Annotated in this window: 53 protein-coding genes, 1 pseudogene and 1 riboswitch (2 of these 55 cut by a window edge); of the genes and pseudogenes, 32 read left to right on the forward strand and 22 right to left on the reverse strand. The window is 51.6% G+C overall.

All coding sequences use genetic code 11. From position 1 onward, the window contains the following. Together rcsB and rcsD are read right to left on the reverse strand one after the other, a co-directional pair. Nucleotides 1-317, reverse strand: the start of a protein-coding gene (gene rcsB, locus WBL83_RS08325; protein WP_424588689.1) for a response regulator transcription factor RcsB. It extends 334 nt beyond the left edge of the window; the window shows 317 of its 651 coding nt (coding positions 1-317); the start codon lies at nt 315-317; its stop codon lies beyond the left edge, outside the window. 16 nt (nt 318-333) lie between these two features. Continuing rightward, nucleotides 334-2,973, reverse strand: coding sequence for a phosphotransferase RcsD (gene rcsD, locus WBL83_RS08330; RefSeq protein WP_424588690.1), 2,640 nt, complete (start codon nt 2,971-2,973; stop codon nt 334-336). 881 nt (nt 2,974-3,854) lie between these two features. Here rcsD and WBL83_RS08335 point away from each other — a divergent pair. The 9 genes from WBL83_RS08335 to modC all read left to right on the forward strand — a co-directional run bounded on the left by WBL83_RS08335 (nt 3,855) and on the right by modC (nt 13,825). Further along, nucleotides 3,855-4,946, forward strand: a complete 1,092-nt coding sequence (locus tag WBL83_RS08335) for a porin OmpC (protein ID WP_424588691.1) — start codon at nt 3,855-3,857, stop codon at nt 4,944-4,946. A 140-nt stretch (nt 4,947-5,086) separates the two neighbouring features. Then, nucleotides 5,087-6,127: an FAD:protein FMN transferase ApbE gene (gene apbE / locus WBL83_RS08340; protein WP_424588692.1), complete on the forward strand. Its 1,041-nt coding sequence runs from the start codon at nt 5,087-5,089 to the stop codon at nt 6,125-6,127. 83 nt (nt 6,128-6,210) lie between these two features. Further along, complete coding sequence (ada, locus tag WBL83_RS08345) at nt 6,211-7,281, forward strand: bifunctional DNA-binding transcriptional regulator/O6-methylguanine-DNA methyltransferase Ada (protein WP_424588693.1); 1,071 nt, start codon at nt 6,211-6,213, stop codon at nt 7,279-7,281. Further along, nucleotides 7,281-7,922 carry a DNA oxidative demethylase AlkB gene (gene alkB / locus WBL83_RS08350; RefSeq protein ID WP_424588694.1) on the forward strand — a complete coding sequence of 214 codons (642 nt, stop codon included), beginning with the start codon at nt 7,281-7,283 and terminating at the stop codon, nt 7,920-7,922. Before ada ends, alkB begins: the two co-directional genes overlap by 1 nt. Nucleotides 7,923-8,016: 94 nt before the next feature. Further along, on the forward strand, nt 8,017-9,660 hold the full coding sequence (locus WBL83_RS08355) for a multidrug ABC transporter permease/ATP-binding protein (protein ID WP_424588695.1): 1,644 nt from the start codon (nt 8,017-8,019) through the stop codon (nt 9,658-9,660). 74 nt (nt 9,661-9,734) lie between these two features. Further along, nucleotides 9,735-11,177 carry a magnesium transporter gene (gene mgtE / locus WBL83_RS08360; RefSeq protein ID WP_424588696.1) on the forward strand — a complete coding sequence of 481 codons (1,443 nt, stop codon included), beginning with the start codon at nt 9,735-9,737 and terminating at the stop codon, nt 11,175-11,177. Nucleotides 11,178-11,299: 122 nt separating this feature from the next. Beyond that, a complete protein-coding gene (modA, locus tag WBL83_RS08365) occupies nt 11,300-12,073 on the forward strand; it encodes a molybdate ABC transporter substrate-binding protein (protein WP_424588697.1) in 774 nt (257 codons plus the stop codon). 1 nt (nt 12,074) lies between these two features. Next, nucleotides 12,075-12,767 carry a molybdate ABC transporter permease subunit gene (modB, locus tag WBL83_RS08370; protein ID WP_424588698.1) on the forward strand — a complete coding sequence of 231 codons (693 nt, stop codon included), beginning with the start codon at nt 12,075-12,077 and terminating at the stop codon, nt 12,765-12,767. Continuing rightward, entirely contained in the window at nt 12,767-13,825 is a 1,059-nt protein-coding gene (gene modC / locus WBL83_RS08375) for a molybdenum ABC transporter ATP-binding protein ModC (RefSeq protein WP_424588699.1), read from the forward strand. The genes modB and modC overlap by 1 nt, the downstream gene beginning before the upstream one ends. A gap of 123 nt (nt 13,826-13,948) precedes the next feature. Here the strand turns inward: modC and WBL83_RS08380 are convergent, their stop codons facing one another. Next, nucleotides 13,949-14,767 (reverse strand): pyridoxal phosphatase, encoded by an 819-nt coding sequence (locus tag WBL83_RS08380; protein ID WP_424588700.1) that lies wholly within the window; start codon nt 14,765-14,767, stop codon nt 13,949-13,951. Between the two features lie 266 nt (nt 14,768-15,033). Here WBL83_RS08380 and pgl point away from each other — a divergent pair, with 266 nt between their 5' ends. Further along, a complete protein-coding gene (gene pgl / locus WBL83_RS08385) occupies nt 15,034-16,032 on the forward strand; it encodes a 6-phosphogluconolactonase (RefSeq protein WP_424588701.1) in 999 nt (332 codons plus the stop codon). Nucleotides 16,033-16,184: 152 nt separating this feature from the next. On the opposite strand, the gene WBL83_RS08390 is transcribed toward pgl, so the two are convergent. From WBL83_RS08390 to bioA, 4 genes are all read right to left on the reverse strand, one after another. Next, a complete protein-coding gene (locus WBL83_RS08390) occupies nt 16,185-17,483 on the reverse strand; it encodes a putative acyl-CoA thioester hydrolase (protein WP_424588702.1) in 1,299 nt (432 codons plus the stop codon). Between the two features lie 111 nt (nt 17,484-17,594). Then, nucleotides 17,595-18,071 (reverse strand): kinase inhibitor, encoded by a 477-nt coding sequence (locus WBL83_RS08395; protein WP_424588703.1) that lies wholly within the window; start codon nt 18,069-18,071, stop codon nt 17,595-17,597. A gap of 15 nt (nt 18,072-18,086) precedes the next feature. Continuing rightward, nucleotides 18,087-18,767 carry a type 1 glutamine amidotransferase domain-containing protein gene (locus tag WBL83_RS08400; RefSeq protein WP_424588704.1) on the reverse strand — a complete coding sequence of 227 codons (681 nt, stop codon included), beginning with the start codon at nt 18,765-18,767 and terminating at the stop codon, nt 18,087-18,089. Between the two features lie 68 nt (nt 18,768-18,835). Continuing rightward, complete coding sequence (bioA, locus tag WBL83_RS08405) at nt 18,836-20,125, reverse strand: adenosylmethionine--8-amino-7-oxononanoate transaminase (protein ID WP_424588705.1); 1,290 nt, start codon at nt 20,123-20,125, stop codon at nt 18,836-18,838. 89 nt (nt 20,126-20,214) lie between these two features. On the opposite strand from bioA, the gene bioB reads away from it, so the two are divergent. The 6 genes from bioB (at nt 20,215) to WBL83_RS08435 (ending at nt 24,794) form a co-directional block, all read left to right on the forward strand. Further along, entirely contained in the window at nt 20,215-21,255 is a 1,041-nt protein-coding gene (bioB, locus tag WBL83_RS08410) for a biotin synthase BioB (RefSeq protein WP_424588706.1), read from the forward strand. Next, on the forward strand, nt 21,252-22,403 hold the full coding sequence (bioF, locus tag WBL83_RS08415; RefSeq protein WP_424588707.1) for an 8-amino-7-oxononanoate synthase: 1,152 nt from the start codon (nt 21,252-21,254) through the stop codon (nt 22,401-22,403). Before bioB ends, bioF begins: the two co-directional genes overlap by 4 nt. After that, nucleotides 22,387-23,145: a malonyl-ACP O-methyltransferase BioC gene (gene bioC, locus WBL83_RS08420; RefSeq protein WP_424588708.1), complete on the forward strand. Its 759-nt coding sequence runs from the start codon at nt 22,387-22,389 to the stop codon at nt 23,143-23,145. The genes bioF and bioC overlap by 17 nt, the downstream gene beginning before the upstream one ends. After that, on the forward strand, nt 23,138-23,821 hold the full coding sequence (bioD, locus tag WBL83_RS08425) for a dethiobiotin synthase (RefSeq protein ID WP_424588709.1): 684 nt from the start codon (nt 23,138-23,140) through the stop codon (nt 23,819-23,821). Before bioC ends, bioD begins: the two co-directional genes overlap by 8 nt. Before the next feature lie 173 nt (nt 23,822-23,994). Beyond that, the gene (locus WBL83_RS08430) at nt 23,995-24,258 is read left to right on the forward strand and encodes a hypothetical protein (protein WP_424588710.1); all 264 of its coding nucleotides are present in this window, start codon (nt 23,995-23,997) and stop codon (nt 24,256-24,258) included. Nucleotides 24,259-24,275: 17 nt separating this feature from the next. Next, complete coding sequence (locus WBL83_RS08435) at nt 24,276-24,794, forward strand: helix-turn-helix transcriptional regulator (RefSeq protein ID WP_424588711.1); 519 nt, start codon at nt 24,276-24,278, stop codon at nt 24,792-24,794. A gap of 44 nt (nt 24,795-24,838) precedes the next feature. Here WBL83_RS08435 and WBL83_RS08440 read toward each other — a convergent pair whose 3' ends face one another. After that, nucleotides 24,839-25,549: an ABC transporter ATP-binding protein gene (locus WBL83_RS08440; RefSeq protein WP_424588712.1), complete on the reverse strand. Its 711-nt coding sequence runs from the start codon at nt 25,547-25,549 to the stop codon at nt 24,839-24,841. A gap of 816 nt (nt 25,550-26,365) precedes the next feature. Between WBL83_RS08440 and uvrB the strand changes: the two genes are divergently transcribed. Further along, a complete protein-coding gene (gene uvrB, locus WBL83_RS08445) occupies nt 26,366-28,381 on the forward strand; it encodes an excinuclease ABC subunit UvrB (protein ID WP_424588713.1) in 2,016 nt (671 codons plus the stop codon). Nucleotides 28,382-28,495: 114 nt separating this feature from the next. Here the strand turns inward: uvrB and yvcK are convergent, their stop codons facing one another. Further along, nucleotides 28,496-29,404, reverse strand: coding sequence for a uridine diphosphate-N-acetylglucosamine-binding protein YvcK (gene yvcK, locus WBL83_RS08450; RefSeq protein WP_424588714.1), 909 nt, complete (start codon nt 29,402-29,404; stop codon nt 28,496-28,498). 259 nt (nt 29,405-29,663) lie between these two features. Then, nucleotides 29,664-29,795: riboswitch (molybdenum cofactor riboswitch) on the forward strand. Between yvcK and moaA the strand changes: the two genes are divergently transcribed. The 6 genes from moaA to WBL83_RS08480 all read left to right on the forward strand — a co-directional run bounded on the left by moaA (nt 29,783) and on the right by WBL83_RS08480 (nt 33,296). Continuing rightward, nucleotides 29,783-30,772, forward strand: coding sequence for a GTP 3',8-cyclase MoaA (moaA, locus tag WBL83_RS08455; protein WP_424588715.1), 990 nt, complete (start codon nt 29,783-29,785; stop codon nt 30,770-30,772). It overlaps the preceding riboswitch by 13 nt. A 32-nt stretch (nt 30,773-30,804) precedes the next feature. Further along, nucleotides 30,805-31,317, forward strand: coding sequence for a molybdenum cofactor biosynthesis protein B (moaB, locus tag WBL83_RS08460; RefSeq protein WP_424588716.1), 513 nt, complete (start codon nt 30,805-30,807; stop codon nt 31,315-31,317). Nucleotides 31,318-31,320: 3 nt separating this feature from the next. Continuing rightward, nucleotides 31,321-31,806 carry a cyclic pyranopterin monophosphate synthase MoaC gene (gene moaC, locus WBL83_RS08465; RefSeq protein ID WP_424588717.1) on the forward strand — a complete coding sequence of 162 codons (486 nt, stop codon included), beginning with the start codon at nt 31,321-31,323 and terminating at the stop codon, nt 31,804-31,806. Next, nucleotides 31,799-32,044, forward strand: a complete 246-nt coding sequence (moaD, locus tag WBL83_RS08470) for a molybdopterin synthase sulfur carrier subunit (protein ID WP_424588718.1) — start codon at nt 31,799-31,801, stop codon at nt 32,042-32,044. Before moaC ends, moaD begins: the two co-directional genes overlap by 8 nt. 1 nt (nt 32,045) lies before the next feature. Next, nucleotides 32,046-32,498: a molybdopterin synthase catalytic subunit MoaE gene (moaE, locus tag WBL83_RS08475; protein ID WP_424588719.1), complete on the forward strand. Its 453-nt coding sequence runs from the start codon at nt 32,046-32,048 to the stop codon at nt 32,496-32,498. Nucleotides 32,499-32,585: 87 nt separating this feature from the next. Further along, a complete protein-coding gene (locus WBL83_RS08480) occupies nt 32,586-33,296 on the forward strand; it encodes a Bax inhibitor-1/YccA family protein (RefSeq protein WP_424588720.1) in 711 nt (236 codons plus the stop codon). Between the two features lie 92 nt (nt 33,297-33,388). Here WBL83_RS08480 and WBL83_RS08485 read toward each other — a convergent pair whose 3' ends face one another. Genes WBL83_RS08485 through WBL83_RS08495 form a run of 3 tightly spaced genes read right to left on the reverse strand, consistent with a single transcriptional unit; the run spans nt 33,389 to nt 36,356 of the window. Beyond that, nucleotides 33,389-34,357 (reverse strand): lysylphosphatidylglycerol synthase domain-containing protein, encoded by a 969-nt coding sequence (locus WBL83_RS08485; protein WP_424588721.1) that lies wholly within the window; start codon nt 34,355-34,357, stop codon nt 33,389-33,391. Beyond that, a complete protein-coding gene (clsB, locus tag WBL83_RS08490; RefSeq protein WP_424588722.1) occupies nt 34,357-35,601 on the reverse strand; it encodes a cardiolipin synthase ClsB in 1,245 nt (414 codons plus the stop codon). Before clsB ends, WBL83_RS08485 begins: the two co-directional genes overlap by 1 nt. Further along, entirely contained in the window at nt 35,598-36,356 is a 759-nt protein-coding gene (locus tag WBL83_RS08495; protein WP_424588723.1) for an endonuclease/exonuclease/phosphatase family protein, read from the reverse strand. The genes clsB and WBL83_RS08495 overlap by 4 nt, the downstream gene beginning before the upstream one ends. A 132-nt stretch (nt 36,357-36,488) precedes the next feature. On the opposite strand from WBL83_RS08495, the gene WBL83_RS08500 reads away from it, so the two are divergent. Beyond that, a complete protein-coding gene (locus WBL83_RS08500; protein ID WP_424588724.1) occupies nt 36,489-36,890 on the forward strand; it encodes a YbhQ family protein in 402 nt (133 codons plus the stop codon). An 88-nt stretch (nt 36,891-36,978) separates the two neighbouring features. Here the strand turns inward: WBL83_RS08500 and WBL83_RS08505 are convergent, their stop codons facing one another. The 5 genes from WBL83_RS08505 to cecR are packed head-to-tail and all read right to left on the reverse strand — an operon-like array spanning nt 36,979 to nt 42,645. Continuing rightward, nucleotides 36,979-38,085, reverse strand: a complete 1,107-nt coding sequence (locus WBL83_RS08505; protein WP_424588725.1) for an ABC transporter permease — start codon at nt 38,083-38,085, stop codon at nt 36,979-36,981. Nucleotides 38,086-38,094: 9 nt separating this feature from the next. Continuing rightward, complete coding sequence (locus WBL83_RS08510; RefSeq protein ID WP_424588726.1) at nt 38,095-39,234, reverse strand: ABC transporter permease; 1,140 nt, start codon at nt 39,232-39,234, stop codon at nt 38,095-38,097. Continuing rightward, nucleotides 39,227-40,969 (reverse strand): ATP-binding cassette domain-containing protein, encoded by a 1,743-nt coding sequence (locus WBL83_RS08515; protein ID WP_424588727.1) that lies wholly within the window; start codon nt 40,967-40,969, stop codon nt 39,227-39,229. Before WBL83_RS08515 ends, WBL83_RS08510 begins: the two co-directional genes overlap by 8 nt. Continuing rightward, nucleotides 40,962-41,960, reverse strand: a complete 999-nt coding sequence (gene hlyD / locus WBL83_RS08520; RefSeq protein WP_424588728.1) for a secretion protein HlyD — start codon at nt 41,958-41,960, stop codon at nt 40,962-40,964. Before hlyD ends, WBL83_RS08515 begins: the two co-directional genes overlap by 8 nt. Continuing rightward, on the reverse strand, nt 41,950-42,645 hold the full coding sequence (gene cecR / locus WBL83_RS08525; RefSeq protein WP_424588729.1) for a transcriptional regulator CecR: 696 nt from the start codon (nt 42,643-42,645) through the stop codon (nt 41,950-41,952). Before cecR ends, hlyD begins: the two co-directional genes overlap by 11 nt. Nucleotides 42,646-42,896: 251 nt before the next feature. Here cecR and rhlE point away from each other — a divergent pair, with 251 nt between their 5' ends. The 7 genes from rhlE to WBL83_RS08560 all read left to right on the forward strand — a co-directional run bounded on the left by rhlE (nt 42,897) and on the right by WBL83_RS08560 (nt 53,102). Beyond that, nucleotides 42,897-44,267 carry an ATP-dependent RNA helicase RhlE gene (gene rhlE / locus WBL83_RS08530; protein WP_424588730.1) on the forward strand — a complete coding sequence of 457 codons (1,371 nt, stop codon included), beginning with the start codon at nt 42,897-42,899 and terminating at the stop codon, nt 44,265-44,267. Between the two features lie 413 nt (nt 44,268-44,680). Further along, entirely contained in the window at nt 44,681-45,613 is a 933-nt protein-coding gene (gene dusC / locus WBL83_RS08535) for a tRNA dihydrouridine(16) synthase DusC (RefSeq protein WP_424588731.1), read from the forward strand. A 239-nt stretch (nt 45,614-45,852) separates the two neighbouring features. Continuing rightward, complete coding sequence (locus WBL83_RS08540) at nt 45,853-47,445, forward strand: carbohydrate porin (protein WP_424588732.1); 1,593 nt, start codon at nt 45,853-45,855, stop codon at nt 47,443-47,445. A gap of 49 nt (nt 47,446-47,494) precedes the next feature. Continuing rightward, nucleotides 47,495-48,679, forward strand: a complete 1,185-nt coding sequence (locus WBL83_RS08545) for an esterase (RefSeq protein WP_424588759.1) — start codon at nt 47,495-47,497, stop codon at nt 48,677-48,679. A gap of 164 nt (nt 48,680-48,843) precedes the next feature. Next, nucleotides 48,844-49,686, forward strand: coding sequence for a BglG family transcription antiterminator LicT (gene licT, locus WBL83_RS08550; protein ID WP_424588733.1), 843 nt, complete (start codon nt 48,844-48,846; stop codon nt 49,684-49,686). A 151-nt stretch (nt 49,687-49,837) separates the two neighbouring features. After that, on the forward strand, nt 49,838-51,724 hold the full coding sequence (gene bglF / locus WBL83_RS08555; RefSeq protein WP_424588760.1) for a PTS beta-glucoside transporter subunit IIABC: 1,887 nt from the start codon (nt 49,838-49,840) through the stop codon (nt 51,722-51,724). Then, entirely contained in the window at nt 51,708-53,102 is a 1,395-nt protein-coding gene (locus WBL83_RS08560) for a glycoside hydrolase family 1 protein (RefSeq protein ID WP_424588734.1), read from the forward strand. Before bglF ends, WBL83_RS08560 begins: the two co-directional genes overlap by 17 nt. 240 nt (nt 53,103-53,342) lie before the next feature. Here the strand turns inward: WBL83_RS08560 and WBL83_RS08565 are convergent, their stop codons facing one another. Next, entirely contained in the window at nt 53,343-54,257 is a 915-nt protein-coding gene (locus WBL83_RS08565; RefSeq protein WP_424588735.1) for a LysR family transcriptional regulator, read from the reverse strand. A gap of 253 nt (nt 54,258-54,510) precedes the next feature. Here WBL83_RS08565 and WBL83_RS08570 point away from each other — a divergent pair. After that, nucleotides 54,511-54,630 (forward strand): annotated as a pseudogene (locus tag WBL83_RS08570) (MBL fold metallo-hydrolase); the annotation flags it as partial. Nucleotides 54,631-54,680: 50 nt separating this feature from the next. On the opposite strand, the gene yohP reads toward WBL83_RS08570, so the two are convergent. The 4 genes from yohP to WBL83_RS08590 all read right to left on the reverse strand — a co-directional run. Beyond that, complete coding sequence (yohP, locus tag WBL83_RS08575) at nt 54,681-54,764, reverse strand: small membrane protein YohP (RefSeq protein ID WP_124023456.1); 84 nt, start codon at nt 54,762-54,764, stop codon at nt 54,681-54,683. Nucleotides 54,765-54,870: 106 nt separating this feature from the next. After that, entirely contained in the window at nt 54,871-55,608 is a 738-nt protein-coding gene (locus tag WBL83_RS08580; RefSeq protein WP_424588736.1) for a class I SAM-dependent methyltransferase, read from the reverse strand. Between the two features lie 99 nt (nt 55,609-55,707). Further along, entirely contained in the window at nt 55,708-57,291 is a 1,584-nt protein-coding gene (locus WBL83_RS08585) for a carbohydrate porin (RefSeq protein ID WP_424588737.1), read from the reverse strand. A 51-nt stretch (nt 57,292-57,342) separates the two neighbouring features. Next, nucleotides 57,343-57,671, reverse strand: partial view of a glycoside-pentoside-hexuronide (GPH):cation symporter gene (locus WBL83_RS08590; protein WP_424588738.1) — the 3' end only. Its footprint extends 1,051 nt past the window's final position; only the last 329 of its 1,380 coding nucleotides appear in the window; the start codon falls outside the window, past its right edge; its stop codon occupies nt 57,343-57,345.

Genomic DNA, 57,671 nt, shown 5'->3' on the forward strand with positions numbered 1-57,671 from the left:
ATCCCTTCGATATCAAGTTCTAATACCGCGCTCAAAATAGCAGGGTTGTTGTTCATCGTCAGAACGATGATCGACAGGCTAGGGAAGTGACGCTTAATGTATTTGATAAGCGTAATGCCGTCGCCGTACTTGTCGCCAGGCATTGAGAGATCGGTTATCAAAACATGAGCATCAAGTTTTGGCAGGTTATTAATAAGTGCTGTGGAATCTTCAAACTCACCGACAACATTCACCCACTCGATCTGCTCGAGTGATTTACGAATGCCGAACAGGACAATCGGATGGTCGTCGGCAATAATTACGTTCATACTGTTCATGTAATAGGCTACCTTGCTACAGCAAACTCTTGACGTAAGCGTCAATATCGCTGGTATATTTTTGTATGTTGGCAGCATCACTTTCACGAATGTGATGCTCTAACGTTTCACATAACTGCTTGCCGGGTACCAGGTTGAGCATTGCAAACACCCCTTTCAAGCGGTGAGCTGTCTGCGCTAACGCCACGAAATCGTGCGCCGCAGATTCAGTATACAATCTCCTAACATCTTCCGGTACTGTGTCAACAAACAGCGCGTAATATCCACTGGCATGCAGCTGGGCGTTTTCATCGCCGCCTAACGGTGACTCAGAAATGCCTTCTTGCGCCAGTTGCTCTTCTATCAGTTGTAATACTGCATCCTGCATCGCATTGCTGATATTAAAGTTAACCCGGAACTGACCTGGGCCGAGCTTACGCATTCCGTTCTCATCATCGCTTAAAAGCAATCCAGAAGATGTAAGATTAGACGGATTATCTGTAAGGAAGATATCAAACTCTTGACTTGCGAGTCTTTCATCCGGGGTGATGCACTGAGCGCCCCAGTTTTCCAGCAGACGCGTAACGATATTGCGTACTTCATTTGAGGTGATATCAATCATCGCTACCACATCATCAAGCAATTTCTCTTCTTGCTCTTCAGGTTGCGGCTCTGCAGTCATCTTAATATGCAGATTATAGCGAGTACCAATATCCTCCCGGGTTTTGATATTCAGATGCCCGCCCAGTTTGCGCGACAGTTGATCGCACAAATAGAAGGTTAAGCCGTTCGCACGCCCGTAACGATCTTCACTGGTTTCATTGAGGAACGGGAAATGAAGATTGTCGACTTCACCGCTGCTAATTCCTTCTCCCGTATCCAGAATACGGAACAACAGACGGTCAGGGCTGGACTCTTCCTCGGTGATATCGAGAGTGATTTTGCCAATTTGCGTGGTGGTCACGGAGTAATGCAGCAGCAATTGTAGCACTTTGCGCAGTGCTTCCCGGTCACCATGGCGTTCTTCATCTGCTGCCAGCTGGTTGTTGATAAGCAGTTGTAAGCCTTTGCGCTTGATAATCGGCAGCATCTCCAGCGCGACTTCATCAATCAATGGCTGAATGGCGAACTGTGTGGCATGGGTTTTCCAGGTATCGGACTCCAGCATATTGAGCAGTTGAATCTCATCCACCAGACGCACAATGCTTTGCGCTTCATTGGCGATTCCCCGCGCTTCTGGTGTATTCAGTGCGCTTGCGTGTTCGGCAATGGTCTTCGCCGGCAGCTGTAGCGCTTCGCCAATATGTTGCATGAACGTCATCCGTCCCTGCTGATTTTTCTCATACAGGCGTTGAGCTTGTTTAAGCTTTTTATTCACCAGGATTTCACGGTCTTGATCGCGAATGACGAAGATCTGCGTGCGTGGAGCAATCTGGCTACGGAACTGGCGTATTTCATACAGCTCGTTGTTGATTGTCGCCTGAATCACACCCTGATGCTGATCGGCCATCGCAATAATATTTTGCAGATTCAAGTGCGGCAGCAGGTGGTCGGCAATTTTATTGCTTATGACCGTTCGGTTTGAGTCCAGATCATGTACCAACAGACCCAGCGGCAACTGCGCGACAATCTCTTCATTTAATGCACGCAGGATTTGTAATTCAGCATTGCCACTTGGCACTTCGGCCGGGCGCGCCGTGTGTTGTCGGAATGTGGTGAAACCGAACAGCGCCAGCGCCAGCAAACCAATATTAAGTAGCAGCGGGAATAAAATGTCCTGCAAGGTATCCATCAGCAAAGTGCCGAGGGACACTTGCCACACTAGCCGCAGATTAGTGGTTGCCAGAGGGGAGGTGATGTCGATTTTGGTCCCATTAAAATTAATGGTGACGCTTTCGGGACCATCTTTCTCTGGACTGTTAATTTGCTTCTGCGCATCGTTATTTTCCAGGCGGAAGCTTTCCAACGGCATGGTCGGTGGGATCAAATCATTAATGGGTAAATCAAACGCCACAACAGTTGCCAGATGGCCTGGCTGGTTGAAGGTGGTACGTAGCGTAAAGTAGTGCCCGTTCTGCCACGCCAGAGTACGTAATACAGAAAAGCTTTCACGTTCATCCAGTGCATTTGCCTGCTGGAGCATTTCGGCGCGGCGGGAATCCACTATAGAACTGACACCACTGTCTTTCAGGCCACTGGAGAGATCTTTTAACGGCAACGTGGAGACCAGAATCATGCTGTTATCCTGGCCATTTAAATAGTACATCGACCACGGACTGGTTTCGGCACCCCATAACGTATCGAGGTAAGTTGAGATCCGTTGTGTGGTATCGAGTGTGGAACTGTCGTGGGAGCCAAAAATCAGGGCTTCTGTTTTGCTGCGCGGCTTATCTAAATAGTAAACATCCTGGCGCAGGCGGGTTTCTTGTAGACCGTCACTGGCAGGGGAAGTTGAGACTGCAATATTGTCGTAAATCTGCCACGTTGCATAACGGTAGACATCAACCCTTTTATGCAGTGCATGAGTGATATCGACAATCTGATAGCTTTTATCTTTTAGCCAGGTGTTGACAGCACTTTGCACCATGACACCTATGGCGATCAGTAGTACGACTATCAATAGCAGGAAGAAGCGTGTGATATTGCCGGGGATAAGCGAAAATTTATTAGGGATCATACTGTCTGACTGACTCATTGTTAGCGCGCAACCCGGCGAGCATTCGCCACTTAAAAATGTCCACTGCTCTGCAAGACCAGCAGGCAGGCGTTAAAAGCTGTTAGCAAAGAACCAACGCGCCCTGGGTAAGAATACCTGCAACCGGCGTTGGCGTCATCGTCTGTGTGTGAAAACCCAACGAGTATAATTCGAAATCGTCACTTTTCCAGGTTGTTGATAATTCGCCAAAATAGCGATGCAGAACAGGGATATTTTAAACAAAAAAATCGGGTTGTTTTTGTACAAGCAAATGCTGTGTGTACAACTATTCTTTCTGAAATGATTGTTTAGTGGAATTATTCCTGGAAAAAAACAACCGCTTCGCTTGTATGATTTTAGGTCAAAAAAATCAGTATTTTTTTAATAGTCGTTACTTTTTAGGCGGGAGTAGCACAGAATGTATAAAGTTACGTAAAGAAGCGTAAAAAAAACCGGATGCAAGCATCCGGTCCAAAATAGGGGTAAACAGACATTCAAAGCTGAATGACGGTAATAAATAAAGTTAATGATGATAGCGAGATATATTTTATATATAAATCAGTGCTATGTTTTAACATTCAGTGCTACGCTTATAAATCACTGTTATTGCATTGTTTTTTATAGGTATTTTATTTGTTTTGATTATTAGTGCTTATATTATTGTCTTTTCGTGCTTAAATAAGTTCCCTTGTATTAATATTTTGAAACACCTATATGGATATTTGAAACATCTCTATGGTTTTAGTATCATATTCGGATTGGATTAATCTGTATTTGTTTTAGACAATGGGTTCGCCGACTGATTAGGAAATTAATCAGTAAGCAGTGGCATATAAAAAGGCATATAACAGAGGGTTAATAACATGAAAGTTAAAGCACTGTCCCTCCTGGTTCCAGCATTGCTGGTAGCAGGCACCGCTCATGCGGCCGAAATTTATAACAAAGACGGCAACAAATTAGATCTGTACGGTAAAGTTGATGGCTTACATTACTTTTCTGACGACAAAGGCGCTGACGGTGACCAGTCTTACTTCCGTCTTGGCATCAAAGGCGAAACTCAGATTAACGACCAACTGACCGGTTACGGCCAGTGGGAATACAACGTTCAAGCAAACAACGTTGAAGGCAGCAGCGATCAGGCGTGGACTCGTCTGGCATTCGCAGGTGTTCGTTTTGCTGACTACGGTTCATTCGATTACGGTCGTAACTACGGCGTAGTTTACGATGTAACTTCATGGACTGACGTTCTGCCAGAATTTGGCGGCGACACTTACGGTTCTGATAACTTCCTGCAATCCCGTGCTAACGGCGTTGCGACTTACCGTAACACCGACTTCTTCGGTCTGGTTGACGGCCTGAACTTTGCTCTGCAGTATCAAGGCAAAAACGGCAGCGTTTCTGGTGAAGGCTCTACCCAGAACGGTCGTAACGCTCTGAAACAGAACGGCGACGGCTTCGGTGGCTCCCTGACTTATGATCTGGGCGAAGGTTTCAGCCTGGGTTCAGCTATCTCTAGCTCCAAGCGTACTACTGACCAGAACGAAATGGCTTTAGGTGAAGGCGATCGCGCTGAAACTTACACCGGCGGTCTGAAATATGACGCTAACAACATATACCTGGCAACTCAGTACACCCAAACTTACAACGCGACCCGCGCTGGTGATCTGGGCTTTGCTAACAAAGCACAGAACTTCGAAGTTGTTGCTCAGTACCAGTTCGACTTCGGTCTGCGTCCATCCGTTGCTTACCTGCAGTCTAAAGGTAAAGACCTGAACGGTTACGGCGACCAGGATCTGGTTAAATATGTTGATGTTGGCGCGACTTATTACTTCAACAAAAACATGTCTACCTACGTTGATTACAAAATCAACCTGCTGGACGAAAACAACTTCACCCGTGACGCTGGCATCGGTACCGATGACATCGTAGGTGTTGGTCTGGTTTACCAGTTCTAATTTCTGCTCTCGCAGGATTAGCAATAAAAGGCGCCTTAGGGCGCCTTTTTTTACATTTGTAGTCTCAACAAGCATGCACTTTACCTCCAATTTAATGCCAGTTGGTGTACCCTTTTGCGCTTAAACAGGAGAGAGAAACAATGGATTTACGTTTATTACGCTATGGCCTGTTTGCCATAGTCGTTGGCGCGTTGTCGGGTTGCGACAACCCAACTGCGAAAGGCAATTCCGGTATGGTGCTGGAAGGCAAAACCATGGGCACATACTGGCGTGCAAGCCTCGCGGGTGTAGACGATGCCCGGCAGGCAGAACTGCGCGAAAAAATTCAGGCGCAGTTAGATGGCGACGATCGCCTGATGTCGACCTATAAAACAGACTCCGCATTATCGCGCTTCAACCAGTCCCGCTCGACTGAGCCTTATGCGGTTGAAGAAGCGATGAGCGATATCGTCACCATGGCGTTGCGTATTGGCGCGAAAACAGATGGCGCGATGGATATTACCGTGGGGCCGCTGGTCAACCTGTGGGGATTTGGCCCGGATAAACAGCCGGTCAAAACACCGACTCAGGTACAAATTGATGCCGCAAAAGCGTTAACCGGTTTACACCATTTGACGGTGATTAATCAGGCTGGGAAGCAATGGCTCCAGAAGGATCTTGCCGGTCTGTATGTTGATCTTTCCACCATGGGTGAAGGTTACGCCGCCGATCATCTGGCTCGTTTAATGGAACAAAACGGCATCAGCCGTTATCTGGTCTCCGTCGGCGGAGCAGTGGTGACGCGCGGCACCAATCCCGATGGCAAAGCCTGGCGTGTGGCTATCCAAAAACCGACCGATCGTGAAAATGCCGTGCAGGCGGTGGTGGATCTCAACGGCCACGGTATCAGTACCTCGGGTAGCTATCGCAATTATTACGAACTCGATGGCAAACGTCTTTCGCACGTTATCGATCCGCAAACCGGGCAACCAATTCAACACAAATTAGTTTCCGCGACGGTGATTGCGCCGACAGCGATGGAAGCTGATGGTTGGGATACCGGGCTGATGGTGCTGGGCACCGAAAAAGCGAAACAGGTCGCAGAAAAAGAAGGCCTGGCGGTTTATCTCATCACTAAGGAAGGCGATAGTTTTACCACGTGGATGTCGCCACAATTTAAGACCTTCCTGTTAAAAGACTAAAATTAGAAAGCAAGATTACGGGTTTCCCGCGAAGGTAAGGCTGTCAAAGTAACACTATGACAGCAAAACTATAGGAGCCAGTCATGAAACAGATTTTTGACAACGCGACGCATGAAGATCGCTGGCAGGCTGTGGAAACCCGTGATAACCGCGCCGATGGGCAGTTTGTTTTTGCCGTGAAAACGACAGGAATTTGCTGCCGTCCCTCTTGCAGCGCACGTCATCCGTTACGTAAAAACGTACTGTTTTTTGATGATGTGGCCGCGGCGGTAGAAGCCGGTTTCCGCCCGTGCAAACGCTGCCAGCCAGATAAACAGGCTCCTGAGCAGCAACGCATTGACCGTATCACCCAGGCCTGCCGAATTCTCGAGACCAGCAGCGAGCCGATTGTATTGGCTGAACTAGCAGCCCAGGTCGCCATGAGCCCGTTTCATTTTCATCGGCTATTCAAGCAAGTCACTGGTTTAACGCCCCATGCCTTTCAAAAAGCCGTGCGTGCAAAACGCCTGCGTGAACAACTCACCCAGGGCGAAGCTGTTACGCGTGCCGTTTTCGATGCCGGTTATCAATCTGGCAGCAATTATTATCAACAAGCTGATGCGGTATTAGGCATGACGGCGAAGCAGTATCAGCAGGGCGGGGAGCGCACCGCCATTGCGTATGTGACAGGGACGTGTCGGCTGGGGCAATTCCTGGTTGCGCAGAGCCAACGCGGTATATGCGCCATACTATTAGGTAGTGATGCTCAAGCGTTGCGGGCTGAGCTGGAAACGCTGTTCCCGCATTCGACATTAACCGTGGGTGACACGCAATTCGCGGGGCAAGTGACTCAAGTCGTGAGTTTTCTTGAACACCCTGCGCAACAATTTTCCCTGCCGCTCGATATTCAGGGAACCGCCTTTCAGCAGCAAGTGTGGCAGGCGTTGCGTGAAATCCCCGTTGGGCAAACCGCTAGTTACCGCGATATCGCACAGCGTATCGGCAAACCGCAAGCCGTTCGTGCCGTTGCCGGGGCATGTGCTGCAAACAAACTGGCGGTGATTATTCCCTGCCACCGCGTGGTGCGTCACGACGGCGCGCTTTCGGGCTACCGTTGGGGCGTTGCTCGCAAACGCCAATTGCTTGAGATTGAAGCCAAACAGCTGGAGGAGTAATGCTCGATTTATTTGCCGATGAAGCACCCTGGCAGGAGCCGCTGGCGGAAGGCGCAGTTATCCTGCGCCGCTTTGCCTGTGCCGACGCACAGGCATTGATCGCGCAAATATCCAAACTTGCTGCGGTTTCTCCTTTTCGCCAGATGGTCACCCCCGGCGGCTACACCATGTCGGTGGCGATGACCAATTGCGGTGATGTGGGCTGGACGACCGATAAACGCGGTTATCTCTACTCGCCGATTGATCCACTGACCTCACAACCCTGGCCCGCGATGCCGGATCTCTTCAGGAAACTGTCAGATACCGCATCGGCAGCGGCGGGATATGCCAGATTTACTCCCGATGCCTGTTTGATTAACCGCTATGCAACCGGCGCAAAACTGTCGCTGCACCAGGACAAAGACGAGCCCAATCTGCAACAACCGATTGTCTCCGTCTCACTTGGGGTGCCTGCGGTGTTTCAGTTTGGCGGCCTTAATCGCAACGACCCACTAAAAAGAGTCATGCTCGAGCACGGTGATGTGGTGGTGTGGGGCGGGGCGTCACGCTTGTTTTACCACGGTATTTTACCTCTCAAAACCGCTCATCATCCCGCGACCGGCGAGTATCGCTACAACATTACGTTTCGTTCTACCCGTTAAGGCTAATTATTTAAGGTGTGAATAAGAATTATTCTTGCTGTTGGGAGTAAGCCGTTTAAACTGCCCGCTGTTTTCGTTTTACGGGTCTTGAGTGATGGAACTTTTGCGTGTGGTTTACCGGCAGTATCGCTGGCCTTTCTTGATGGTGATGGCACTAACTCTGCTCAGCGCGGCGTTAGGTATCGGCTTAATCGCCTTTATCAATCTGCGATTGATTGAAACACCCGATCTTTCCCTTTCGGTATTACCTGAATTTCTCGGTTTGTTACTGCTGTTAATGGCGGTGACGCTGGGCTCACAATGGGCACTGACCACACTTGGCCATCACTTTGTATTCCGTCTGCGTAGCGAGTTTATTAAACGCATGATGGACACCCATGTTGAGCGTATCGAAAAACTGGGCAGTGCAGCACTGCTAGCCGGTTTAACCAGTGATGTGCGCAATATTACGATTGCTTTTGTGCGCTTACCTGAGCTGGTACAAGGCATTATTTTGACCCTCGGCTCGGCAGCTTATCTGGCGTGGCTTTCGCCAAAAATGCTCGGCGTGACCGCAGTTTGGGTCGCGGTCACCATTTATGGCGGTTATGTACTGGTGGCGCGGGTTTACAAACACCTCGCACAATTGCGTGAAATTGAAGACCAGTTGTACAACGATTACCAGACCGTCCTTGAAGGGCGTAAAGAATTAGCCTTAAACCGCGAACGCGCAGAGCGTGTCTACGAAGACACCTATATTCCTCATGCCACCGACTACCGCCGTCATATTATCCGTGCCGATACCTACCATTTGAGCGCGGTAAACTGGTCAAATATCATGATGCTCGGCGCCATCGGCCTGGTGTTCTGGATGGCCAACAGTCTCGGTTGGTCCGATACCAATGTTGCGGCGACATTTTCCCTGACGCTGCTGTTCCTGCGCACGCCAATGCTGTCGGCGATTGGTGCTCTACCGACATTGCTGACCGCTCAGGTAGCGTTCAATAAACTCAATCAATTCCAGCTTGCGCCATACAACGCTGAATTCCCGCGAAGCAAAGAACCGGCTCGCTGGCAGACGCTTGAGATGCGTGATGTGGTATTCCAGTATGCCGATAACAGCTTCTCCGTTGGGCCGCTGAATTTAAAAATTGAACGTGGCGAACTGCTGTTCCTGATTGGTGGAAACGGTAGCGGTAAATCGACGCTGGCGATGTTGTTGACCGGGCTTTACCAGCCGGTATCTGGCGCGATTTATCTGGATGATATAAAGATAGAAGCCAGTAATCAGAACGACTATCGCAAACTGTTTTCTGCAGTGTTTACCGACGTCTGGCTGTTTGACCGCCTGCTGGGGCCGCAAGGTGCGCAGGCTAATCCAGCACTCGTTTCAAGCTGGCTCGACAAGTTGAAAATGAGTGAAAAACTGGAGCTGGAAAACGGCACCATCCTGAATCTGAAACTGTCAAAAGGGCAGCGCAAACGCGTGGCATTGCTGCTGGCGCTGGCTGAAGAACGTGACATCATTTTGCTTGATGAATGGGCCGCCGACCAGGACCCGCACTTCCGCCGTGAGTTTTATCAGGTACTGTTACCATTGATGCAGGAAATGGGGAAAACCATTTTTGCCATCAGCCATGACGATCACTACTTTATTCATGCCGACCGGTTGCTGGAAATGCGCCAGGGAAAACTGAGTGAATTAACCGGTCATGAGCGCGAACATGCATCGCGTGATGCGGTTGCCCGCACGGAATAACGAACCCGTTCGTCTGGTTTTCTGTGCAGCGACGAGCTATAACTTAGCTCGTCGCAATTAGGGAAAATGGCCAGATGTCTGTCACTTCTAAGCTCAGCACTAACAAGTACAGCACTAAACAGCGTGCGCAAGACCGAGCGCGGATCCTCCAAATTCTGTTAACCAACAAAGCGGTTGCCACCGGTATTCTCGGCAAGTTCCCGCAGCCCGATGCCCATACTCCAGAACAAGATATCGCCGAACTCATGGCGCTGGTCTCGAGACTGCCCGCCGGTGACCTGGCCGACGTGTTGGAAGCCCTGCCTACTGAAGAGCGTCATGCGTTGTGGAGCCTGGTCAAAGAAGACCAGCGCGGCAAAGTATTAATCGAAGCTTCGGAAACTGTCTGGGACGATCTGATTGAAGGCGTGAGCGACAAAGCTTTGCTGAATATTATTCGCCCGCTGGATATCGACGACCAAATCTACCTCGCACAATATTTACCTCGCGATCTGATGGGGCGCTTGCTGGCAACTTTGCCACAAGAGGAACGGACTCGCGTCAGGCAGGTGCTGCACTACGACAAACACAGCGTCGGCGCGATCATGGATTTCGAAGTGATTACCGTGCGGGCCGATGTCACGCTGGCGGTGGTGCAACGTTTTCTGCGCTTACGCGGCAAAGTGCCACAGAACACCGATAAAGTTTTTGTCACTACACGCGATAAAACGCTGCTTGGGGAGTTGGGACTCACCACCATTTTGCTGCACGCACCGCAAACCCTGGTGCTGCATGTGATGGACGATAACCCTACTTGTTTTGCCCCCGAGGACCACGATGAAGCCGCAGCGCGAACCTTTGAGCGCGACGATTTAATCAGTGCGGCGGTTATCGACAGCAGCGGTAAATTGATTGGCCGCCTGACCATCGATGAAATTGTTGATGTGGTTTATGAAGAAACCGATAACGATTTGCGTCGTATGGGGGGATTGAGTGCCGAGGAAGATGTTTTTGCGCCGGTCAGCAAAGCGGTTAAAGCGCGTTGGGCATGGCTTGCTATCAACCTGTGCACCGCATTTGTCGCCTCACGCGTTATCGGCCTGTTTGAGCATACGATTTCGCAACTGGTCGCGTTAGCTTCGCTGATGCCAATCGTCGCCGGTATCGGCGGCAACACTGGCAATCAAACCATCACCATGATTGTGCGAGCGCTGGCGTTGCAACATATCCAGCCCGGTAACTTCTCTTTCCTGGTGCTACGCGAACTGGGTGTGGCGCTGTTTAACGGCATTATCTGGGGCGGAGTGATGGGATGTGTCACCTGGTTACTCTACGATGACCTCGCTTTGGGCGGTGTGATGACGCTGGCGATGGTGCTCAATTTGCTGGTGGCATCGCTGATGGGCGTGCTGATCCCGATGATCATGGTGCGGCTGGGGAAAGACCCGGCAGTCGGTTCAAGCGTGCTGATTACCGCCATCACCGACACCGGTGGTTTCTTTATCTTCCTGGGCCTCGCGACGCTGTTCTTAATCTAGCCACAGCCGCTTTAACCTATCCGGCGGGTAAACTTTCCGTTTGCCGTGCCGATAAGTTCTGTAAATTCCGTCTTAGCACCGTTATATTATGTCGTACATAACGAAACTCAGTGGAGTAACACATGGCTAAGCAGTGGGTACGTCTGGCATTAGGCGCGGCATTGAGCGTCACTCTGGCAGGGCAGGCATTTGCCGATAACACTAAAATCACGGTATTTGCCGCGGCATCGTTGACCAACGCGATGCAGGATATTGCGACGCAATATCAGAAAGGCAAAACCGTTGAAATCGCTTCCTCGTTTGCATCATCTTCAACGCTTGCGCGCCAAATTGAAGCGGGCGCTCCGGCGGATGTATTCATTTCTGCAGACCAGAAATGGATGGATTACGCGGTGAGCAAAGACGCGATTAAAACTGACTCCCGTGAAACGCTGCTGGGTAACAGCCTGGTGGTTGTGGCGCCAAAAGCCAGCAAAACTGGCGATGTTGCGATTAACGCCAAAACCAACTGGGATTCACTGCTCAAAGGCGGGCGTCTGGCGGTAGGTGATCCTGACCACGTTCCTGCGGGTATCTATGCGAAAGAAGCACTGCAAAAATTGGGTGCCTGGGATACGCTCTCACCAAAACTTGCTCCGGCAGAAGATGTCCGTGGCGCACTGGCACTGGTGGAACGTGATGAAGCCCCACTCGGTATTGTGTATGGCTCTGACGCGGTTGCCAGCAAAGGCGTGAAAGTTGTCGGTACCTTCCCTGAAGATTCTCATAAGAAAGTGGAATACCCGATTGCCATTGTTAAAGGTCACGACACTCCCACGGTGAGCGCCTTTTACACCTATTTGAAAGGACCGGAAGCTGCGGCTATCTTCCAACGTTACGGATTCACGACGAAATAACATGATATTGACCGATCCCGAATGGCAGGCGGTACTCCTCAGCCTGAAAGTCTCAACTCTTGCGGTGCTATTTAGTCTTCCTTTTGGGATCTTCTTTGCCTGGGTGCTGGTGCGTTGCCGGTTCCCGGGCAAAGCATTGCTCGACAGTATTATTCACCTCCCCTTAGTGCTCCCGCCGGTGGTGGTCGGTTACTTATTGCTGATTGCGATGGGGCGACGCGGCGTGCCTGGTGCCTGGATTTACGACGTCTTCGGTATCACCTTCGCCTTTAGTTGGCGCGGTGCGGTGCTGGCTGCGGCGGTGATGTCCTTCCCGCTGATGGTGCGAGCGATTCGTCTGGCGCTGGAAGGGGTGGATATGAAACTCGAACAGGCTGCCCGCACCCTTGGCGCTGGCCGCTGGCGGGTGTTTTGCACCATCACTTTACCTTTGACGTTACCGGGAATTATTGCCGGAACCGTGCTGGCATTTGCCCGCTCGCTGGGCGAGTTTGGCGCTACCATCACGTTCGTGTCGAATATTCCTGGTGAAACCCGCACCCTTCCTTCGGCGATGTACACCCTGATTCAAACCCCGGGTGGCGAAACTGCTGCGGCACGTTTGTGCGTGATTTCCATTGTGCTGGCGCTGGCATCATTGCTGATAGCGGAATGGTTGGCGCGACAGAGCCGTAAGCGGATAGGAGCGGTCTGATGCTGGAACTCAATTTTGTTCAGACGCTGGGCGAGCACCGTCTTGAGATAAATGAAACCTTGCCAGGACAGGGGATTACCGCTGTTTTTGGCGTGTCAGGCGCGGGTAAAACCTCGTTGATTAATGCGATCAGTGGTTTGACTCATCCGCAGCAAGGCCGAATTGTCCTCAATGAACGCGTATTGAGTGACGCAGAAAATAAGCGTTTTCTGGCACCGGAAAAACGTCGTATTGGTTACGTCTTCCAGGATGCGCGCCTGTTCCCGCACTATCGCGTGCGCGGAAATTTGAAATACGGCATGCCAGGAAGTGCTGCCGGGCAGTTCGATAAGCTGGTGGAATTACTCGGGATAGAACCGCTGCTGGAGAGATTCCCGTGGAGTCTGTCTGGCGGTGAAAAACAGCGAGTGGCGATTGGCCGCGCGTTATTAACCTCGCCTGAATTGCTGCTGCTCGATGAGCCGCTGGCCTCACTGGATATCCCGCGTAAACGCGAACTGCTGCCGTATCTGCAGCGCCTGGCGCGGGAAATCAATATCCCGATGTTGTACGTCAGCCACTCGCTCGAAGAGATCCTGCATCTGGCGGATAAAGTACTGGTGCTTGATGCGGGCTGCGTAAAAGCTTTTGGTCATCTCGAAGAGGTGTGGGGCAGCAGCGTGATGCATCCGTGGTTGCCCAAAGAGCAGCAAAGCAGCGTACTGAAAGTGACGGTTCTGGAACATCACCCGCATTATGCGATGACCGCACTTGCACTTGGCGACCAGCATTTGTGGGTCAATAAGCTGGATAAACCTTTGCAGGCTTCGTTACGCATACGGATTCAGGCATCGGACGTTTCGTTGGTTCTCCAGCCGCCGGTCAACAGCAGTATTCGTAACGTGTTGCGGGCAAAAGTGGCTCATTGTTATGACGATGAAGGGCAGGTTGAAGTGCAGCTTGAAGTGGGAACCCGGACGTTATGGGCGCGAATTAGCCCGTGGGCGAGGGACGAGCTGATGATTAAACCGGGGCAGTGGCTTTACGCACAAATCAAAAGCGTGTCGATTACCGCGTGATGTGACGTGATGTGACGTGATGTGAACTGTTGTCGGGTGACGCTTCGCTTACCCGACCTACAACTAAAACAGGGGTGTTGTAGGGTGGATAAGCGCAAGCGTCATCCACCACTATTCACCAGACTAAATCAAATACTGATAAATCGTCTGCGCAATACCGGTTTCAAGATTGGTTCCAATCACCAAATCGGCACGCGCTTTAATCGCTTCGTCGGCATTACCCATCGCGACACCCAGACCTGCGCTCTCAAGCATACTCAAGTCGTTAAAGTTATCGCCGAAGGCAATCACCTGGCTCATGGATAAACCCTGAGATTCAACCCATTGCGCTAAACGATTGCCTTTGCTGTTGCCGCGTTGAGCCACATCCACCTGATCATGCCATGACCACTCGCAAGACAGGCCAAGCTCGTGTTCCACCACCTGGGTGAAGTTCTGCAATTTCACCGTATCTTCATCAGTCAGTGCAAATTTCCAGATTGATTCCACTTCATGGGCAGCTTCACGCAGAGAATTGACATGACGGAACACCGGGCGCTGCTCTTCGGGTAGAGATTTAGCCCAATTTTCAGCACGTAAAACATGACCTGTAGTCTCCTGATACAGCATCGCATCATCGACGTACATGAGCCCATGAACGTTGTGGGCATCAAGCAAGTCAATCAATTGATTGGCTTGTTGAGGTTGCAAGGGATCCGACGAAAGAACCTTTTTTGCATGATAATCATACAAGTAAGTCCCATTACAGCAAATTGCAGGTGTATCCAGGGTCAGTGCCTGATAAAAAGGATGGATGGCAACGTGATGACGACCCGTCACAATGACAACTTTAAAGCCTGCGTCACGTGCACGCTGTAATGCTGTCAGTGATTCAGGAAGAATAGTTTTTTGCGGCGTGAGTAGGGTGCCGTCGAGATCAAGGGCGATTACGCGAAAAGTCATTTAGGGTTCCAGTCAAATTCAGAATCATAAGGCCTGTGCCGATGTTACACCCAAGATACTTCGAGTTGAAGGAAGGCAGCAAGTGAAGGGATCCGGATGAGCTTACTCGAGTAAGTGATTCGGGTGACTGAACGCAGACAACGCACCTGCAACTTGAAGTATGAAGGGGTACGCCGTTTGCATCGTTGTTCAAAATGGCAACACGAAGCGGCAAATGGCACTACCCTTGTGACTATTACTCAAGACGTTGGGAGGAAAGAGAACTCATGAAACAAACAGTCTATACCGCCAGCCCAGAAAGCCAGCAAATCCACGTATGGCAACTTAACGCCAGCGGCGAGTTAACCCTGGTGCAAGTGGTGGATGTTGCAGGGCAGGTTCAGCCGATGGTCATCAGCCCGGACAAACGCTATCTGTACGTCGGTGTGCGTCCTGAATTTCGCGTGATTGCTTACCGCATCGCGCCCGATGACGGCATGCTCACTGAAGCGGGTGTCACGGCGATCCCGGGTAGCCCAACGCACATTTCTACCGACCATCAAGGCCGCTTCCTGTTCAGCGCGTCTTACAATGCGGGCAGCGTAAGTGTTGTGAGCCTCGGCCACGATGGTTTACCGGGTGAAGTGGTTGAGCAAGTGGAAGGTTTAGAAGGTTGCCACTCTGCCAATATTTCCCCAGACAATCGTACTTTGTGGGTTCCTGCGCTTAAGCAAGACCGCATCTGCCAGTTTACCCTGTCTGACGACGGCCATCTGGTCGCGCAAACTCCGGCAGAAGTGACCACTGTTGAAGGGGCAGGCCCGCGCCACATGGTGTTCCATCCGAACCAGCAATACGGTTACTGCGTTAACGAACTGAACGGCTCTGTGGATGTGTGGGAACTGAAAAATGCTTACGGCAAAATTGAATGCGTGCAAACGCTGGATATCATGCCTCCTGGCTTCTCTGACACCCGTTGGGCGGCAGATATTCACATCACACCGGATGGTCGTCACCTGTACACCTGCGACCGTACCGCGAGCATCATCACGGTATTCAGCGTTTCTGAAGATGGCAGTGTGCTGGCGGTGGAAGGTTATCAGCCAACCGAAACCCAGCCACGTGGCTTCAATGTGGATCACTCTGGTAAATATTTGATTGCTGCAGGCCAGAAATCGCACCATATCGCGGTGTATGAAATCACCGGTGAGCAAGGTTTACTGGAAGAAAAAGGCCGTTATGCCGTAGGTCAGGGGCCGATGTGGGTGGTTATTAACGCTCACTAATCTATTGATGATGAGATAAAAAAACCTCGCGATTGCGAGGTTTTTTATTGTCTTAATCCTGACTGTCGGATGGCGCTAACGCTAATCGACCTGTAAAGACGGTGTAGTAGGGTGGATAAGCGCAAGCGCCATCCACCATTTTGACACTTATTTTACTGGGCAACGACCTGGCTACCAACGCCACGGTTGTTGAATTCCCACAGGCGGTTTGCGTTAGCATCATTCAGATCGCGCTGAATTTCACCTTTCTCGCCTTTGGTTCCGATATTACCAGCGAACGGACGTTTAGAACTGGCGGCATCACCCCACGGTTGCGCGGTGTTGAAACCTTCATTAATCACGCTGTCACGGATAACCACCTGGCCGTTTGACGTCTGGCCTGCGGAATAACCGTTTTCAGTGGCTTCCACATCCCAGGCACGACCCAGTTGTGCGACGTTATCACCGGCAGCAGAGAAGCGGCTGTTGATGGCCAGGAAACCGTAATAAATGTTTGGCAGTGTCGCAGGGGCAAACACAGTGCCTTCTTTGGTACGGCTGTTGACCAGGCGGAACTCGGTATTCTCAAACACCACCGCACCACGACCTGCAACCACATCCACATCACCTTCAATGTAGCTGTTGGTGACTAAGGTACGCGGTTGACGGTCAAGCAACAGACGGTTTTGAACATCGCTGTTAGTGACGAAGAAAGTATTCTGACGGCCCAAAAGGTGAACATTGTTCAGCTGAACTTTGTCGCCATCGGTACGCAGTGCGACAGCCTGATGATTACCGGCATCCACGCTGTCACCCAGGGTGTTGGCGATAGTCAGGTTTTGCAGCTGCAAACCACTGTTCTGTGACCAGACCGCAGCGGAACACATGATGCCTACCGTCGCGTTACGCTTGCTCTGGCAGCTATCAAACATGTACCACGCAGGTTTACCCGGCATATATTTACCCGCTGGGTTAACCGCACGACGCCAGGTGTTAACGTCGATTTCAGAGTCCAGAGGCATGGTGATTTTCACATCGCTGGCATTGTCTGTGGTGCCGTATAACGTCACGCTACCCGAACCCGCCGGGATATAAACCGTACCGGCATATTCGCCCGGCTCAATCGCAATATACTGGCGGGTGTTGCTGTGTTTCATCATGGCTGCATCAACGGCCGCCTGAATAGATGTGTGCGTCACACCCTGGCCGCCCGCGGCACCCACCACAAAATCAGGTTGCTGAGGAATGCGAATAGACGACGGTGCCCAGGGCGCTTCATCTTTATTCTTAGATGAGAAGTAGCGCGCCTGTACAAAGTTCTGCGCTTCATCGGACGATAAAATCGGACGAGATTGAGTACCTGGCGCCGCTTGAGTAGAAGGGCGTTCATCAGGGGGTGTTGAACTACAGGCTGAGAGCGCCACAGCAAAAGCGAGCACAGCTGCCCGACGAGAAACAGAGAAAGTGTTCAAGGGTTGCTCCTTGCAGTGCAAGTTTAAAAGGGGATCTTAAAGCCTGCTTTTTTATACTAAGTTGAGCGAAACGGGAAGCCGATTGTTGAAATCGGCTTCATAAAGACAGGATTAATTAAACTTTGCGGTAATAGAGGCGCTGCCTAATGCGTGGAAATGGACGTTAAAACCGACCATTGCGCCAGAAGCGGTCTCACCGACATCGAGCTTTTCAACGTCCAGCGCGTAAACGGTGAAAATGTAGCGATGTGATTCCCCTTTAGGTGGCGCAGCTCCTCCGTAACCGGATTGTCCAAAATCGGTCCAGGTTTCCACTGCCGGTTCTGGCAATTCAGCAATGCCTGAGCCTGCACCCTGGGGCAACACACGGGTATCGGCTGGAAGGTTAATCACCACCCAATGCCACCAGCCTGAACCGGTTGGCGCATCAGGATCGTAACAGGTGACGACAAAACTTTTCGTCCCTGCCGGAACATCGTCCCAGGCTAAGTGCGGGGAAATGTTATCGCCATCGTATCCCATGCCATTAAAGACCTGGCGCCAGGGAAGTTTATCCCCTTCTTTGAAGTCCTGGCTTATCAGTTTCATAGCTGCTCCTGATGGTTAGAGATTCAGTAACTTCAATAATTCTTCAGCAGCAATAGTTGACGAAGCAGGGTTTTGACCAGTGACCAGATGCCCGTCAACCACCGCAAACTCGCCCCAATCATCAGTGCGCTCATACAGCCCGCCGGCTTTTTTCAGCTCGTCTTCCACCAAAAATGGCACCACAGCCGTTAAGCCAACGCCTTCTTCTTCACTATTGGTAAAGCCTGTCACCCGTTTGCCTTTCACCAGCGGTGTTCCATCAGGCCTGGTCACGTGACGCAAAACCCCTGGTGCATGGCATACCGCAGCAACAGGTTTCCCGGCGGCCCAAAACTGCTCAATCAATTTGATCGAATGTTTATCTTCTGCCAGATCCCAGAGTGGACCGTGGCCGCCTGGGTAGAACACGGCGTCAAAATCGACTATACGGACGTTTTCCAGTTTTTCGGTATTGGCTAACAGTTTTTGGGCGGCTTCATCACTGCGGAAACGGCGGGTTTCATCGGTTTGCGCATCGGGCTCATCGCTTTTTGGATCAAGCGGCGGCTGCCCACCTTTAGGTGAGGCAAGAGTGATATTCACGCCGGCATCGCGAAAGACGTAATAGGGCGCGGCAAACTCCTCAAGCCAAAAGCCTGTGGGTTTGCCGGTGTTACCCAGTTGATTGTGCGAGGTTAAAACCATGAGGATTTTCATATGACTCTCCCTTTAGGGCGTGAAACGATCCTCGAAGTGTAGTGCATCAACGGGCGGCTTGCTGGCGCTCAGCTTTTGAAAAATGCAGGATTTTCCACCGCATCCGCCACCGCTTGTATCAGTTTTGCCAGCTGCTCATGGGTGATGACGTACGGTGGCATCAGGTAAATCAGGCGCCCGAAAGGCCGGATCCACACACCTTGTTCCACAAAGAACGCCTGAAGTGCCGCCATATCGACCGGATGATGTGTCTCCACTACGCCAATCGCGCCAAGCACTCGCACATCCGCCACGTGCTCACAGTTCTGCAAAGGTTTAAGCCCCACCAATAACTGCGCTTCCAGGGCCTTCACTTGCTGTTGCCACTCACCCGATTCCAGCAACGCGAGGCTTTCGGTCGCCACCGCGCAGGCTAATGGATTACCCATAAACGTCGGGCCATGCATAAAGCATCCGGCCTCGCCATTGCTGATGGTGTCGGCCACCAGGCGCGTGGTCAGCGTGGCAGAAAGTGTCATTGTGCCGCCCGTCAGCGCTTTCCCCAGACACAAAATATCTGGCGAAATGCCCGCATGTTCGCAGGCAAACAGTTTGCCGGTGCGACCAAAGCCCGTGGCTATCTCATCGGCAATCAGCAAAATCCCTTCACGGTCACACATGCGACGAATGCGCTTGAGCCATTCAGGATGATAGAAACGCATTCCACCGGCGCCCTGAACGATCGGCTCAAGAATAACGGCGGCGATTTCATGACGATGGGCCGCCATTAAACGGGCAAAAGGCACGATGTCCATCTCATCCCATTCATCGTCAAAGCGGCAATGGGGCGCAGGCGCAAACAGGTGCTCAGGAAGATAACCCTGCCACAAACTGTGCATCGAATTATCAGGATCGCAAACCGACATCGCGCCGAAGGTATCGCCATGATAACCGTGGCGGAAGGTGAGAAATTGCTGGCGGGGCTCGCCTTTAGCATGCCAGTACTGCAATGCCATTTTCATCGCCACTTCAACAGCAACGGAGCCGGAGTCGGCAAGGAAAACGCATTCAAGATTTTCCGGCGTCATGGCGACCAGTTTCCGGCACAACGCCACCGCAGGTGGGTGCGTGATACCGCCAAACATCACATGTGACATCTTTTCAATCTGGTCTTTCATCGCCTGGTTCAGGCGCGGGTGATTGTAACCATGAATGGCCGCCCACCAGGATGACATCCCATCAACAAGGGCTTTACCATCAGCAAGTTGCAGTTCGCAGCCCGATGCCGCTACCACCGGATAAACCGGTAAAGGTTGGGTCATGGAAGTGTACGGGTGCCAGATGTGTTGTTGGTCGAACGCTAAATCAGCAGGGGTCATAGGGTGACTTGTAAACCAATTGAAAAAGATTTAGGTTTACAAGTATAACGTCAATCAATGGCTAACAACACCCTTTTTGGAGACGCCCAATGGCTCACCACGCGCGCTGGTCAATGTCGCAGGTCACTGCTTTATTTGAAAAACCGTTCCTTGAACTGATGTTTGAGGCGCAACAAGTTCACCGTCAGCACTTCGATCCTCGTCATGTTCAGGTCAGTACCTTGCTGTCGATTAAAACTGGCGCGTGTCCGGAAGACTGCAAATATTGCCCGCAAAGTGCGAGATACAAAACCGGTCTGGCATCCGAACGCCTGATGGAAGTTGAGCAAGTTCTGGACTCGGCGCGTAAAGCTTTGAAAGCGGGATCGACGCGTTTTTGCATGGGCGCTGCCTGGAAAAACCCTAACGATCGTGACATGCCGTATCTTGAGCAAATGGTACAAGGCGTGCGCGAAATGGGTCTGGAAACCTGTATGACGCTGGGCACGCTCACCGAGGCACAAGCGCAGCGCCTCGGGGCGGCAGGCCTTGATTACTACAACCACAACCTCGATACCTCCCCAGAATTTTACGGCAATATTATCACTACGCGCACCTATCAGGAGCGTCTGGACACGCTCGACAAAGTGCGTGATGCCGGCATCAAAGTCTGCTCCGGCGGTATTGTTGGGTTGGGTGAAAGTGTGACCGATCGCGCCGGATTATTGCTGCAACTCGCCAATCTGCCGACGCCACCAGAAAGCGTGCCAATCAATATGCTGGTGAAGGTGAAAGGCACACCAATGGCGGATAATGAGGACGTCGATGCGTTTGATTTTATTCGCACAATAGCTGTGGCGCGCATCATGATGCCAGAGTCATTCGTGCGCCTTTCTGCCGGTCGCGAGCAGATGAGCGAGCAAACTCAGGCCATGTGTTTCATGGCGGGTGCTAACTCCATCTTCTACGGCTGCAAACTGCTTACTACGCCAAATCCGGAAGAAGACAAAGATCTGCAATTGTTCCGCAAACTGGGGCTAAACCCACAGCAAACCACCACCCATGCGGGTGATAACGAACAACAGCAGCAACTGACCGAGCAATTGCTCTCAGCGGATACGGAGAATTACTACAACGCGGCGGCTGTATGAGCTGGCAGCAACGTATCGACCGCGCGCTTGAGCAACGGCGCGCGAACGACAGTTTCCGTATTCGCCATGTGAATCATCAAGGTAGTGGGCGCTACCTGGTAAAAAATGACACCCGATACCTGAATTTTTCCAGTAATGACTACCTGGGAATGAGTCACCATGCGGACGTGATCCAGGCCTGGCAGCAAGGGGCCGAGCACTACGGTGTCGGCAGTGGCGGTTCCGGGCACGTCACGGGCTACCATCAGGCTCATCAACAATTTGAGCAGCAGCTTGCGGACTGGCTTGGGTACCCACGGGCGCTGCTGTTTATCTCCGGTTTTGCGGCGAATCAGGCATTAATTGCGGCGCTCACTGAAAAATCGGACCGGATTATTGCCGATAAACTCAGCCACGCTTCGCTTCTGGAAGCCGCCATGCATAGCCCGGCGCAACTGCGACGTTTTGCGCATAACGACGTGCAATCGCTGCAAACGTTGCTGGCGCAACCCAATGATGGTCAACAACTGGTGATTACCGAAGGGGTCTTCAGCATGGATGGCGATGCCGCACCATTGGCTGAAATCGCTCAGGCCAGCCGTGAGGCTGGATCATTACTCATGGTCGACGATGCGCATGGCATCGGGGTTGTCGGGCAAGAAGGGCGGGGAAGTTGCGACCTGCAACAGATCAAGCCTGATTTACTGGTCGTGACCTTCGGGAAAGCCTTCGGTGCCAGCGGTGCGGCGGTGCTGTGCAGTGAATCGGTAGCGGATTATCTGCTGCAATTTGCCCGCCATCTCATTTACAGCACGTCAATGCCGCCTGCTCAGGCGTGCGCGTTAACCGCTGCACTGCAGGTGATTCGACGTGATGATGAAAGACGTGCGCAATTGCAGGCCAATATCGCTCACTTCCGGTCTGGAGCCGAAAAGTTACCGCTGAAATTAATGGCCTCGCAGACGGCCATCCAGCCTCTGATTGTGGGGGAGAATCAGGCCGCGGTGAATCTTGCTGCTACGCTTCGCGAGCGCGGTTTCTGGCTGACGGCAATCCGCCCGCCAACGGTTCCACAAGGGACGGCGCGGCTGCGTGTGACGCTGACCGCAAGTCATACCCGTGACGATATCGACAGGCTTCTGGAGGCGCTAAATGACGCAATGGGTTAATAAAGCCGCCGTCGCAGCTGCATTTGGACGCGCGGCCACCACTTATGACAGCCATGCCGAACTGCAGCGCAACAGTGGCGAATTACTGACTGACATGCTCAAAGGGCGCAGTATCACCACGATGCTGGATGCCGGATGTGGCACCGGCTGGTACAGCCGTGCATGGCGCGAAAAAGGCTGCCATGTGACGGCACTGGATCTCTCACCCGCGATGCTGAGTTATGCGGCACAGCTCGGGTCAGCAGACTGTTATCTCGAAGGCGACATCGAGTCTATCGCACTGCCTGATGAGCAGGTTGATTTGGCCTGGAGCAACCTCGCTGTGCAATGGTGCAACGATTTGCGCGACGGTTTGAGTGAGCTTTATCGCATCACCCGCCCGGGAGGATGTGTGGCATTTACCACTCTTGCCGCGGATTCATTAAGTGAGCTTCATACCGCGTGGCACGCGGTGGATGATCGCGCTCATGCAAATCAGTTTCTCCCGCTTGAGCAGATTCAGGATGCCTGCGAAGGCTGGCGTTTCTCCCTGCAAGTTCATGAAATTAGCCAGTTTTATCCAACTGTGATGAGTGCCATGCAGTCGCTTAAAGGCATTGGCGCAACGCATCTGCATGACGGACGCAAAGCGTCATTGATGACTCGCCAGCAATTGCAAAAATTAAGTCTCGCCTGGCCGCAAAAAGAGGGGCAATTCCCTCTGACCTGGCAGCTCGTTTGTGGAGTAATAGAACGTGATTAAAAGATGGTTTGTGACCGGAACCGATACCGAAGTGGGTAAAACCGTCGCCAGTTGCGCATTGCTGCAAGCCGCGTCGCAGGCGGGGTACCGCACCGTAGGTTATAAACCGGTGGCCTCGGGTAGCGAAATGACAGCTGAAGGTATTCGTAACAGCGATGCGCTGGCGTTGCAGCGCAATAGCAGCGTCAAATTAGACTACCAACAGGTCAATCCGTTTGCCTTTCTGGAGCCGACATCGCCGCACATCGTGAGTGCGGAAGAAAATCGACCTATTGAGTTATCACAAATATCCGCCGGGCTCGAAGCGCTTTCAACGCATGCGGATTGGTTACAGGTTGAAGGCGCGGGAGGCTGGTTTACGCCGCTTTCCCCGACCGCCACTTTCGCTGATTGGGTTATTCAGGAGCAGTTGCCCGTCATTCTGGTTGTCGGGGTGAAACTGGGTTGCATTAATCATGCAATGCTGACGGCACATGCGGTGCAAACTGCCGGGCTGCATCTGGCTGGTTGGATTGCCAACGACGTTCAGCCCACCGGGAAACGCCACGCAGAATACATCGCTAAATTGCGCGAAGTTTTACCGGCCCCCCTGTTGGGAGAAATTCCGTTTTGCCCGCAACTTAATGAGAAAACACCCCTCGGTCATCATCTGGATATTTCGCCTCTTTCGGCATAACTCGCATATCTTATGTTCATTTCTGCAACGCCCGAGAAATTTTTCGGGCGCTCTTCCTGTTGCCGTTAATTGTCTATTGTTCTGCTTTGAACATTAAACCGATGCGAGTAGATTACCTCCTTAATTCTTGTTGTCATGTGACAACTTTTTTGAGAGTATGCTCAGGAGGTTTTATGAAGCGGCGCATGCACCCTGATAAAGACATTGAAGCAGCATTAAGTTATGCCGAATGTCAGGGTTGGAAAGTAAGGCCAGGCGGTTCGCATTGTTGGGGAAAGATATTTTGTCCATGGAATGAGAAAGCCTGCCGCTGCGGGGAGTTTTGTATTAGTTGCATCTGGAGTACACCGCGCAGCGCCCACAACCATGCGAGGCAAATACGTCGTGTCGTTGATAACTGCAGTCAGCAAGGCACGCCGCCCGTTATCAGGCATTAAGTTTCAAGGAGCAGAACATGTCAGAATTTAGTTTCACATTGATATTTACCTTACCAGAAAAGGGTCAGGATCCGGGCGAGTGGGTCGAGGCATTAGGCGCACAAGGCTGTGATGACGCGCTGGTTGGCGTGGGTGTGACCGGGCGCATTGCGTTGAATTTCATGCGTGAAGCGCAAGAGGCAAAGCAGGCCGTAGTGTCCGCCATCAAAGATGTAAAACGTATTATCCCAGGTGTGGAACTGGTCGAAGTGATGCCTGATTTGGTTGGGCTAACAGATATTGCCGAACTGCTGGGTTTTTCGCGCCAGTATATGCGCAAAGTGATGGTCAGCCGGGATGCATTCCCTCAACCCGTACATGACGGTAAAACCGCTATCTGGCATCTGGAGCCCGTGTTGCGCTGGATGCGTGAAGCTGGGGTGTCTAAAGTTCCTTTGCCGCTGGTGGAGCTCTCAGCCGTGACACGGCAATGCAATTTGCAACGGGAGCTCGCCGATCTCGATAAAGATGTACAGAAGCAGCTCGGGCAGTTGTGACGGCAGAATGCTGATTTCTATTCTGGCCGTCAGCTGGCACTCCATCATGGGTCAATCCAACTGGAAACCAGCTTGTCGTCGAGCAGTGTGACATTTCCCTGAGCGACGTTACGTCCACGGTGCAGCAAGCAGAAGCGGTCTGCCACACGACGAATAAACGATAATCGTTGCTCGACCAACAGGATAGTCAGCCCAAAGTCACGACTTAACCGGCGAATAATATTACCGAGATCATTAATAAATCGCTGGCCGCTACCGAAAGTAGGCTCATCCAGAATCAGCAGTTTCGGTTCGGTCACCAGCGCCCTGGCTAATGCCAGTTGCTGCTGAAGATCCCCTGACAACTCACCGCCACGCGCGTGGCGCAAGCCATAAAGTTCAGGGAACAATTCGTAAATCATTGATGGGATAGCGCGCGTCTTTACGCGAGCGGCTAACAAGGCAATTTGCAGGTTTTCTTCAACGCTCAGTTGGGAAAAAATGCGTCTGTCCTGGGCGACGTAACTCATCCCGAGTGCCGCTCTGCCTTCAATAGGCTGGGTCAGTAAATCTTGTGGTGGGAGCCCTGCCTCAAGCCAGGTCATACTGCCACTCTGTACTGGCAAGTAACCGGTGATGCAGTTAACCAGCGTTGTTTTACCCATCCCTGGTGCACCCAGCACACAGGTGCATTCGCCTGGCGTTAGCTCAAGATCCAGATTCCACAGAATATGGCTATCACCATAAAACTGATTAACCGCTCGCAGACTCAACATCGATATTCTCCTTAAGAACTCGCAGTGACTTCCGCTATTCGACATAGCTTGGGTATGGGGCAAGTTAATCAGTGCAATTCCCTTGCCACTAACCCTTTTACACGCCGGAACATTGCAACTTTGAGAAAAGACTCATGAAAAAGGTTGAAGAAAGTGTTGTCGTCTACGACTCGATATACCTGATGCACTTTGTCAGTGCCTGGTCGCAGGGTGGTTTGGTGCAATGCCATCGGGCTGCGCTATAAGAATGCGCAATTCGTGAGCAGGATCATAAGAAATGACATGCCGCTTACGGATAAAAAAGGGGAAAAAATAATGCTGAAAAATATTTTTTGAGCCCGGCATAGAGATTTTAGGGTTTTTTGCGGTCTGCGCTGCAAAAGGCCTGAGAGCAGTTATCCACTATTCCTGTGGATAACCATGTGCATTAGAGTTAGAAAACTTGCGGTAAGCGACGGCTGGCGCGGGTTACGCATGAATTGGCGCGAAACCAGACTTTTACAAATAACTGTTTAAAATTAACGAGTTGAATAAAATCAATCGCTGCCATGAAAGTGCATCAGAAGTTCCTTACGCTTTTATGACACTGCTTGACAATTGTTAAAAGGTAAAAAAATCTGGGGATAACCATTTAGGTCAGCTGAAATCTCTGAAAGAGGGTAGTTTTACCTTCCAACGAGACGGCAGCGAGGGGCATTATCATAAATGCGGGTGCAAGGAACTGGTTTTTCATCCAGTATCTTTTTCTGGCAAAATTTCTTGTGCCGAGTAAAATTATCCTCCGGCCCGCTCGTTTCTTCATCAGGTAGCCTCTTCATGAGTAAAGCGTTCAAACTAAATTCAGCATTCAAACCTTCTGGCGATCAGCCTGAGGCCATACGCCGCCTTGAAGAGGGTCTACAAGACGGGCTTGCCCATCAAACGCTTTTAGGTGTGACGGGTTCCGGTAAGACCTTTACCGTGGCGAATGTGATTGCTGATTTGCAACGCCCCACCATGGTGCTGGCACCCAACAAAACACTGGCCGCGCAGTTGTATGGCGAGATGAAAGAGTTCTTTCCGGATAATGCGGTTGAGTTTTTTGTCTCGTATTACGATTACTACCAGCCAGAAGCCTACGTTCCGAGTTCCGATACCTTTATCGAAAAAGACTCTTCGGTGAACGAACATATCGAGCAGATGCGACTGTCCGCCACCAAAGCATTACTCGAAAGACGCGATGTGATTGTGGTCGCTTCGGTGTCGGCGATATACGGCCTGGGTGACCCTGACCTCTATCTGAAAATGATGCTCCATCTCACCAAAGGGATGATCATCGATCAGCGTTCTATTTTGCGTCGTTTGACCGAACTGCAATACACCCGTAATGACCAGGCTTTCCAGCGCGCGACCTTCCGTGTGCGTGGCGAAGTCATCGACATCTTCCCGGCTGAGTCGGACGATTTAGCGTTACGTGTAGAGTTGTTTGATGAAGAAGTGGAACGTCTTTCACTGTTTGACCCGCTGACCGGGCAAATAGACCAGGTGATTCAGCGCTTCACTATTTACCCAAAATCGCACTATGTCACGCCGCGTGAACGTATTGTGCAAGCCATGGAAGAGATTAAGGTTGAACTGGCTGACCGCAAAAAGGTCTTGCTGGCGAACAACAAACTACTTGAAGAGCAGCGCTTGTCGCAACGTACTCAGTTTGATTTAGAGATGATGAACGAACTGGGCTACTGCTCCGGGGTAGAAAACTACTCGCGGTTCTTGTCTGGCCGTGGCCCTGGTGAGCCGCCTCCGACACTTTTCGATTATCTGCCAGCCGATGGCCTGCTCATCGTCGACGAATCCCACGTCACCATTCCGCAAATCGGCGGCATGTACAAAGGTGATCGGGCGCGTAAAGAAACATTGGTCGAGTATGGCTTCCGTCTGCCTTCGGCGCTGGATAACCGCCCGCTGAGATTTGAAGAGTTTGAAGCGCTGGCTCCGCAAACCATTTATGTGTCTGCAACGCCGAGCAATTATGAATTAGAGAAGTCCGGCGGCGATGTTGTCGACCAGGTTGTCAGACCAACGGGCTTGCTGGATCCGATTATTGAAGTGCGTCCTGTTGGGACTCAGGTTGATGACCTGCTTTCTGAGATACGCAAACGCGTTGAAATTAACGAGCGCGTTTTGGTCACAACACTGACCAAGCGTATGGCAGAAGACTTAACCGAGTATCTTGAAGAGCATGGCGAGCGGGTGCGCTATCTGCACTCAGACATTGATACCGTTGAGCGTATGGAAATCATCCGTGATTTGCGCCTTGGTGAGTTCGACGTGCTGGTGGGTATCAACTTGCTACGTGAGGGGTTGGATATGCCTGAAGTATCGCTGGTGGCGATTCTGGATGCCGATAAAGAGGGCTTCCTGCGCTCCGAACGTTCACTCATTCAGACCATTGGCCGTGCAGCACGTAACATCAACGGCAAAGCCATTTTGTATGGTGACAAAATCACCCCATCCATGGCGAAGGCGATTGGTGAAACAGAACGTCGTCGTGAGAAACAGCAGCGTTACAACGAAGAAAATGGCATTACACCGCAAGGGTTGAACAAAAGAGTCGTTGATGTTCTGCAACTTGGCGAAGGGATGGCGAAAACCAAAGGCCGCCTGAAGAGCAAAGCTCGCAGCGTGATTGAAGATGATGAAATCATTCTGACACCGAAAGCGCTGCAACAGAAAATTCATCAGCTGGAAGGCAAGATGCTTGAGCATGCGCAGAATCTGGAGTTTGAAGAAGCAGCGCAGATCCGTGACCAATTGCATCAATTGCGGCAGTTGTTTATTGCGGCATCGTAATGCGTTGTCGAATGGCGCTGGCGCTTATCCGACCTACCAGAGGTAAGGTGGAAAAGTAGTAGGGTGGATGCTAGCGTCATCCACCCTTGTTGCCCGTTATTTCGAAATGATTTCCTACCCCAATTGCTGGATAGCTTTTTCCAGCGCCTGGCGCAGCAAATGCCGGTCGTGGCGATAACGAATATCGCAGGCTTCCAGAGGCTCCTGAATCACCACACGATCGGTGATTTCTGAAACATCCACCTGTGGGCCGACTACCACCGCATCAATGATGCGCTTACCGACACGCTGCTCCATGATATCCAGCGTTTGCCCGAGCGACAGGCTGGCGGCTGCGGTACTTAATTCTTTGCCCAAGTTCCCGATGAACACCACAGGTGCCGGAGTGCGGCGCAGCGCCTGGTCCATATCTTCCAGTAATAGCAACGGCATCAGGCTGGTATAGAAACTCCCCGGGCCAATCAAAATCAGATCAGCTTCAGCTATCGCCTGCACCGCTTCGCGGGTGGCATGGGCTTTCGGATATAACGACAGCTCCTGCGGTGGCGAAGAAAGCTGATCAATATTCACCTCACCGTAAATAAAATGGCCGTCTGCGTCGGTGGCCATCAAATCCACTGGCTGCTCGGACATCGGAATCAAAAACGCATCCACCTTAAGCAGGTTACGAATGAGATTAATGGCTTCCAAAGGCCGCACGCTTAGGTGGTCTAGCGCCTTTAACATCAGATTTCCGAGGTTATGTCCGGAAAGTTCGCCATTACCGCCAAAACGATACTCAAACATCGCCGAAGCTACGCTCTGTTCAGTAATTAACTGATTTAAACAGTTGCGCATATCGCCCCAGGCAATGCCGCCTTCAGAGCGTCTGATTCGCCCGGTAGAACCGCCATTGTCCGTGGTAGTCACAATACCGGTTAAACGTGAACCTAAAGAGGAGAGGGATGACATAACCCTCCCCAGACCGTGTCCACCGCCGAGAGCAACCACTCGGTCCAAATCCGCAAACGTACGATTGCGCATAACTATTCCTTATGACGAACTATCGAAATAAGGTAGCGTAAAAGATCTCAAAATACGATTCAGGCTCAAGGGTTAATGATGTATATCAATGCAAAAGATCACTTTTCGCGTAGTCTGTTGCGAAATTGAGCGATTAGTTCGTTATGTATGTAATTATATAGCGAAACATGGTATGGCGCATAACGTCATCACGCGCTACTATCGCCATAGTCGTCATTTTTCCATCCGCAGAGGTGTTGGCTGCGGCTTGAATGATGATGGATACAACACACACTAAGCCTCTGGACCTAAGTCGAAAGATACGGTGCTTTGGCCGTGACCTTGAGTCACCAGGGTGCAGAAAGAAATGCCTGCATCTCCCGTATTTGGAAGGTGTACATGGCTACCCAACTTACAGACGCTTACGCTCGTAAGTTTTTTTACCTGCGTCTGTCTATTACCGACGTTTGCAATTTTCGTTGCAACTATTGTCTGCCCGACGGCTACAAGCCTCATGGTGTGGCAAATAAAAGTTTCCTCAACGTCGATGAAATTCGCCGCGTCACGCGCGCTTTTGCTGCCCTTGGTACTGAAAAAGTACGTCTGACGGGGGGCGAACCCTCTTTGCGTAAAGACTTCACTGACATCATCGCCGCGGTGCGTGAGAATCCTGGGATTCGCCAGATTGCCATGACCACCAACGGTTATCGCCTTGCTCGGGATATCCAGCAATGGCGTGATGCCGGCCTTACGGCGGTGAACGTCAGCGTGGATAGCCTCGACGCTCGCCAGTTCCATGCCATCACCGGGCAGGATAAATTCCGTCAGGTCATGGAAGGCATTGATGCCGCATTCACCGCCGGATTTGAGCGCGTCAAAGTCAATACCGTGCTGATGCGAGGGGTGAATCACCACGAACTTGACACCTTCCTTGCGTGGATCAAACCGCGTCCTATTCAGTTGCGCTTCATCGAGTTGATGGAAACCGGCGACGGCGGTGAATTGTTCCGCAAACACCACATTTCAGGCAAAACCATCCGCGATCAGCTGCTGGCTCGCGGCTGGGTACATCAGCTTCGCAGCCGCAGCGATGGCCCCGCACAAGTCTTCTGCCACCCGGATTACCAGGGTGAAATCGGCCTAATCATGCCCTATGAAAAAGACTTCTGTGCCAGCTGTAATCGCCTGCGCGTGTCGTCGGTTGGTAATTTGCATCTGTGTTTATTTGGCGACCACGGCATTTCACTGCGTGATTTGCTGGCCGATGACGGGCAAATCGACGCGCTCGAAGCGCGTATTGCCGAAGCGTTGACCCACAAAAAACAGACCCATTTCCTGCATGACGGTGAGACCGGCATCACCCAGAACCTGTCCTACATTGGCGGGTAAAATCACATACCCAGTTTAAAGGGAACATAACAATGAGCCAGACGAGCAGCGAATTTATTCCGGTGCATATCGCCATTCTGACTGTTTCAAGCCGTCGCGGTGAAGACGACGACACTTCAGGTCATTATCTACGCGAAGCCGCGACTGACGCGGGCCACAAAGTCGTCGCCAAAGCGATTGTGAAAGAAAACCGCTACGCCATTCGCGCGCAGGTTTCCCAATGGGTTGCTGATGACGAAGTGCAGGTTGTGCTAATTAACGGCGGCACCGGTTTTACCGATGGCGACCAGGCTCCGGAAGCGTTGTTACCGTTGTTTGACCGGGAAATAGAAGGTTTTGGTGAAGTCTTCCGCATGCTCTCTTTTGAAGAAATCGGCACATCGACGCTGCAATCTCGCGCACTGGCCGGTATCGCGAACCGCACACTGATTTTCGCCATGCCGGGTTCCACCAAAGCTTGCCATACCGCGTGGGAAAATATCATCCAGCCACAACTGGATGCCCGCGTGCGCCCTTGTAATTTCCACCCACATCTCAAGAAATAAATTATGTCGCAACTGACTCATATTAATGCCGCTGGCGAAGCGCACATGGTCGATGTCTCCGCTAAAGCTGAAACCGTGCGTGAAGCGCGTGCCGAAGCGTTTATCACCATGGAAGCCGAAACGCTCGCGATGATTATTGAAGGCAGTCATCATAAAGGTGATGTATTTGCCACCGCGCGAATCGCCGGTATCCAGGCCGCTAAACGCACCTGGGATTTGATCCCGCTTTGCCATCCGCTGATGCTCAGCAAAGTCGAAGTGAATCTGGCCGCTGAGCCCGAACATAATCGTGTGCGTATCGAATCTGTCTGCCGCCTGACGGGCAAAACCGGTGTTGAAATGGAAGCGCTAACGGCGGCGTCGGTTGCGGCGTTAACCATCTACGACATGTGCAAAGCGGTGCAGAAAGATATGGTGATTGGCCCGGTTCGTCTGCTGGCGAAAAGCGGCGGCAAATCTGGCGATTTTAAGGCGGATACTAATGATTAATGTCCTGTTTTTTGCTCAGGTGCGTGAATTGGTTGATTGCGACCATCTGCAACTGGACGCCACTTTTAGTGATGTTGAACAACTGCGCCAGAATCTGGCCGCGAAAAGCGAACGCTGGGCGCTTGCGTTAGAGTCCGGCAAACTGCTGGCCGCCGTCAACCAGACGCTGGTGAGTTTTGATCACCCGCTTAACGACGGTGACGAAGTCGCTTTCTTCCCTCCGGTCACGGGAGGTTAAAATGGACAATACCCGAATTCGCGTCAGCCCCGAGAATTTCAACGTCGGCGATGAGTACCAGTGGCTCGCACAGTGTGATGAAGACGGTGCTGTGGTGACGTTTACTGGCAAAGTGCGGAATCACAATCTTGGCGACAGTGTCAGCGCATTAACACTCGAGCATTATCCTGGAATGACAGAAAAAGCACTGGCAGAAATTGTCGAGGAAGCGCGTCAGCGCTGGCCGCTGCAACGTGTCAGTGTGATTCACCGGATTGGTGAGTTATGGCCCGGAGATGAAATTGTCTTCGTGGGTGTGACCGGTGCGCATCGTAGTTCTGCGTTCGAATCCGCACAATTCATTATGGATTATCTGAAAACGCGAGCCCCGTTCTGGAAGCGCGAAGCCACGGCTGACGGCGATCGCTGGGTAGAAGCTCGCGATACCGATAAGCAAGCGGCCAAACGCTGGTAACGGGCACCTTCACGCAGTTGTGTTAATCTTAAGGTACAGGCCTTCGAGCCTGAAATTCGGTCAACGTAATTAACTTAAGGAAGCATCATGGATCGATTCCCACGCTCAAATGACACTATCGTCCAGCAGGCCCGTACTGGCTTGCAGGCCTATATGGCACAAGTTTACGGCTGGATGACCTGCGGCTTGTTACTGACGGCATTTGTCGCCTGGTATGCGGCAAATACGCCAGCCGTGATGGAATTTGTCTTTTCCAGCAAAATCACTTTCTTCGGCTTGATCATCGTGCAACTGGGGCTGGTATTTGTGCTCTCCGGCATGGTGCATAAGCTCAGCGCGGGTATGGCAACCAGCTTGTTTATGCTGTACTCAGCCCTCACTGGCTTAACGCTTTCCAGCATTTTTATCGTCTACACCTATTCATCCATCGCCAGTACGTTCGTGGTGGCCGGCGGGATGTTCGGTGCGATGAGCCTGTATGGCTACACCACCAAGCGTGACCTGAGCGGTTTCGGGAATATGCTGTTTATGGCGCTGATTGGTATCGTGCTGGCTTCACTGGTGAACATCTGGCTCAAAAGCACGGCGTTAATGTGGGCGGTGACGTATATCGGCGTAATCGTGTTTGTTGGTCTGACGGCTTATGACACCCAGAAGCTGAAAAACATTGGCGAGCAAATTGATACCCGTGATACGCAAACTATGCGCAAGTACTCCATCCTTGGAGCGCTGACGCTGTATCTCGACTTCATCAACCTGTTCCTGATGCTGCTGCGTATTTTCGGTAATCGCCGCTAATTGATAAAGAGATGTCGGGTGACGCTTCGCTTACCCGACCTACGAATAGATCACTCGTAGGGTGGATAAGCGAAGCGTCATCCACCATTTATTCAGGTGTTTTCTTCCATTCTCTTCTCGTTTTTCACCCGCATCTTCTTCGCCCGACTCTCCAGCCATAAATAACACACCATCGCCAGCAGCAACGGGGCAATAAAGTACAGCAAGCGGTAAGCCAGAAGCGCGGCAATAATGGTGCCGTTCTTGATATGCTCGCCAGCAAGCAAGGCGATAAAAACGGCCTCCAGCACGCCGATCCCTGCAGGAATATGCACAATCACTCCGACAATACTGCTGACCAATAGCACGCCTAACACGAAGAAATAATTAATTTCCTGTCCCAGTAACAGCCAGATAATCGCCCCCATCACCATCCAGTTTGAACTTGAAACGGCCAGTTGAATCACGGCGAATTTGAACGACGGCAGTACCAGACGCTGGCCTTTGATCGTCATGTGACGATGCTTAGCAAAGGCACAAAACCACAGATAAACCGCAATAATCACCAGTAGCACGCCACCTAAAATACGCAGCGTGGTTTCATCGATGTACCAGTGATCCGGTAATTGCACCACGCCCGCGGTAAAAATCACCCCCGCCAGCAGAATGTAACCCAGCCAGTTAGTCGAAATGCTTAATGAAAAGATGCGGGTAATGGTGGCGCTGGGCAGCCCAAGGCGCGAATAAAGCCGATAGCGCATGCCAATCCCGCCCACCCAGGTACTGAGCGTCAGGTTGAAGGCATAACAGATAAACGACACCAGCATCACTTGTCGCTTAGCCAATTTATGCCCGCAGTAGGCGCGCGCTAACAGATCGTAGCAGCCATAAATCAGGTAACTCAGAATGACCAGACCGACCGCGCTAAACAGCGCAGTGCGGTTGTAGTTGCGAATAACTTGCCACACTTCCTGCCAGTCAACTTTCGTTGCATACACCACCAGCAGCACGATAACGGCAATAAAAAATAGCCAGGTGAGGATTTTTTTTGCTTTGCGCCATTTTGGATGGGAATGCGACATTAATATTTCACTCCCGGATTATCTGTCTCAACCCGGTCCTGGGTTTCTAGCTGCGGCTGGGCTGGAGGCATTACTTGAGCAAGTTTTGGTGTATGCGCGGGCAGCCAACCCACCATCGCCGGGAAGTGGCGCAAAAAGTGGAACGCCAGCACGCTTTTACCCAGATTCCACCATGTGCGTTTAGGGATCATGGTCTCATCAACCGATTTGCAGTCCTGGGTAATCAGCCCGTTGAGATTCTGACGGAGTGACTCGTTGAAATTGCGATCATAAATAATCAGGTTGGCTTCAAGGTTGAGCGACAAACTCAGTGGGTCAAGATTGCTGGACCCAACCGTTGCCCAGTGGTCGTCCATCAGCGCAACTTTGCCATGTAGCGGACGGCGCTGGTATTCATAAATTTTCACCCCAGAACGCACCAGATAGTTGTACAGCAGGCGCGCGCCCACTTTGACAATCGGCATATCCGGTTCGCCCTGCACAATCAGTTTTACCGAAACGCCTCGTCGTGAAGCTTTACGCATTGCGTGTAGCAGGCGATATCCCGGGAAGAAATAGGCGTTAGCAATAATCACTTCACGCTTCGCTTTGCTGAGCATTTTCAAATAGTAGCGTTCAATATCATCGCGATGCTCGTTGTTGTCGCGCCACACAAACAAGGCTTGCGCTTCGCCCGGCATAAGGTTGTCCTGGGCAGGGTTACGATGACGTTGCCACCAGCGACGCTTCACATCGTGGCCGGGTAAATTCGAAATCACATACTGATAAATATCATCCACCACCGGACCTTCGACTTTGACCGAATAATCCTGTTTGGCTTCCGGGCCGTAATCACTCATTTGTTCGGCGGAGTAGTTAATGCCGCCGACAAACGCAACGGTGCCATCCACCACCACGATTTTGCGGTGCATACGGCGGAACAAGTTGGTGCGCATACCAAACACTAAAGGTCGCGGATCGTAGTAGCGGAACATCACGCCTGCAGTGGTCAGCTGGCTGACAAAATCGTCGCTTAAATCGGGTGAGCCGTAGCCGTCGAGCAACACTTCCACGCTCACGCCACGTTTAGCCGCATTCAATATCACTTCATGCAGCTGGCGGCCCACATCATCTTCAAACCAGATAAAGGTCTCGAGGATCACTTTGCTACGCGCATTGCTGATGGCTTCAAATACTGCCGGGAAAAACTCATCGCCATTCTCGAGCAACGAAATACGGTTGCCGTCGCGCCAGTTATTTTTCATATATGAATCTCCACGGCTAATGGCGCATGATCCGAAAGATGCCGCCAGTGTCGCAATGGCAGGGCAGTCGGGGCGGTGGCAGAGGCATTTTTCACATAAATTCTGTCAAGGCGTAGCAGCGGGAAGCGGGCAGGGAAGGTTCGCGCCGGACGGCCCCGTGCGCGGGTAAACACTTCGTCTAACCCGGTTTGCCTGAGCTGATGATTTGCGCGTTGCTGCCAGTCATTAAAATCACCGGCGACGACCACAGGCTCGCCTTCAGGGAGTTCGTTCACCAGTTGGCAAAGCATGTTGAGCTGTGCCTGGCGGTGTGCGTCTCGCAAACCCAGATGAACGCAAATGACATGTGCACGAATATTCGCGCCAGGAAGGTTTATCTGGCAGTGCAGCATGCCGCGTTTTTCGTGGCCCTCGACCGAGATGTCGCGATTGATATGATGGCTAATGGGGAAACGTGATAGCACCGCATTACCATGATGGCCTTCGGGATAAACCGCGTTGCGGCCATAGGCAAATTCGCTCCACATGCTGTCGGCGAGAAATTCGTAATGGCTGTTTTCCGGCCAGTTCTCTACCCGCAGGGAGTGGGCTTCGTGAGCACCCATCACCTCCTGCAAGCAGACAATATCAGCGGAAACGGCGCGTACCGCCTCTCGCAATTCAGGCAAAATGAAACGCCTGTTGAGAGCGGTAAAGCCTTTGTGTGTATTAATTGTGAGCACTTTAAAAGAAAAGTGCTGAGTCTTGTTACCCATGCTTCTCCCGGCATTGTTAACATCCTGATGAAAATAAAGTGTAGTCTCTGTCACAAATAGGTGTCGGGTTACGGAATTTTCCGCATACTGCGGTACTCTGAATGACAGGAATTAGTGGCCAGGAGAGAAATAATGAAATGGCAACAACGTGTACAAGTGACTACAGGCCTAAGCTGCTGGCAAATAATGCTGCATCTTTCTGTGCTTTGTGCGCTGCTCGTTGGCTGGAAAACCGCCACCCTCATACCGGTCGGCATTGGGTTATGTGCGCTGTATCTCGCGACAGTCGTCCTGATGTTTGCCCTGCAAGGTGTTCGTACAGGGCGCTTACGTAACATTGGTGATTTTCTTGAAGAGCTGACCACCACCTGGTATTTCGGCTCAGCGATGATTGCGTTGTGGCTGTTGTCACGCGTCGTCGAGAATAAATTCCTTCTTGCAGGCGCGGGCCTTGCCATGATTGCCGGGCCGATTATCTATTCGCTGATCGTTAAAGATATGCCCAAAATAGTTCGAGTTGCAGGAAGGCGATGACGCAGTGAGCCCCCAGGAGCTTACTTGAGTAAGTGACTGGGGTGAGCGAGTAACACCAACGCACATGCAACTTGAAATATGACGGGCATCAGGCGATTTTGCGCCGAAACATCCAGTACGCCGCTGAACCGGTCGTGGCCGCGATAACCAATAGCGGCCACACACTTCCCCAGACAATGTCAAAACTCGCGTTCTTCAAATAAATCTGCTTGGTAATGTCGGTGAAATGCCGAATCGGGTTCGCCCACGTCAGGTTCTGCAACCACACCGGCATGTTTTCCACCGGCGAGACATATCCCGACAGCAAAATGGCCGGCATCATAAAGACAAACACGCCGATAAACGCCTGCTGTTGCGTCGAGCAGAGCGCCGAAATCAGTAAACCAAAGCCCACCAACGACAAACCGTAAATCAGCATCGTGAAGTAAAACAGCAACAGCGAGCCGGAAAACGGAATGTGATAACCCCAGATCCCGACACTCAGCACGATAGTCGCCTGGCCGATAGCCACGATTTGCGCGGGCACCGCTTTGCCGACAAAAATCTGCCAGGTGGCCAGCGGGGAAACTAACAGTTGATCGAGCGTACCTTGCTCGCGTTCACGCGCAACGGAAAGCGAGGTCACAATCATCACGCCGATGGTGGTGATCATCGCAATCAACGACGGCACCACAAACCACTTATAGTCCAGATTTGGGTTATACCAGTTGCGCACCACCAGCTCGCTGTTGTTCGGTTTTGGTTGGCCGGATATCAATTCCTGTTGGTAATTTTTCACAATCTGTTGCAGGTAGTTTGCGGCAATCTGCGCACTGTTTGAGTTTCGCCCATCCAGAATGATTTGCAGTTTTGCGGGCTGCTGGCTGGCGATATCGCGTGAGAATTCCGCCGGGAAGCGAATCAGCAGCAGCGCTTTCTGGTTATCAATCGTCGGCTGAATTTCCTGCGGGCTTTTGAGCAACAACACGTGGCTAAAAGCTTTGGCTCGGGCAAAACGTTGAGTCAGTTCCACCGAGTGGCTGCCGTTATCTTCGTTATAAATGGCGATAGTGGCGTTAGTCACCTCAAGGGTGGCGGCGAACGGAAACAGCACCACCTGCAACACTACCGGCAAAATCAAAATCGCGCGGGTTTGCGGCTCGCGCAGCAGGGATTGCAGTTCTTTGCGAATTAATGTCCAGAGTCGATATAACATCGCTTTCCCTTAATCAAGACGGCGTTTGGTTTTCATCGCCGTCAGGCCGATAAACATCACCGCCGAGGCAATTAAAAACAGTGTGTTGATCACTAACACGGTCGTAATATTCCCCGCCAGAAACAGGCTTTGCAGCGTGCTGACAAAATAACGCGCCGGGATCACATAGGTCACCGCGCGGATAATGGCGGGCATACTGTCTATCTGGAAAATAAACCCGGACAACATAATCGACGGCAGGAACGCGGCATTTAACGCGACCTGCGCGGCGTTAAACTGGTTGCGCGTAATAGTGGAAATTAATAACCCCATGCCAAGCGTACTGAGCAAGAAAAGGCTGGTGATGAAGAATAAAATCAATAATGAACCGCGATAAGGCACGCCGAGAATAAACACCGACACCAGCATACACAGCAGCATCGCCAGCATCCCCAGCACGTAATAGGGCAGCAGTTTGCACAGCAGCAGTTCGGTGCGCGTCACCTGAGTTGAGAGCAGCGCTTCCATGGTGCCGCGCTCCCATTCACGCGCAACGACCAGCGACGTAAGAATCGCGCCAATCACCGTCATGATGATGGTCACCGCGCCGGGAATAATAAAATGCTGGCTGATGGCTGCGGGGTTAAACCAGTAGCGCAGCTGCACGTCGATCAGCGGTTCAAATTTTTCGCCCCGGTCTTCCGCCCGTTGCTGCTGCCAGATTTGCCAGATACCTTCCATATAACCCTGAACGAAGTTGGCGGTGTTCGGTTCGCTGCCATCGGTTATCACCTGCACGGGAGCCGTGGCACCCACTCGCGCCATGTTTTGCGCAAAATCGGTTGGGATCACCACCAGACCGCGAATTTTCCCCGCCTGCATAAGTTGAATCAGATGCTGACGGTTATCGCTAATGGTCGGGTCGATGTAAGGCGATGCGGTAATGGTATGGGCGAAATCCAGCGCTTCTTCGCTTTGCTGTTCCAGCAAAACCCCGACGCGCAGGCGGCTTGAGTCCAGGTTGATACCGTAACCAAAAATAAACAGCAGCAGTAACGGGATCACCACCGCAATCAACCAACTGCTGGGGTCGCGCACAATCTGGCGAGTTTCTTTCACGCACAGGGCACGAACCCGCCGCCAGGAAACGGCCTGATTATGCTCACGCATTTTCATGCTCCTTATCCCATTGATGGATAAGCGTAATAAACGCCTGTTCCATGGTTGGGTCAGTTTGCTCATCATCAGCGGCTTGCTCTTTCAGGTCATCCGGCGTGCCACTGGCAATCAGCTTGCCGCGATACACAAGCCCAATACGGTCGCAGTATTCCGCTTCGTCCATAAAGTGCGTGGTCACCATAACGGTGACGCCTTTTTCCACCATGCTATTGATATGCAACCAAAATTCACGACGGGTGATGGGGTCGACGCCTGAAGTCGGTTCATCAAGAAACAAAATGTCCGGCTCATGCATTAACGAACACGCCAGCGCCAGCCGTTGTTTAAACCCTAGCGGCAGCGCATCCGTGGCACTGTTCATTATCGGTTTCAGGCTGAAGGCTTCGCTCATCCGGTTAATCTTCTCCTCCTGAGCTTTGCCGCGCAGGCCATAAACGCCGGAGAAAAAGCGCAGGTTTTGCTCAACGGTCAGATTGCCGTACAGCGAAAATTTTTGCGCCATGTATCCCAGATGCTGACGTGCTTTGCCGGAACTGGTTTTGAGATCCATATCCAGCACCAGCGCTTTGCCAGAAGTCGGCACCAGTAGCCCACACATCATCTTAAAGGTGGTGGACTTTCCGGCGCCGTTTGGCCCCAGCAGGCCGAAAATCTCACCGCGCTGGACGGTGAAATCCACGTTATCGGTAGCCGCAAAGTCGCCAAACTTTTTAGTTAACGCTTCGGCTTTGATGACCGTCTCGCCCTGCGTGCCTTCCACGGTATGCAGAATTTTGCCCAGCGGAGATTCTTGTGTGGCCGCGCCGCCCAGCAGGTCAATAAAGGCATCTTCAAAACGGGGTTCAGTTTGTGAAATGCTGTCGGGTGGCACATCAAGTGCGTGGCTGAGTTCATCAACAGAGGCGTCTTTGGCGAGGATCAGGCGTACCGAGCGACCCTGAATTACGCCATCACTGACCTGTGGCAATTTGAGCGCGCGTTGCAGCAACTTGCGGTTATTTTCTTGTTGATGGTTCACCAGCAGCGAGCGCCCGGCCATTTGCTGAGTCAGCTCTTTAGGCGCACCGTGGTAGAGCAGTTCGCCTTCGTTCATCAGCAACACATCGCGGCACTGTTCGGCTTCATCGAGATACGACGTGCTCCACAGAATCAACATGCCGTCACCCGCCAGCTCATGCACCATTTGCCACAGTTCGCGGCGTGAAATAGGGTCAACGCCGACGCCGGGCTCATCAAGCAATAACACTTTAGGCTGGCCTACCAGCGTGCAGGCGAGGCCGAGTTTTTGTTTCATGCCGCCGGATAACTTCCCCGCCAGACGCGAGGTAAACGGGCCGAGGGCAGTAAATTCCAGCAGCCGCTTAAACGTCGCTTCACGTTCATGCCCGGTGACGCTGCGCAAATCGGCATACAGCGTCAGGTTTTCCATCACGGTTAAATCTTCATACAGGCCAAATTTTTGCGGCATGTATCCCAGAACCGCATGCAGAGCGCGGTCATCCTTCACCGGATCCAGCCCAATCACCGACGCACTGCCTTCGCTTGGCTTTAACAGACCTGCGAGCATGCGCATCAGCGTGGTTTTCCCGGCACCATCCGGGCCTACCAGACCGGTGACCGCACCCGTGCGGATTTCACATTCCAGGCTGGCCACTGCCGGTTTTTGCATGCCAGGGAACGCTTTCATCAACCCTTGCAGGCGGATGATGCCTTCCTGGCTATTCATGGGCGTTCTCGTTATTGAATTTCACCGTGACAGGCATCCCCTGGCGCAGTGCGTCGTCGGCATCAGTGACAATAATCCGCAGGCGATACACCAGATCGGTACGCAAATCCGGCGTTTCGACGGTCTTCGGTGTGAATTCAGCGGTCGGGGAGACAAAACCAATTTTGCCGTGATACGCCTTATCCGGGCGGCCATCGGTGTAGACCAACAGCTCGGTGCCAGGTTTTGCCTGGTTGAGGCTTACCTCGTTAACGTACGCGCGCACCCAAACCGGGCGGGTGAGGGAGAGGGTTAATACTGTGCTTCCGGCATTAAGCATGCTGCCGGGTTCCACGGCACGGGTGAGCAACGTACCATCCGATGGCGCAATAAGCGTGGTGTCCTGCAGGTCCAGTTGTGCCTGGGCGAGCTGGGCTTTCGCTTGTTGCAGACTGGCCTGTGCCTGGGCAATTTCCTGCGGACGGTTACCTTTACGGTACTGGCTTAACTTATCGCGCGCCGCTTTCAAAGTCGCTTTGGCCTGATCGCTTGATGAACGCGCGTTTTCCAGTTCGTTGGCGGAAATGACGCGTTGTGCCCACAAACCTTGCTGGCGTTGATAAAAGTTCTGCGCGTAATCGAACGCCGCCTGTGCCTGATTCACCTGGGCTGCAACTTGTGCGATCTCTTCGTCACGATAACCGGCGATAATCAGGTCAAACTTGGCCTGCGCTGCCGCGACATTGGCTTGCGCCTGGAGCAACGCGTTTTGATACGGCCCCTGGTCCAGCTCGCCAAGGATTGCTCCGGCCTTAATCGCATCCCCTTCATCTACCTGCAAGGCCGCAAGACGCCCGCCCACGCGGAAGCTTAAATTCACGGTACGAATATCAACGTTGCCATACAACGTCAGCTCTTTATCCTGCTGACTCTGGTACCACATCCAGCCGGCTATGCCCGCTGCAATCAGCACCACAACTGCCACGATAATGATCGGTTTCTTACTCTTCATTGCCGTTGTTTCCTTGTTGGCTAGCTAAACCTTGCAGAATAAAATCGATATGGCTGCCTACCACATCACTGATTTTTTTAACGTTTTCACTATCAAAGGTTGTCCATCCCGCTCGCAGCAGAATGGTTTCTCGACCCAGACGGAAAGCCAGAACCTGCCCGAGCAGTGCGTGAGTATGGAGAATCGTTTCGGTGTCATCCGGGCGACGACCGGTATAACGCCCCACGAGGCTGGTGAGATGAGCGTGCATGGGCTCAATGACCTGCTGGTGAATAAGCTGATAAGCAGGGGTTGGCGAGAGCTGCTCGCGGGAGATAAATTTGCTGAGATTCAGCGTCTCATCGGCAGTCAGCAGGATAATCATGTGATTGCAGGCGGTATGAATCAGCTGGCGGATCTGTGGTTTATCGGTTTGTGGCTGGCTGAGAATCGCCTCGGCGCGTTCAACATGAGGCTTAAAATTATGCGTGATGAAGTCCGCTATCCATTGCGCGCAGGCCATATACAGCTCTTCTTTCGAGCCAAAATAGTAGGTAATGGCGGCAATGTTCTGCCCGGCGAGGGCGGCGATATCGCGCGTGGTGGCATGCAATCCGTACTCACCAAATTGCGCGAGAGCCGCCGCAATCAGCGTCTTTTTGGCTTGTTCGCCGCGAGTAGTGACAGGCGTCGGTGTCGCGTTCATACCGACCTCTTAAAAAGTTAATCAATCGATTGATTAAAAGTAGTCTTGTTATCTTTATCTGTCTAGCCCGTCGCATTTATCTTGTGAATGCATCGAAAAATAGAATTTGTGCGCAAAGTCACAAAACCTGTTACACTGCGCGGCTTACGGCACCGTGGTTTGTGCCCCTCTCTCGCGCCAGAATGACTGGCGTCATATGAACCCCTGGAAACTACACCGCACCTCGCGGTCAGGGCGATTCTGGAGTACCTATGTCTTTTGATTCTCTCGGCCTGAACGCCGATATTCTGCGTGCAGTGGAAGAGCAAGGCTATCGTGAGCCTACCCCTATTCAACGCCAGGCAATTCCGGTCGTTTTAGCCGGTCGTGACCTGATGGCCAGTGCCCAAACCGGTACCGGCAAAACCGCAGGTTTTACCTTGCCGCTGTTGCAGCGCCTGGTTGATAAGCAGCCGCATGCGAAAGGCCGTCGCCCGGTGCGCGCGCTGATCCTGACGCCAACCCGTGAGCTTGCCGCTCAGATTGGCGAAAACGTGCGTGACTACAGCAAATATTTAGATATCCGCTCGCTGGTGGTTTTCGGCGGCGTGAGCATTAACCCGCAGATGATGAAACTGCGTAGCGGTGTCGATGTGCTGGTGGCAACACCTGGCCGTCTGTTAGATCTGGAACACCAGAACGCCGTGAAACTGGACCAGGTAGAAATCCTGGTGCTGGACGAAGCCGACCGTATGCTGGACATGGGCTTCATCCATGATATTCGTCGCGTACTGGCCAAACTGCCTGCGCGTCGCCAGAACTTACTATTCTCCGCGACCTTCTCTGACGATATTAAAGGCCTGGCTGAAAAGCTGCTGCATAACCCAGAAGAAGTGTCTGTCGCGCGTCGTAACACCGCGTCAGAACAGGTCACTCAGCACGTTCATTTCGTTGATAAGAAACGTAAAAGAGAACTGCTGTCGCAGATGATTGGTGAAGGCAACTGGCAGCAAGTGCTGGTGTTTACCCGTACCAAACATGGCGCTAACCACCTTGCAGAACAGCTGGGTAAAGACGGTATCACCGCTGCCGCGATTCATGGTAACAAGAGCCAGGGCGCTCGTACCCGTGCATTAGCTGATTTCAAAAACGGTGGCATTCGTGTGTTGGTTGCAACCGACATTGCTGCACGTGGCCTCGATATCGAAGAGCTGCCGCATGTTGTGAACTACGAACTGCCAAACGTACCGGAAGATTACGTGCACCGTATTGGCCGTACTGGCCGTGCAGCGGCAACGGGCGAAGCGCTGTCATTGGTTTGTGTTGATGAACATAAACTGTTGCGTGATATCGAACGTCTGCTCAAGCGTGAAGTTCCGCGTATGGCGATCCCAGGCTACGAAGTGGATCCGTCAATTCCAGCCGAACCTATCGTTAACGGTCGCCAGCAACAACGTGGCGGCGGTCGTGGTAATGGCGGCGGTCAGGGCCAGGCTCAACGTCGTGGTGGCAATGGCGGCGGCGCATCGTCCGATCGCAGCAGTGCTCCGCGTCGTGCATCACGCCCACAGGGTGAAGGTGCAGCAAAACCGGCTGGTGCTAACGGACGTCGTCGTCCAGCGCGTAAGCCTGCTTCAGCATAATTAATTCGTCACGCCCTCACCCTAACCCTCTCCCCCAGGAGAGGGGACAGTCTGATTTTCTCCCTCTGCATCAGGAGAGTGGGACAGCCTGGTTTTCTCCCTCTGCATCAGGAGAGTGGGACAGTCCGGTTTTCTCCCTCTCCCCCAGGAGAGGGGACAGTCCGGTTTTCTCCCTCTCCATCAGGAAAGTGGGACAGACTGGTTTTCTCCCTCTGCATCAGGAGAGAGGACAGCCTGGTTTTCTTCCTCTCCATCAGGAGAGGGGACAGTCCGGTTTTCTCCCTCTCCATCAGGAGAGTGGGACAGTCCGGTTTTCTCCCTCTCCATCAGGGAGAGGGGCGGGGTGAGGGTGGTTTTAAGACTCATTCGAGAGGTGCTAATATAGCGCCTCTTTTTTTTACCGGAAAAACGTTATGCGCGTGCTACTGGCACCAATGGAAGGCGTTCTCGACTCGCTCGTTCGCGAACTGCTGACCGAGGTGAATGACTACGACTTGTGTATCACCGAGTTTTTGCGCGTGGTCGATCAGCTTTTGCCGGCAAAATCCTTCTATAAGCTTTGCCCGGAGCTGCATCATGCCAGCCGCACCTCTTCCGGGACCTTAGTGCGCATTCAGTTACTGGGTCAACATCCGCAATGGCTGGCTGAAAACGCCGCCCGCGCCGTGGAACTGGGTTCCTGGGGCGTGGATCTTAACTGCGGCTGCCCATCCAAACTGGTGAACGGTAGCGGTGGCGGCGCAACACTGCTCAAAGATCCCGATTCAATTTACCGTGGCGCAAAAGCGATGCGTGAAGCGGTGCCCGCGCATTTACCGGTTACGGTTAAAATCCGCCTCGGCTGGGACAGCGACGCGCGTCAGTTTGAAATTGCCGATGCCGTGCAACAGGCCGGTGCCACCGAGCTTGTGGTCCACGGGCGCACCAAAGAAGATGGTTATAAAGCCGAGCGTATTAACTGGGCGGCGATTGGTGAAATCCGTAAACGTTTATCGATTCCGGTGATTGCCAATGGTGAAATCTGGGACTGGCAAAGCGCGCAAGATTGCATGGCTGCAACAGGTTGCGATTCTGTCATGATCGGGCGTGGCGCACTGAATGTGCCGAACTTAAGCCGGGTGATTAAATATAACGAACCGCGTATGCCCTGGCCGGACGTCGTTAAATTACTGCAAAAGTACAGCCAGCTGGAAAAGCAGGGCGATACCGGTATGTATCACGTGGCACGTATCAAGCAATGGCTTGGCTATTTGCGTAAAGAATATATTGAAGCCACAGGGTTATTTACTGAGATCAGGACGTATAAAACATCCGCGGAAATTAGCCAGGCAATTAAAACTTTATAATTAAAGGAATCGCTAATCTAATGGAGTTAAAAGCAGAGGGCGGTCACAGAGTTTTTAAATAAACATTGCCAAAGGTTTGTTGGCGATTATTATCTCCGGCGTAAGATATTACTGGATTGTTACTGCATATGCAGGCAAAACCTGATTCCCATTTGTAATGGGGGTCGGGTTTTTTTTGTTTTTTTCACAAGACAATTCGCAATTACGTTACTGATTGCCTGACATCTGGGGATTTTTATATGGATATTAAATCACATTGCCTGGTCACGACATTATTAATGGCTCCTCTGGCCTTTCCATTTAATGCACAAAGCAGCACTAAACTCTCCATAGAGCAGCGTCTGGAATGGTTAGAAAAGGATTTGCGGGAAACCAAAAAAGAACTCCAATATTATAAATCACAGGAGGAAATTAATCGCAGAAATATTTCTTCAATGAATGTATTAACCAGGCAAACCAGCCGACCTGATGAAGTATTAGTCGCAACAAATACGCCATCAACCTCACCGTCATCTGATAATACGACGTCAAACGTTTCGGCGATGACCATGAGCGACCTTAGCAAATTTGTGAAGGAGGATATTGGCTTCAGCTATAACGGTTATTTCCGCTCGGGCTGGGGAACCACCACGGAAGGCGCACCAAAATCCTGGGCTATCGGTTCATTAGGGCGCCTGGGGAACGAATACAGTAACTGGTTTGATTTAAAGCTATCACAGCGGGTCTATAACGAAGCGGGTAAAACGGTTCATGCGGTCGTACAACTGGACGGTAACGTCGGCCAGCAATATTCCGCAGGCTGGTTTGGCGATAACGCGGGTAACGAGAATTACCTCCAATTTTCCGATCTTTATGTTAACACTAAAGGCTTCTTACCTTTTGCACCTGAAGCCGATTTCTGGGTCGGGAAGCACCAGTTACCAATGTATGAAATCCAGATGCTGGACTGGAAAACGCAACGCACCGATGGCGGTGGCGGCCTGGGAATTCAGGACATGAAACTGGGTAGCGGGAAGCTGGACATTGCGTTAATTCGTGAAGACGTGGACGGTTATAATCAGGATCTGAGCCAGTCGCAGAAACTGAATATTAATACTATTGATGCGCGTTATAAGTCGATTCCGTTATGGGATAAAGCTGAACTTATGGTTAATGGGCGCTATGCCATGGCGAACCAGAATGACACGCAAAACAATAATGAAGACAATAATGGCTATTATCGCTGGAAAGATACCTGGATGGTTGGCACGGCGTTGAAGCAGTATTTTGACAACGGCGGGTTTAACGAATTTAGTTTGCTGGTCGCAAATAATTCTCTGGCGAGCAGTTTTGCCCGTTACTCAGGTTCAAGCCCTTATACTTCCTTTAATGGGCGTTATTACGGTGAGCATACTGGTGGTGCCGCTTTAAGAATTGTCTCACAAGGTGAAACCTATTTAAGCGACAATATTATTTTAGCTAATGCGCTGGTTTATTCACGTGGTGAAGATGTTTATAGCTATGAAACGGGTGCCCACACTGACTTTGAAAGCGTTCGTGCCGTCGTTCGCCCAGCCTGGATCTGGAATAAATATAACCAGACGGGAATTGAATTAGGTTATTTCAACCAGCAAAATACTGATAAATCTGGCGATGAATTTACTGAATCCGGTTATAAAACTACGCTCTATCACGCATTCAAGGTTAACACCAGTATGTTAACTTCACGTCCGGAAATACGTTTCTATGGCACATATATTCACTCGCTGAATAATGAGCTGGATAATTTTAGTTTTGCGGATGAGAAAAACGACCAAATTGCCATCGGCGCTCAGGCTGAAGTGTGGTGGTAAAAATGGATGATGTTCATGAAGAAAATAATGGATGAAATAAGGAAATATGATGAAAATTAAGCTGCATTATTTATCATTATTTGTTGTGGGGCTGCTGGGCACGCCACCCTTTCAGGCGTTAGCGCTACCTGCTACACCGGCCGCAACAGTGCCGGTTAGCCAATATGTTACGAGTCTCAATAGCGATAACTCCGTGACGTACCGTTTGTTTGCACCCAAGGCAAAACGCGTTTCGGTGGTCGTCGGCAGTACGCCAGACAACCAGGTGACTCAGGATCTGCAGCGTGATGAATCCGGAGTCTGGTCCTGGACCAGCGCCGCGCTTAAGCCAAATCTTTACGAATACTATTTTGATATCGATGGCTTTCGCAGCATTGATACCGGCAGCCGCTTCACCAAGCCGCAACGCCAGGTTAATACCAGTCTTATTCTGGTTCCCGGCGGCATTTTAGATGAGCGCGCCGTGCCGCACGGCGACCTGCGTAGGTTAACCTATCATTCAAGTGCGTTGCAGGCTGAGCGCCAGATTTATGTCTGGACGCCGCCGGGATACAAAGCGGGCGGTGAGCCACTGCCGGTGCTCTATTTCTATCACGGCTTTGGCGATACTGGCCTGTCAGCCATCACTCAGGGACGCATTCCTCAAATCATGGATAACTTACTGGCGGAAGGCAAAATTAAGCCCATGCTGGTTGTCGTGCCGGATACCGAAACTAACATCCAGCAGGCAGTGGCAGAAAACTTCCCGCCCGTTGAGCGGCGCAAAGATTTCTATCCTCTTAACGCGAGTGCGGCAGATAAAGAGCTGATGCAAGACATCATTCCGCTGATTGACAGTCGTTTTACCACGCGCAAAGAGGCGGCGGGCAGGGCGCTGGCGGGCTTATCACAAGGCGGTTATCAGGCGCTGGTTTCTGGAATGAGCCATCTGGAGAGTTTTGGCTGGCTGGCAACATTTAGCGGCGTGACGACCACAACCGTGCCAAATGAAGCCGTTTCCCGTCAGCTCACACAACCGAAGGCGATTAACCAGCAGTTGCGTAACTTCACCCTTGTGGTGGGGGAAAAAGATGGCGTCACGGGTAAAGATATCGCCGGTCTGAAAAGTGAACTGGAACAACAAGGGGTGAAGTTTACTTATAAACTCTACCCTGGGTTGGGACACGAAATGGATGTCTGGCGACCCGCGTATGCGGAATTTGTTCAGCAGTTATTCGTCAGTCCACATCAGTAAACTCGCGACAGCCGTCACGCTTTGCTATACGTGGCATTGAGAGGCGAAGCTAAACTGGTAGAGTGGCCGGAGTGGATTGTTACTGCTTTTGCAGGCAAAACCTGATTTTCTGGCTCCGGTCGGATGTCAGGTTTTTTTTGTTTCTGAGGTATGGGTGAGTACAGATGAAGATCGCCAAAATACTCAATAACAACGTAGTGGTGATTCTGGACGAAAACGGACGTGAGCAAGTGGTGATGGGGCGCGGTCTGGCCTTTCAGAAACAGGTAGGTGCGCTGCTTGAAGAGGATAAAATCGAGAAGGTTTTTGCCCTGAAAAGCGATGAACTGGTGGCCCGTTTAGGCGAATTACTCAGCCAAATCCCACTGGAAGTGATGACCACGTGCGATCGCATTATTGAGATTTCGCGTCAGCGACTCGGCAAATTGCAAGATAGTCTGTACATCACGCTGACGGACCATTGCCATTTTGCTATCGAGCGGCAAAAAAAGGGTGTGGCGATCCGCAACGTGCTGTTGTGGGAAATTAAGCGTCTCTATCCCAAAGAGTTTTTGCTCGGTCAGGAAGCGCTGGCCATCATTGAAAAACGGCTGAATGTGCAACTGACGGAAGATGAAGCAGGCTTTATCGCGCTGCATCTTGTTACCGCACAGTTGAACAGCGAAATGCCTGAAGTGATGCACGTTACCCGCGTGATGCAAGAAATTTTGCAGATAGTTAAATATCAGCTACGGTTTGAGTATGACGAAGATAGTTTGAGTTATCAGCGCTTTGTTACGCATCTGAAGTTTTTTGCCCAACGTATGCTGAGTCGCAACGTGGTGGCAGATGATGATGTGACGTTACATGCAGCGGTGAAAGATAATTATCCTCAGGCCTGGCGCTGTGCTGAAAAACTCAGCCGCCATTTGCTGACGGAATATCAGCGAGAATTAACCACAGAAGAAATTATGTTCCTCGCGATTCACATCGAGCGGGTGCGCAAAGAGAGTCTTAAAGTTTCATAGCGGCGTGCCGAAAGGCCGACGATAACAAAAACGGATTGTTACTGCTGCGGCAGGCAAAACCTGAGAACGGGTTTCCCTTTATGGGAAATCCGTCTCAGGTTTTTTTTTTATTTACTCAGACACATATGCCGAAAGGTGAAAGGAAAGAATGATGGGATATCAAGAAGTTGCGAGAGATATTCTGACCCATGTCGGTGGGCGAGAAAATATCGTTAGCCTGGTTCACTGCGCCACGCGGCTGCGTTTTAAGCTGAAAGACCCTAAAAATGCCGATGCCGAAGCGTTGAAAAAAAATCCTGGCGTGATCATGGTTGTGGAAAGCGGTGGGCAGTTTCAGGTGGTGATTGGCAACCATGTTCATGATGTTTACAACGCAGTACGCACGGAGGCAGGGATCACCGACGATAGCGCTCAGTCAACCCAGCAATCCAGCGAAAAAGTCAGTTTGCTCAGCCGCTTAATTGATATCGTCTCGGCGGTATTTACCCCTTTTATCGGCGTCATGGCGGCCTCCGGTATCCTCAAAGGTTTGCTGGCACTGGCTGTCGTTTTCGGCTGGCTGGCGGTGGATAGCGGCACCTACAAGCTGTGGTTTGCGGCGAGCGACTCACTGTTTTACTTCTTCCCGCTGGTGCTCGGTTACACCGCCGGGAAGAAGTTTGGCGGCAACCCGTTTGTCACCATGGCGATTGGCGGAGCACTGACGCACCCGGTGGCGATGCAGGCGTTTGATGCCGCCAGCCAGCCGGGCGCAGTAACGGAATATTTTCTCGGTGTGCCGATAACGTTCATTAATTACAGCTCATCGGTTATCCCGATTATCTTCGCCGCCTGGGTGAGCTGTTGGGTGGAAAAACAGGGTAACAAACTGCTGCCGTCAGCCGTGCGAAATTTCTTCACCCCGCTGTTTTGCCTGGTGATAACCGTGCCGCTGACTTTTCTGTTGATTGGTCCTGCCGCAACATGGCTAAGCCAGATGCTCGCTCACGGTTACCAGGCTATTTACGCGTTTGCCCCGTGGCTTGCGGGCGGGTTTATGGGGGCAGTCTGGCAGATTTGTGTCATTTTCGGCCTGCACTGGGGGTTAGTCCCATTGATGATAAACAATCTCAGTGTGCTCGGGCACGACACGATGGTGCCGTTATTATTGCCCGCCGTGATGGGTCAAGTGGGGGCAACGTTGGGCGTATTGCTACGGACCAGGGATAAGAAACTCAAAGTGCTGGCGGGTTCAGCGGCCACTGCGGGGATCTTTGGCATCACCGAGCCTGCGGTCTATGGCGTGACGTTACCCAACCGCCGCCCCTTTATCTTTGGTTGCGCAGCGGGTGCCGTGGGCGGCGTGATCGTCGGCTACTGCCAGACCAGCGTTTATTCATTCGGCCTGGTGAGTATTTTCACCTTTGCGCAGGTTATCCCTCCTGCTGGAGTGGATATCAGTGTTTGGGGGGCGATTATCGGTGCGGTTGTGGCGCTGGTGCTAGCCTGTGTGCTGACGTGTGTTGCAGGTTTACCTCGTAGCGAAACCGATGAGCCGAAGGTTGAGGCCGTGCGCGAAAACGACATCCTTGCGCCGATGAGTGGAACGGTTCTCGCCATGAATCAGGTGCCGGACTCCACCTTCGCCAGCGGTTTACTTGGCGAAGGTGCGGCCATCATTCCGCTGACAGGCAAAGTTATCGCTCCGTTTTACGGTGAAGTCGCCTCGTTATTCCAGACGCGCCATGCCATTGGTTTGCTTAGCAATAGCGGCATTGAAATGTTGATTCATATTGGTATTGATACCGTGAAACTGAACGGGCAATTTTTCACCGCGCACGTAAAAGTGGGAGACAAAATTAAACCCGGCGATTTGCTGATTGAGTTCGACAGGCAGGCGATTCTGGATGCCGGATATGACCTCGCCACACCAGTCATTATCAGTAATAGCGACGAGTACGCGAGTGTGACGCGAAACACCAACGACCATGCTGTTGATTCTGGCATGCCGTTCCTGACGGTTCTAAACAAAGGAGAAGTAAATGAAAGCATTTCCTGAGACGTTTCTGTGGGGCGGCGCAATTGCCGCAAATCAGGTTGAAGGCGCATGGCAGGAAGACGGGAAGGGAATTTCTACTTCCGATCTTCAACCCAATGGTGTGTTAAGTCCGACCGTTGACCGCAAACCGGGTGATTTTGGCCTGAAAGATATCGCCATTGATTTCTACCACCGTTATCCGGAAGACATCGCGCTGTTTGCGGAAATGGGGTTTAGCTGCCTGCGTGTTTCGATAGCCTGGACGCGGATCTTCCCGAACGGTGACGAAACTCAGCCCAACGAAGCAGGCCTTGCTTATTACGACCGTCTGTTCGATGAACTGGCGAAACACAATATCACGCCGATGGTCACGCTTTCGCATTACGAAATGCCGTGGGGGTTGGTGAAAAACTACGGTGGCTGGGGCAATCGCGAGGTCATTACTTTCTTCGAACGTTATGCGCGTACTGTATTCACCCGTTTCAAAAACAAAGTGAAACTGTGGCTGACGTTTAATGAAATCAATATGGCGTTACACGCGCCAATGACCGGTGTTGGGCTGCCAGAAAACAGCACTAAAGCCGACATTTACCAGGCGATTCACCATCAACTGGTCGCCAGTGCGTTGGCCGTGAAAGCGTGCCACGAAATTATTGCTGATGCGAAAATGGGTAATATGCTGTTGGGTGGCCTGATGTATCCGCTTAGCTGCAAACCAGAAGATGTACTGGAAACCATGCAGGAAAACCGTAGCTGGCTGTTCTTCGGCGACGTGCAATGCCGTGGCGAATATCCGGGCTACATGCTGCGTTATTTCCGTGATAACAACATCAATGTGGAAATCTCAGACAGTGACCGCCAGGCGCTAAAAAACACCATCGACTTTATCTCCTTTAGTTACTACATGTCCGGTTGCGTCACCGCCGATGAAGAGCTGAATGCTAAAGCGCGTGGCAATATTTTGAATATGGTGCCAAACCCGCATCTGGCGAGCTCCGAATGGGGCTGGCAAATCGATCCCATCGGTCTGCGCATTCTGCTCAACAAGTTGTGGGATCGATATCAGAAGCCGTTGTTTATTGTTGAAAATGGCTTAGGGGCGAAAGACAAACTCGAAGCCGATGGCACGGTGCATGATGATTACCGCATCAGCTATCTCAACGACCACCTGGTGCAAGTGGGCGAAGCGATCGAAGACGGCGTTGAGGTTCTGGGTTACACCTGCTGGGGGCCGATTGATTTGGTGAGCGCGTCAAAAGCTGAACTCTCGAAGCGCTACGGCTTTATTTATGTGGATCGAGACGACCAGGGCAACGGTACGCTTGCACGTTCACGTAAGAAGAGCTTCAACTGGTACAAAGAGGTGATTGCGACGAATGGGGCAAGTTTGAAGGAGTGATTTGAGGGCGCCCTCACCCTAACCCTCTCCCCCAGGAGAGGGGATTGACGGTGTTCTCCCTCACCCCCAGGAGAGGGGATTGACGGTGTTCTCCCTCACCCCAGGGGAGGGGATTGACGGTGTTCTCCCTCACACCCAGGGGAGGGGATTGACGGTGTTCTCCCTCTCCCTCAGGGAGAGGGGATTAATGGAGCGTTTTTCCCCCTCTCCCTCAGGGAGAGGGCCGGGGTGAGGGTTGTTCTAGCCCACCATCCGCTTAATAAACCCACGCACCCACATCAACGCCGCATCACTGTTATGGCGCTGGTGCCACAGCAATGCCACTTCAAACGGAGCCATCTCCAGCGGGACGGGGCTGCTTTGTAATCCCCATATTTGCTGCCAGTTTTCACACAGGCCCTGCGGTACAGTTGCAAGCGTTGGCATATGCCTAAGCAGGCCCGGCAATGCCGAAAAATGCGGTGTGGTGTAGCTAATTTCCCGCTTCAGACCTTGTTTGGCTAACAGCGTATCGATATGACTGCTAGCCGCTTCGCGGTAACTGACTAATACATGCTGTTGCGCAGCATACACCTCAGCCGACAGCGGGGCTTCGAGCTGTAATTGCGCGGGGTGCCACAGGGTAACAAACTCCATCGACGTCAATAATTCACGCTCCATCCAGCGCGCAGACTGAGTTGCTACGCTGATGGCCATATCCAGGTCACCCCCTTCCAGACGTTGTGCATCGGTAAAAGGGTCGCTGCCGACCACATTCAGACGCACACCTGGAGCATGTTCTCGCAATGCCGGCACCAGCCGCGGCATCAGCCACATTTCTACCCAATCGGTCATGCCGATAGTGACCGTCGCTTTGGCATTAGCCGGGTTGAATTCTGCCTGCTGGAACAGCGCACTTTGCAATTGCTCAAGCAATGGCATCAGCTCGGTGTGCAGTTCTGTGGCCCGCGCCGTAGGCTGCATGCGATGACCGCTGCGAATAAACAACGGGTCGTCAAACATTTCACGCAGGCGGGCGAGCGAACCGCTCACCGCAGGCTGGCCAAGATGCAGTTTATCTGCCGCCAGCGACACGCTCTGTTCGCGAAATAACACCGCAAAGGCAATCAACAAGTTAAGGTCGATTTTACGGAAATCACTTTCTTTGATAGTCATTATTTCTCCAATCAATTGGAGTGATAATAAAGCCTCACCAATACTGTCCGCAAGTTGAACCGACTCTTTGAGGACAAAATGAAAACTGCGCTTACACTTCTGGCTCTGGCATTCAGCAGCACTTAAATCGCCAGTACCTTCGCCGAACCGTTGCCCATCACTAAACAACAGGCTCCTGGCTACTACCGCATGATGCTGGGTGACTGGCAGATAACGGCGCAGGTCCCCTGTTTGGCGAGGCGGGCGGACATACGCCAGGCAGCGTGATTGGGTGGCTGCGGCGCATATTGCGTTTCCAGGATTTGGGCATGTTAATAAAGAGGGGAACGGGTATCGATGGGTGGCGGTCAATTACAGTGCTAAGGCCGATTAATAACAACGATTAATAACAAAAGGGTGCCACAATCGTGGCACCCATTGTCATCAGAAAATCATTTTAAACACGCCAGTTACGACCAGTAAGCCAATAATAAAGATAATCAGAATTGCCCATAAAAGAATTTTCATCAATGCTCCCTATCTTATGGCTAATGTTTATTGAGTATAGTCAAGGATATGGAGTTGCGCGGGGAGTTGCCTCCCCTAAACGGAAATTGAGATTAATCGAGGGTCATTAGATTAGCGGTTTACGTGCCGCAAGCAGGAAAATCATCGGACGTTCTTTTTCTTCGTCAAGTGCCGGGTTTAGCGCGATTTGCTCAGCGCTCGGGCCCCATTCATCGAGTTTTTCGATAATAAAGCCACTGGCAATCAGCGCGTTTATCCAGCTCGACAGTTTGCGATGCTGCTTCTTCACGCCATCGGCAAACCAGTTACTGATGCGCACGCCTTCCTGCTGATAATGATTAACCGGCCAGGATTTTTGCCCGGTTTGATCGGCAAGCCATCCCTGATTCAGCGGTGCGGTATAGACTGGATGTTCCGCCGAAAACACCAGCATGCCACCGGGTACCAGAGCCTGGTAAAGGGTGCTAAATAGCGCCGGAATATTTTCCAGATAATGCAGCGCCAGCGAGCTGTAAACCAGATCGACACTTTGCACATCTAACTGCAACTGCTCGAGATCTTCGCGTCGATAAACGATACCTGCGCCGGTTGTCATCTCCTGCGCTTTCTCCAGCATTTTTAACGAGACATCCAGCCCCACAACTTGTGCAGCACCCTGGTCGCGCGCATAGCGACAAAACCAACCGTAACCACAACCTAAATCCACCACAGATTTACCCGCAAGCGTGGGCAGCATTGTTTGCATAGTCGCCCATTCTGGCGCGCCATCCAGCCCTTTAATTGAGCGGTCGAGGGTGGCGTATCCTTCAAAGAAAGCCGGGTTATCGTAAATATTCTGCGTCATTGCAACTCCTGTTCGCAAAGCCGTTATTGGCAGGAGAAGTCTAGTGAAGTTATCAGCCTGGGGAAAGGCTTCCCCAGGCTGACGGCTGCGCTTTACCTGTCAGAACCAAATTTCCGACTGTACGCCGAAGTTCCAGTTCCCGCCGGCGGTGAAGCCCGTGCTGCCGAAATCATCATTGATGGCATAATGATCCAGCTCTTTTGACCAGTTCATATACGTGGCAAAGAAGCGAATTTCTGGGCGAGCTTTAATATCAAAGACATTGCCGACTTTAAAGGTAGGGGCAAAGGTCAGTTTGTAGAAATCCCCTTTTACCGCCTGATAGTTATAGGTTGAGCCGTCCGAGGTGTAGCTTCGGCCATTCGGATCTAAATCCATATATTGCCAGGAGGCCTCATAAAGCAGGGCGAAGTTTTGCGTAATGGCCTGTGACGCGCGCAGGTTAAAGGTTGCCCAATCGTAACGATCGCCATCGCGATAACGGTCCTCACTGTGCTGGGCAATAACCGATGGAGCCAGCTCCCAGTTTTTACTCACTGGCACGATGCCGTAAGAGGCAAAGCGTAAGGATTTCGCATTCTCGGTTAAATCCCCGTCGCTGCCAGGCTGGCGAGCTTCTGCACCCAGGCCACCGCCATATTGTAGCGCTGTCTCAGAAACACCTGGGGTCAGGCCATAGAACCTGGATTTATCATGGTAGGCCAACATCGCGTAATACCCATTTTTGGCGGTATTATCGCTGCGCAAAGCGTAGCTTCCGGTGGTTGAGGTGTTGTCTTTTAAGTCGTCATTTCCTTGCGCGGTCATGCCGGTTAACATCAATTGCCAGTTGTTATAGAAGTTATTGGCCGTAAACATCAGGTTCTGAATGTCATTGTCGTTGTAATTATCGCTGCCGAGGTCGCCAAAATTACGCCCGTAAACGTTAAAGTCAGATTTTAATTTATCTGTCCACTGCACATCATTTATTCCTCCCCCGGTTCCACCGAGGAACATAATATCGCTGTCCGTAAAGTGAATGTCGAAATTATCACGGTCAAAGCGTTTGCCTGCCCATAATATGGCATGTTCCGCGACGCCACCGAAACTTGCCAGATCACCCATTTCGACATACAGCTGACGAATATTGATATGATGGCTGTCATTATCCTGAACCCATGGGTCAGGGTTATTAGCCCCATCGGCCAGCATGGTTTTGAAATGTGCCCATGAACCGTCATCAAAACTCATTTTTTTATTGAAACTTAATTCGACGTAATTATCTTTTTCATTGCCGAGGCGGCCGACATGCGCGTCCCCATTTAATGAACTTGCGGGTGAAACTCCAGGCCCACCGCGACCGCCTTTCCCATGCTCATTAATCAGCAGCCCTGAACGGGCGTAGGCGGAAAACTCAAAGCCGTCATCACGTTTATTTTTTTCCACCGTTTCGATCTGTTGCGTTTGTTTTTCTTGTTTCTTCGTTACCTGCGCAAGCTGTTGTTCGGCGGCGATGGTGCGCTTTTCTGCTTTATCAGCCCGGAGCTTTGCTTCACTCGCTTCTCGTTCGGCCTGATTTAATCTCGACTCCAACAATGCCAGTCTTTGTTCTATTGATAAGGGCGTTGATGCCTGAACTGAGGAGTAATAGCCCAGCCCAAAAAAGGCGCAGAGGATCCCTGCGCGAATCTTTGTGATACGCATGAATTAATTCCTTGTAAAAACCAGAGGTATTTTTTTAATTAAACTTCCTGATTACATCGCACGACTCTTATTTAAATTAAATGCAGGGTCTGTATTGGGTGCGTTAATACCAGAATCTAAATCGGCACGGATTTTTTCGTAATGGTCATCGAGTCGATAAAATTTACCTATCCAGAACATGGAGACGACAATTAGCGCCGCAGGAATATAGAGATAACAGGCTTTGATCGCGAATAAAGCATCAACGCTTTGCGCGTGATTCGCCACATAACCGCTGGCGGAGAGCATAATTCCGGTAATAGCGCCTGCACCCGCCATCGCCACTTTGCCCAGGAAACCATTAATGGAAGTTAAAATTCCGGCGGTATTAATTCCGGTTT

It is taken from the genome of Buttiauxella sp. (assembly GCF_049686335.1).
In the GTDB taxonomy this organism is placed as follows: Bacteria; Pseudomonadota; Gammaproteobacteria; order Enterobacterales; family Enterobacteriaceae; genus Buttiauxella.

What these genes read in the sequence shown, in the direction of transcription:
- rcsD (WP_424588690.1), bottom strand. Translation starts at nt 2,973, where the DNA reads ATGATCCCTAATAAATTTTCGCTTATCCCCGGCAATATCACACGCTTC.
- WBL83_RS08335 (WP_424588691.1), top strand. Translation starts at nt 3,855, where the DNA reads ATGAAAGTTAAAGCACTGTCCCTCCTGGTTCCAGCATTGCTGGTAGCA.
- apbE (WP_424588692.1), top strand. Translation starts at nt 5,087, where the DNA reads ATGGATTTACGTTTATTACGCTATGGCCTGTTTGCCATAGTCGTTGGC.
- ada (WP_424588693.1), top strand. Translation starts at nt 6,211, where the DNA reads ATGAAACAGATTTTTGACAACGCGACGCATGAAGATCGCTGGCAGGCT.
- alkB (WP_424588694.1), top strand. Translation starts at nt 7,281, where the DNA reads ATGCTCGATTTATTTGCCGATGAAGCACCCTGGCAGGAGCCGCTGGCG.
- WBL83_RS08355 (WP_424588695.1), top strand. Translation starts at nt 8,017, where the DNA reads ATGGAACTTTTGCGTGTGGTTTACCGGCAGTATCGCTGGCCTTTCTTG.
- mgtE (WP_424588696.1), top strand. Translation starts at nt 9,735, where the DNA reads ATGTCTGTCACTTCTAAGCTCAGCACTAACAAGTACAGCACTAAACAG.
- modA (WP_424588697.1), top strand. Translation starts at nt 11,300, where the DNA reads ATGGCTAAGCAGTGGGTACGTCTGGCATTAGGCGCGGCATTGAGCGTC.
- modB (WP_424588698.1), top strand. Translation starts at nt 12,075, where the DNA reads ATGATATTGACCGATCCCGAATGGCAGGCGGTACTCCTCAGCCTGAAA.
- modC (WP_424588699.1), top strand. Translation starts at nt 12,767, where the DNA reads ATGCTGGAACTCAATTTTGTTCAGACGCTGGGCGAGCACCGTCTTGAG.
- WBL83_RS08380 (WP_424588700.1), bottom strand. Translation starts at nt 14,767, where the DNA reads ATGACTTTTCGCGTAATCGCCCTTGATCTCGACGGCACCCTACTCACG.
- pgl (WP_424588701.1), top strand. Translation starts at nt 15,034, where the DNA reads ATGAAACAAACAGTCTATACCGCCAGCCCAGAAAGCCAGCAAATCCAC.
- WBL83_RS08395 (WP_424588703.1), bottom strand. Translation starts at nt 18,071, where the DNA reads ATGAAACTGATAAGCCAGGACTTCAAAGAAGGGGATAAACTTCCCTGG.
- WBL83_RS08400 (WP_424588704.1), bottom strand. Translation starts at nt 18,767, where the DNA reads ATGAAAATCCTCATGGTTTTAACCTCGCACAATCAACTGGGTAACACC.
- bioA (WP_424588705.1), bottom strand. Translation starts at nt 20,125, where the DNA reads ATGACCCCTGCTGATTTAGCGTTCGACCAACAACACATCTGGCACCCG.
- bioB (WP_424588706.1), top strand. Translation starts at nt 20,215, where the DNA reads ATGGCTCACCACGCGCGCTGGTCAATGTCGCAGGTCACTGCTTTATTT.
- bioF (WP_424588707.1), top strand. Translation starts at nt 21,252, where the DNA reads ATGAGCTGGCAGCAACGTATCGACCGCGCGCTTGAGCAACGGCGCGCG.
- bioC (WP_424588708.1), top strand. Translation starts at nt 22,387, where the DNA reads ATGACGCAATGGGTTAATAAAGCCGCCGTCGCAGCTGCATTTGGACGC.
- WBL83_RS08430 (WP_424588710.1), top strand. Translation starts at nt 23,995, where the DNA reads ATGAAGCGGCGCATGCACCCTGATAAAGACATTGAAGCAGCATTAAGT.
- WBL83_RS08435 (WP_424588711.1), top strand. Translation starts at nt 24,276, where the DNA reads ATGTCAGAATTTAGTTTCACATTGATATTTACCTTACCAGAAAAGGGT.
- WBL83_RS08440 (WP_424588712.1), bottom strand. Translation starts at nt 25,549, where the DNA reads ATGTTGAGTCTGCGAGCGGTTAATCAGTTTTATGGTGATAGCCATATT.
- uvrB (WP_424588713.1), top strand. Translation starts at nt 26,366, where the DNA reads ATGAGTAAAGCGTTCAAACTAAATTCAGCATTCAAACCTTCTGGCGAT.
- yvcK (WP_424588714.1), bottom strand. Translation starts at nt 29,404, where the DNA reads ATGCGCAATCGTACGTTTGCGGATTTGGACCGAGTGGTTGCTCTCGGC.
- moaA (WP_424588715.1), top strand. Translation starts at nt 29,783, where the DNA reads ATGGCTACCCAACTTACAGACGCTTACGCTCGTAAGTTTTTTTACCTG.
- moaB (WP_424588716.1), top strand. Translation starts at nt 30,805, where the DNA reads ATGAGCCAGACGAGCAGCGAATTTATTCCGGTGCATATCGCCATTCTG.
- moaC (WP_424588717.1), top strand. Translation starts at nt 31,321, where the DNA reads ATGTCGCAACTGACTCATATTAATGCCGCTGGCGAAGCGCACATGGTC.
- moaD (WP_424588718.1), top strand. Translation starts at nt 31,799, where the DNA reads ATGATTAATGTCCTGTTTTTTGCTCAGGTGCGTGAATTGGTTGATTGC.
- moaE (WP_424588719.1), top strand. Translation starts at nt 32,046, where the DNA reads ATGGACAATACCCGAATTCGCGTCAGCCCCGAGAATTTCAACGTCGGC.
- WBL83_RS08480 (WP_424588720.1), top strand. Translation starts at nt 32,586, where the DNA reads ATGGATCGATTCCCACGCTCAAATGACACTATCGTCCAGCAGGCCCGT.
- WBL83_RS08485 (WP_424588721.1), bottom strand. Translation starts at nt 34,357, where the DNA reads ATGTCGCATTCCCATCCAAAATGGCGCAAAGCAAAAAAAATCCTCACC.
- clsB (WP_424588722.1), bottom strand. Translation starts at nt 35,601, where the DNA reads ATGAAAAATAACTGGCGCGACGGCAACCGTATTTCGTTGCTCGAGAAT.
- WBL83_RS08495 (WP_424588723.1), bottom strand. Translation starts at nt 36,356, where the DNA reads ATGGGTAACAAGACTCAGCACTTTTCTTTTAAAGTGCTCACAATTAAT.
- WBL83_RS08500 (WP_424588724.1), top strand. Translation starts at nt 36,489, where the DNA reads ATGAAATGGCAACAACGTGTACAAGTGACTACAGGCCTAAGCTGCTGG.
- WBL83_RS08505 (WP_424588725.1), bottom strand. Translation starts at nt 38,085, where the DNA reads ATGTTATATCGACTCTGGACATTAATTCGCAAAGAACTGCAATCCCTG.
- WBL83_RS08510 (WP_424588726.1), bottom strand. Translation starts at nt 39,234, where the DNA reads ATGCGTGAGCATAATCAGGCCGTTTCCTGGCGGCGGGTTCGTGCCCTG.
- WBL83_RS08515 (WP_424588727.1), bottom strand. Translation starts at nt 40,969, where the DNA reads ATGAATAGCCAGGAAGGCATCATCCGCCTGCAAGGGTTGATGAAAGCG.
- hlyD (WP_424588728.1), bottom strand. Translation starts at nt 41,960, where the DNA reads ATGAAGAGTAAGAAACCGATCATTATCGTGGCAGTTGTGGTGCTGATT.
- cecR (WP_424588729.1), bottom strand. Translation starts at nt 42,645, where the DNA reads ATGAACGCGACACCGACGCCTGTCACTACTCGCGGCGAACAAGCCAAA.
- rhlE (WP_424588730.1), top strand. Translation starts at nt 42,897, where the DNA reads ATGTCTTTTGATTCTCTCGGCCTGAACGCCGATATTCTGCGTGCAGTG.
- dusC (WP_424588731.1), top strand. Translation starts at nt 44,681, where the DNA reads ATGCGCGTGCTACTGGCACCAATGGAAGGCGTTCTCGACTCGCTCGTT.
- WBL83_RS08540 (WP_424588732.1), top strand. Translation starts at nt 45,853, where the DNA reads ATGGATATTAAATCACATTGCCTGGTCACGACATTATTAATGGCTCCT.
- WBL83_RS08545 (WP_424588759.1), top strand. Translation starts at nt 47,495, where the DNA reads ATGAAAATTAAGCTGCATTATTTATCATTATTTGTTGTGGGGCTGCTG.
- licT (WP_424588733.1), top strand. Translation starts at nt 48,844, where the DNA reads ATGAAGATCGCCAAAATACTCAATAACAACGTAGTGGTGATTCTGGAC.
- bglF (WP_424588760.1), top strand. Translation starts at nt 49,838, where the DNA reads ATGGGATATCAAGAAGTTGCGAGAGATATTCTGACCCATGTCGGTGGG.
- WBL83_RS08560 (WP_424588734.1), top strand. Translation starts at nt 51,708, where the DNA reads ATGAAAGCATTTCCTGAGACGTTTCTGTGGGGCGGCGCAATTGCCGCA.
- WBL83_RS08565 (WP_424588735.1), bottom strand. Translation starts at nt 54,257, where the DNA reads ATGACTATCAAAGAAAGTGATTTCCGTAAAATCGACCTTAACTTGTTG.
- yohP (WP_124023456.1), bottom strand. Translation starts at nt 54,764, where the DNA reads ATGAAAATTCTTTTATGGGCAATTCTGATTATCTTTATTATTGGCTTA.
- WBL83_RS08580 (WP_424588736.1), bottom strand. Translation starts at nt 55,608, where the DNA reads ATGACGCAGAATATTTACGATAACCCGGCTTTCTTTGAAGGATACGCC.
- WBL83_RS08585 (WP_424588737.1), bottom strand. Translation starts at nt 57,291, where the DNA reads ATGCGTATCACAAAGATTCGCGCAGGGATCCTCTGCGCCTTTTTTGGG.